The following is a 57,671-nucleotide window of genomic DNA, read 5'->3' on the forward strand; positions in this document are numbered from 1 at the left end:
CGAGGCGGCATAGGATATCAACCGTGTTCCAGGTTCCAGGACGCCGGGCCGACTCGCTTCGGATCGGGCGCTACACCAACTTTCTCGACACTACCACGATAGCGACCGAACCGCAACGTGGGCAGCGCCGGATTTCGTAGCCAGCTCCCGCCGCGTCGTCGAACATGGCGGCGCGGATGACGTCGCGCACCGACTCGATTGCGCGGCGGCGCTCGGACTTGCTGAGCCGGGATAGGCCCATCTTCAGGCTGATGACAAGATCGTCGGCGTCCATGGTTCCTCCTTCAACGTTAATGAAGGATAGCCCGTCGCGGTGACATCGGATTTATGTCACTCCTGGTCTAACAGAGCCAAAAATTTTGCCGTTCCTATCCGGCGTTTGCGCATTGCGCCGGATAGGTCGGGCGGTCATTCGGGCAGGTATATTTCGCAATAGCCAGCAATGAACGCTTGCATTGCGCAAGACGTTACATTATCTTCTGAAACATATGGCGCACCTTGTCCAGGCGGCTGTTTGGACGGCGGGGCTGGATGACCGGCTGACCGACAGCGGCCTGATATCCTTTCAGCTCTGTAAGGCATACGCTCCGCCCGTTGGTGTAAAAGGCCAGATCAGTACGGTATGCCTGTATACAGCGGGCGGGAATCTCGCCAGTAATGACAACTTCATCCTTTTTTACCTGGGCCGTTTCGATGGTGGCACAGTATTTCGGTGCATCATGATAAGCCCTGGAAAGGTATTCCTGGGGCGCATAGAGGATGAAGGAGAGATAAGGTTCCAGCAGCTGCGTCCCCGATTCCTTCAATGCCTGTTCCAATACAATCGGGGCCAATGAGCGGAAGTCCGCCGGCGTGCTGACCGGACTGTAATAAAGCCCGTATTCAAAGCAAATCTTACAGTCCGTTACGTTCCAGCCGAACAAGCCCTGCTCCAGCCCGTAACGGATACCATCCCTGACAGCGTTTTGAAAACTCTGGTTCAAGTATCCCAGCGAAACCCGGCTCTCGTATTGTACACCGGAGCCAAGCGGGAGTGGTGTAACAGACAGTCCGATGGATGCCCAAAACGGGTTGGGCGGCACCTCGATATGGATGGTGTGGCTGGCTGCTTTGAGCGGCCGCTCCATATAAATGACGGTGGGTTCCTTTACCACTGTTTCAAGCTTGTATTTTTCCGACAGCAAAGCGGAAACAACCTCCAACTGCACCCGGCCCAAAAAAGAAAGAATGATCTCATGGGTGATGGAATCCACCTCGCAGCGCAAAAGCGGGTCAGTATCCGCAAGTTGCGTAAGAGCGTCCAGCAGCCGTTCTCTTTGCGCTGCCGTTTTCGGCGCAATCGACGTCCGCAGCATGGGGAGGGGGTCCTCACGCCACCTTTTACGAGGGAGCCGGGTTGGGTCCCCTAATACATCGTTTAACCTCACGCTGTCGCTGGGAAGGATAACAATTTCACCCGGATAAGCGGTGTCTGTCCGAACAATTTCCCCTTTGGATGGAATACGCATCTCTGTGATTTTCAGCTTTTCTCTCCCGGCCAGGGCCACCGTATCCCGCAGGCGCAGCGTTCCGCTGTATAGCCGCAAATAGATGAGCCGCTGGCCACAATCTGTATACTCCACCTTGAAAACGCTGCCGCATAGGGCGTCGCTCCCCTGTTCCCCAATCGGTTGGAACAGCCCTGTCACCGCATCCATCAACGGTTGAATGCCAAGGCCCTTTTTGGCGCTGCCATGATAGACCGGGAACAGGGAGGCGTCTTGAACCCGCCGCTGTTCCTCCTGCGCAAGTTCTTCCCGGCTGATTGGTTCTCCTGCGATATACTTTTCCAATAATTCATCGTTATTTTCGATGACCGCATCCCATGCTTCTATGTCGGTATTTTCCTCCAGGACTATTTCCGGGGACAGCGACACCGTCTGCTTGATGATAATATCGGCGGAGAGCTTATCCCGAACAGACTGATACACGCCCTGCAAATCAACGCCAGCCTGGTCGATCTTATTGATAAAGATAACGGTGGGAATGTCCATTTTCCGCAGGGCATGGAACAGAATACGGGTCTGGGCCTGCACACCATCTTTAGCGGAGATCACCAAGATGGCCCCATCTAAAACAGCCAAAGAGCGGTACACCTCCGCCAAAAAATCCATGTGGCCGGGCGTATCCACAATGTTGACTTTACATCTGTGCCACTGGAAGGAAGTGACTGCCGCTTGAATGGTAATCCCACGCTGCCGCTCCAAAAGCATGGTGTCCGTCCTCGTTGTCCCTTTTTCGACGCTCCCCGGTTCTGAAATGGCTCCGCTGGCATATAGCAGGCTCTCCGTCAAGGTTGTCTTTCCAGCGTCTACATGGGCAAGAATCCCGATATTGATAATGTTCATGTCTATCCTCCATACAAGGCCCAAATGGGCGCAAAAATCCCCAGCGGCTAATACTTTTACCGCTGGGGATCATGACTTCGGACAAACAGAAGTATGACGGCTTACATGAGCCGCTGTCCGTCACGATATTTACTAAAAAGGCAAAAGTATTCTTAAATTGGGTACAAAAACTAAGCCCCTGCAAGGGGCAATCATTTTTGCGCCCATTATCAAATTTTATTTAAGAATACCTTGCCGCATATTTTTTACTCCTTTTCTGGATTAAATCATTGTATCACATCAGTTTTAGGAAAGCAAGTACCTAAAAGAAATTTTTCTTCCCCTTATATGTAACAATCATACCGGCTTCCTAGCGTTCAGAATGGTTTCTGCTGTCTGCTGTGGTGTTTGGTTGGAATTGTCCAGCCAAAAGCCGATCCGTGGTGTTGTCTGCATAAATGTATCGTATAAGGTTTCAACCGTAAAGCCGGAATAGCCTGTTTTCTCCCTGTATCGTTCCCTTCCTTTTATTATTTCCACATCTGGACAAAGAACGACAACCTCAACAGGGTATTTATGCGGCACAAAAAATATGTACATGTAACTAATTCAACACATTTATAATTTGAATAAGGACATTATAGCATTTACTAAATACAAATTCAATGTATACGGAAATAAAGATATAAGGAGTGGGAAGGATTCCGCCGTAGTCGGCATTGTAGGAAAATCCAAAAGTTTAGATTTTCCCACAATGCTTATCTTTTGGTCTTTGGTTCGGAATAGTGTAGTGCTGGCGGTCTATCTCTTGTTTTCGGTTGCTTGCTTCCTTACCGTACATGAGCATTGATCCAGGGATTATCGAACTCGGGCTTAGGCATCGCTTGGGCCTCGGGCGCAGTCTCGTTGCCGATGAGCTCGGACTCGTAAATGAAGGTGTCGTCGCCGAGCGCGTCGTAGGCGGCGACCGGGTTGCCATCGGCATCGCGGTACGGTGTGCCCTTAAACACGGCGCCGTCATAGGCCACAAGCTGGCGGCCGGTCTCATTCTCGAAGTAGTACACGAAGATACCTTTGAGGGCCGCACAAAGCGGGATGGCAATAATCATGCCGATGGGGCCCATGAGTGCCGAGCCAATAACGAGCGCCGTGAGGCTCATGATGGGATGCACCTGCACCGAGCTCTGCATAACCTTAGGCGAAATCACGTTATCGGTGACGTTTTGCGCGACCATCGTCACAATAAGCGTCCATAACGCCAACATGGGGCTGAACATGAAACCAAGCACTGTGGCGATTGCTGCGCTCACCCAAGGACCGACGACCGGAACCAAATGCATGATGCCGGTAAAGATAGCCATGAGCGCCGCATACGGATGGCCGATGATCATAAAACCGATAAAGGCGAGGAAACCACCACAGATGGACGTCACGACCATACCGCGCATGTAGCCGCCGACAGAGCGAGAAAGGATGGCGACCATAAAGCGGTACGAGGTCTCCTTCTCCTGACCGATGATGGTGCAAATCTCGTGATGCATGCGAGGGTAGTCGCAGGCCATCCAGTAGGCAAGCACCAGACCAAGGAAGATCACGAACAACTGCGAGGCCGTATTGGTGATGAGCGGGAACACACCGCGGCCAAGCTCGGCAGCAATCTGAGACACATACTTCGATGCCACGGCAACCAGCGACGAAAGATTATCGTCCAAATACTCCTTGAGCGGCGTGTTGTTGAGCGTCTTGGCATGCGAGATCATCTCGTTGAGATCGCCACCTGCAACACGAAGCTGCTCGGGCAGGCGGCTCAGGACTTCCATGATCTGACCAAAGAGAATCGGCGACAAGATGCAAACGACGCCGACGAGCACGGCAACAACAACAATAAGCGCGATAAGCGAACCGATGCCGCGATTCACGCCATGGTGCTCGAGCCAATTGGTGATCGGGGACATCACAAAAGCAATGATGGAGCCGACGGCAAGAAACTCAATAACCGGTGCCAGGATGCCCATAAGGTTAAAGATGACAGCAGCAATAACAATGCAGCCGACAACGGCCCAAATGCGCAGCGTCAGAATGCGGGTGTCGCGCAGCACGCGATCGGTTTGTTGGGGGTGCTCACTCATGAACGAATCATCACTCCGTCGGGGTCGATCTTGTCCTGAATCTTCTTAAGCGTGCGGCGCAGCAGACGCGAAACCTGCACCTGAGAAATACCCAGCTTCTTGGCAATCTCAATCTGGGTCATGCCCTTCACAAAGCGCAGCTCGATGACTTCGCGCTCGCGCGGCGAGAAATCGCGGATGGCCTCTTCAATGACCAGACGGTCATCGGTAAAGTCGAGCTCGTTGTCGTCGTCGGCGTAGCGGTCGAGAATCGAGGGCGCATCGTCGGAATCGGACGCACCAGGAGCCTCGATGGGCACCGAGGTATAGGCCGAAGACGATTCCATAGCCTCCAGGACCTCGTCGACGGTCACGTCCAGGTACTCAGCGATTTCTTCGACCTTGGGCGAGCGCTGCAACTCGTTGGTAAGCTTGTCGGTAGCCTGGTTAACCTTGGCAGAAAGCTCCTGCAGGCGACGAGGCACGCGCACGCTCCAGCCCTTGTCACGGAAGTGACGCTTGATCTCGCCCAAGATGGTGGGCGTGGCAAACGTGGTGAACTCGAGCCCGCGCTCAGGGTCAAAGCGGTCGATCGCCTTGAGCAGGCCCAAATAGCCAACCTGCATCAGGTCGTCGAGCGGCTCGCCGCGATTCTTAAATTTGTTGGCAAGAAACCTTACCAGGTTCATATGGGACATGACGAGCTGCTCGCGGGCTTCCGGATCACCGGTCTCCTTATAACGACGAAATAGCTCGCGGGTTTTCTCCTTGTCCCAAGCGGCCTTGCCGCTCCGGGAACGTTCGGTCATATTAGATATCCGCCTTGAGGTCGAGGGAAAGCGTTAAGGGCGCCGCAGTCTTTTCGTAGGAATCGCACACGCTCGCGAGGATGAGCTCGGCATACACCGCAGCCTGGTCGTTTTCATCAACCGTAGCCTGGTCTCCAAAGGTAATAGTCATGCCAACGTGAGTCTCATCGACATCGAATTTGATGGTGATGTCGTCGCAGTCGACCGCGGTGCACCCAAAGATGAAAGCCTCCTCGGCAGCCATGCGGATGTCCTCGATGCGATCGACAGACATGGAGCACAGGGCACCAACGTTGGCCGCCGTCATGCGCACAAGTCGAGCGAGACGCGGGTCGCCGGCAACGGTCAGCGTGATGGGGCAGGTTGCTTCGCTACTCATCGCAGGACTCCTCAGAGGACTCGGCGGGCGTATAGGTGTAATACTGAGCCGGCTTGCCAACATGCTTATGGCAATCATCGTCGCCCGCGGCGGCCTCGTCCCCGGCTTCGCCAATCAAGACGCGCTCGGTCGGCTGCTCGGCTTCGGCGGCAGAGGAAAGCTTGCGCTCGGCGTCGGCCGCGGGAGCCTTCACCTTGTTAATGAGTTTCTGCACGGCACCTGCCGCGGAATCAGTTACACTCGACACAGCATTGCTGGCCTCGGCCATGCTGCCCGTAACCTCGGAAATGTCGCGAACCACGGCCTCAACTTCTACGAGATTGGAGGTAAGGGCGTCGACGGCGGTCTTGCTCGACTTAAGCAGCGGCTCCATCTGGGCAAGTGCCGGCGTAAGCTCGTCGACAGCACCGTCGAGTTTTGCCACCACCGGCTGCGCCTCGGCGATGGTGTTGTTGAGGTCGTTCACGGTCTTATCGAGCGAATCGACAACGTTGCGGGTCTTGCGCAGGGTAAGCGCGAGCTCAACGATAGCCCACACGCCGGCAACGGCGAGCAGCAGCAAGGCGATTTGAATGGGACTCATACAAGCCTCCCAAAGGAATCGAAATACAGACGCTTTCCATGGTACCCCAAAGGGGACCGAACATGCCAAGAGCAGCAACGTGGGACAAAATTATCAGCAGCTACTTCGGTGCATTCCCGCTACGGTCACGTTCGCTTTGTTCTACGCGCCATTCTTCCCAACCACGGCCGGCAGGCCGCCAAAATGCACCGCGTTCTAAGCCTTCGGGCAAATAGCGCTGGTCGACCCAGCCTTCGGGATAATCGTGCGGATACTTATACACACCGTATTCATCGCTGCCCGGGCGATGGCGATCGCGCAGATAACTCGGCACCTCGCGAAGCCCACTAGAGTGGATATCGGCAAGCGCCGCATCGATCGAAGCCTCACACGCGTTGGATTTAGGCGCCAAGCACACATAGAGTGCAGCCTGAGCCAGGTTAATACGGCACTCGGGATAGCCAATGACCTCGGCAGACTTAAACGCGGCATGCGCCACCAAAAGCGCCTGCGGATCGGCGTTGCCAACGTCCTCAGAAGCCTGAATCATAATACGGCGAGCGATAAACTTGGGATCCTCCCCCGCATCAATCATGCGCGCGAGCCAATAGATCGTAGCATCGGGGTCGCTACCGCGCATAGACTTAATAAACGCACTGATAATGTCGTAGTGCATGTCGCCGTTTTTGTCGTACGAAAAGCCACGACGCGGGTTGGCAATCTTTACGTCATCCACGGTGATGGGATAGCGCTCCCCCGCCGCCGGCGCTGGCGTTCCCTCCGTATCGGGACGCGTGACGGCAATCTCGCTCGCCAGCTCAAGTGTCGTCAGGGCCGAGCGTGCATCACCCGCAGCCAGCGTACAAATGGTCTTGACCGTATCCTCATCGGCCGAGAACTTACCGTTCAGGCCCTGAGGTGCCTCGAGCGCACGCTCGATAAGCATGGCGATATCCTCGTCCTTTAAATGCTCAAGCTCCACGACTCGACCACGTGAGAGCAGCGCCGAGTTGACCTCGAAGTACGGATTCTCCGTCGTAGCGCCAATCATAATGACGGTACGGTTCTCAACTGCATGCAGCAGGGCATCCTGCTGCGACTTAGAGAAGCGGTGAATCTCATCGATGAATAGAATGGTGCGGCGGTCGTACGTATTCAGGCGCGTCTTGGCCTCGTCAATCACGCGGCGCAAGTCCTTTACGGTGCCCGTCACGGCGCTGACCTCGACAAACTCGCTCTTGGTATGGTTGGCGATAATGTGGGCCAGCGTCGTCTTGCCCGTGCCAGCCGGGCCGTACAGAATCACGCTCGACAGCACGTCATGCTCAATCGCGGCGCGCAGCCACGAGCCCTTACCGACGGCCTTTTGCTGGCCCACATACTCGTCGAGCGAATTGGGGCGCATACGCACCGCAAGCGGGGCATTCTGAAAAGAGCGCTCGCGCGTCGAAGCAGAAAAAAGGTCGTCCATAGCCATCCCGTGCATCAATCAAAATCGTTGTTGACCAACAGTATACCGAAAGGATACGAACTACCGTTCGTTAATATAGGTGCGGTGCGGAAACTTTAGACCTGGGAACAATTTGCTCGTCAGCTCGCAGAAATAACCATCCGTCATGCTTGCGATGTAATCGACGACAGTCTGATCCTTGTCGTCCTGCCAAGCATAGATGCGGCCATAATAGGAAAGCTGCTGCTCAATACGCGAAATGTGGTGCTTAAAGATGTAGGAGGACTCGTCACCCTCGTTTATATCCTGCAGGCAACGGTCGTAGAGCTTTTCGAACGCCTCACGCAGCTCCTCCTCGGAATCGCCTTCGATACCGCCCTTGCTATAGATCTTCTCGTAGTTCTCGCGCTTGGCTCGGCGGATCTCCTCAAACAGGTCCTCGCTCATCTCGATACGCGGTTTGCCGTAGCTATGCTCAACGATATCGATGGAAGCGTGCGTGAGAATCCAGCTGTTATAGGCGCCGCCCCGACCATCGTCAAAAGCGTCGGGCGACAGCAGGCCCGCGGCAATGGCGTCCTGACGATCACGACCGACGTAGGCGAGGATATCCGAGATGCGAACGACGCAGCCCTCGAGCGTCATGGGACGCAGGTGCCCAATGGCGCCATAGCCCGTGGCGATGCAGTCCTCGACCGCCTGATCGAACTGGTCAAAGGAGCCCATATCCGACAATTCAAACACGCGCTGCTCGTACTCGCCGTTATGGCATAGCACGCCGTCGAGCGTCTGGAGCGACACGTTGCGACCGTACAGGGCATCGAGTACGCGCACCGACTGCACGTTATGGAAAAAATAACACCCCGTACGCTCGTGATAGATATCGTTGAGGAAGCGCTCGCCGGAATGGCCAAAGGGCGTGTGACCCAAGTCGTGGCCCAGGCCAATCGCCTCGATCAGGTCGCAGTTGAGCCCCAGGGCGCGACCGATATCGCGTGCGATGCGCGAGACAAGCTGTACATGGAGACCACGGCGCGACAGATCATCATTGCTACGGAAGCTAAAGACCTGCGTTTTGCCTGCATAACGCGTGTACGCCGGAAGATGAAGAATCTTTTCAGCATCGCGCATAAATGCCGGACGCATGAGCGTGCCTTTGTCGGCAGCGCGATCAATACGACGAATGACCTGGTCATCGTTGCAACGATACGGGTTGACATAGCCCGAAGCACGATCTGCGGCAATGCGCTCGACAAGTTCGGGCGATAACGCCGAGGGAATACGGTCCATGCGCGCCTTAATGACGGCCGTTTCTTGATTAGTTGCCATGGCATGCTCCTTAAGAAGGATGCGCAATCGGTTACAATGTGCAGCCCACGACCTCGATTATGGCAAATATCGGCACCAAAAACGGGAGCAATGGCAAGGAGCGCGATTTTGCGATGAGGCAGACGGCAGCAAGGGACAGGAGCGCAGCGGCAAAGGCGACAAGGGCGCCCAGAGGATCGAAGGTGCAAAGGGCAAAGAGCGCCTTGGCATCCCCCATGCCAATACCAGGAGCCTGGCGATAACGCCGCCAAAGCGACTCGGTCAGCACAAGGGAAAGGTACACGATGACCGCAAGGCCTGCGTGGTCAAGGGCTGTGTTCAAGCCCCTATCCAGCCAGACGCCTGCAAGCGCTGCCACCGCGCATGCGGCCGCAAGCGCGTTGGGAAACCTTCGCTCGCGAGCATCAATCACCGCGCCGGCAAAGGCGCAGATCCAAAACGGGATATAGACCATCGAATACCTCCCTGGAGCGGCCGGTCAAAAGCAAAACCACCACAAAGGTGCCTGTCCCCCTTGTGGTGGTTTTGGTGGTGGTTATTTAGCGCCCTGCATGACCTCGTCGAGGGTGACGCTTACGGCGTGCTGCGTCGGGACCCAGTCGACCTTGAGGAACAGCGCGGCCACCGTAATGGGGATATAGCTGAACATAAAGATCGGGAAGGTGAACAGGTTGGTCACCAAACGCCACTTTTGTGCGCAGTGAATGTGCTTGTATTCAAAGATGGTCGTGAGCAGCGCCAGGATAAAGAAGGTCTGGTACATCATGGCGAAGGTCATGATGAGCGACGCCGCGCATGCCTGCATCTCGACCTCGGTAGCCAAAAAGCCGTGCGAAAGACCGCCGACGATCAGGAACGTGGCGTTGGCGAGCATCGAGATCAGCGATAGCAGCATGCCGGGCGCAATCGTCATAAACATGTCGTAGGCGGCAAAGCGATGATAGCGGAAGGTTGACTTGACCAGATGTTTACCGTAGGTAAAGAACACCTGGTAGAATCCCTTGGTCCAACGCATACGTTGCTTCCAGGATGCCTTAAACGTCACAGGCTGCTCGTCAAAGAACTCAGCCGGCGCATAGCCAATACGAATACCATGAATAGCGCAGAATGTAGTGAACTGAATATCCTCGGTCAGCGTATGGAACTGCCAGCCATGCATGCCTTCGATAACACTGGCAGAGATGAGGTAGCCCGAACCCGAGACGGCACAGGACGTCTTGCAGATGTTGCGCGCGTTGTTCAGAAAGCGCGCTTCGCGCAGATACCAGGTGGCATTGGCTGCCGAAATCCACGAGCTGCCAAAGTTCTTGGAGTTACGATAGCTCGTGACCACGTGGAAGCCCTGGTCAAAAGCATCGTTCATCTTAGACACGTAATCGCGGGCGATAACGTTATCGGCATCAAAGATAAAGTATCCTTCGAAGGTATCGGGATACTCGTTTAGAATACGGTCGAAACCGAAGTCCATAACCCAACTCTTGCCTTTACGGGCCAGGTCATTGCGCTCGTACACAATGGCGCCCGCCTCGCGCGCGAGCTGCGCTGTGTTGTCGGCGCAAGCATCGGCGACCACAAAGACCTCGATAAGCTCGGACGGATAATCCTGGTCCTTGATGGAGCGAACGAGGTTGGCAATCACGGCCTCCTCGTTATGAGCCGCGATAAAGAAGGCATACCGATGGAGCTTCTTGGCCTTGGGAGGAGCGACCTCGCCACGGAGAGCGCCAATGACAAAGAAGACCACCTGGTACAGAAAGCAGACCGTGAGTAGCGTAACCACAATCTGGTTAAAGATCACGATGGGCGTGTTAGTTTGTAAAAAGGCGAGCATGCAGGCTCCCGAGAACGCGTTACGTAAACAACCGTATATCTTACCGTAGGCTAACCGAGTTCAAGAAACCACCTAATACTGGCTAGGCTTCGAGCAGGCCGAGCTGCGGTACGATTTCGTCGCCGGCAGCAGTGCGACCAAGCGAACGCGGGGCTAAGTCGTCGAGGACGGCGGCGAGATCCCACGGCAGCTCGTCGCGGCACTCAATGCGCTCTCCCGTCACGGGATGAGCGAACGCCACGCGCCAGGAATGGAGGAATTGCCTGGTCAGACCCTGATCGGCACGCGCATCGCACTTACCGTAGAGCGGATCGCCCACGCAGGCGTGGTTGATATGGCGCATGTGCACGCGAATCTGATGCGTGCGACCGGTAAACAGGTGACACTCAACGAGTGTGTAGCCGTCATCAAAGCGCGTGGAATCAAAGCGCTCAAGGACCTTAAAGGTCGTGATGGCCTGGCGCGCAAAAGGATCATCGGAAACCGCCATCTTGACACGGTCACGTGTAGAACGGGCAATGCCGGTGTTAATGGTGCCCTCATCCATGGCGATATGACCGTGAACGAGCGTAATGTAGCGGCGGTCGAGCGTGCGCGTACGGATAAGATTTTGGAGCGCGCGCTGGGTGTCGTCGTCTTTTGCCGCGAGCATAAGGCCCGAGGTGTCACGATCCAGGCGATGCACGATGCCGGGGCGGTCCTCGCCCTGCACGGTGCCCAGATGGTCAATGCCACAGTGATAGACCAAGGCGTTCGCAAGGGTGCCGCTCTCGTGGCCATGGGCGGGATGGCACACCAGACCGCGCTGCTTGGAGAGCACGATGAGGTAGTCGTCCTCGTAGCGGATATCGAGGGGAATGGCCTCGGGAATCACATCGGTGGGATCGTGCGGCTCGGGCAAATCGACCGAAATACGGTCGCCGGAGCGCACGGCATACTTTTTTGACAGGCATGTCTCGCCGTTGACGGCAACGGCACCGCCCTCGATCATATGCGCGCAGGCAGAGCGCGTAGGGCAGCCGTCATTAGCGCCCAGATAGGCGTCAAGACGCTGACCAGCGGCATCGTCGGCAACAAGGATATGGATGTCGGCCATTAGCGCTCGCTCCTTTCGCGAATCTTGCGGGCACGCTCCCCACGCTGCTGGGCCTTGCGCTTAGCGCGGGCCTCGTCACGGGCGTTGAGCTCGGCGGTCGCGTCGACCTCACGGGCCGCAGGACTCAAGAACATGTAGCCGATGAGGGCAAGCATCACACCGACCGTAATGCCGACATCGGCCACATTGAAGACGGGGAAGTCGATGAAGGTGATGGCAATAAAATCGGTCACAAAGCCAAAAGCCAGACGGTCGATCGCATTGCCAATGGCGCCGCCCACGACCATGGCCATGCCCACAACCTCAAAGCGAGCAAGCTGGGGCGCGCGAAGCAAGTACACCGCGATCGCAACGATAACGACAAACGCCAGCACGGCAAACGCGAGGCCATGTCCCTCGCCCATGCTAAAGGCAGCACCGATGTTACGCACAAAAAGGAAGTCGATCACACCGGGGATAACAGTCACATGCAGAGCATCGCCAACGGCACGAACCGCAAGCTTGGTCAGCTGGTCAACAAGCAGCACGGCCAACGCCACGCTACCAGCAACACCCAACCGCCAACGCAAAGGCGGCGTCATATCCCCAGTACGACTCAAAGAAATCCCCTACCCTCAAGAACATCGAATTACATTTAACGCAATTAACCATCTTATATTGACACACGCAGAACGCACGACATATCCACCAACGCAAGCTAAATAACCAGCATAAAAAGAAAGCGGCATTCCGAAAAACAGAATGCCGCTTTTATTCAGCGGAGCAAAAGGGGCGAGGGCGCCCAAATACTCCCTATAACTAAAATGCCGAGTTACCGTGCCTTAAAGGGCTTCCGCACACCTCTTGCAAATATGTGCGTGACCGTTGTACTCGCCGACGGTGGTGCGGTAGTTCCAGCAACGATCGCAGCACTCGCCCTCGGCAGCCTCGATGGCAACGGAGAGCTCCTCGCCCTGGGTCAGCTCAACAGCGGAGACGATGTAGAACTCGGCCAGGTCGACGGCCTTGTCGCCGGTCAGCAGCGCATACACCTCGGCGGGAACGACCGCCTTGACGCGGACCTGTTGACTCTTAGTGAAGGTGCCGGCGGAGCGGGCATCCTCAAGGGCCTTGGTCACGGCGCTACGGAGCTCGAGCGAAGCCTCGAGCACGCCCTCAAACTCGTTGGCCTCGTCGACCGTGATGGGCGACTTGTACCAATCGAGCAGCGCGGCGTACTTCTGGTGATCGACGCAGCCGGCAGGCGCATAGGCCATGGCCTCGTCGACGGTGTAGGACAGAATCGGCTGCAGATCGCGCATGAGCATCGAGAAGAGCTCAGCGAGCACGGTCTGGGCGCTGCGGCGCTCGAGCGAACCGGGCTTGTCGCAGTACAGACGATCCTTCAGGGCGTCGAGGTACACGTTGGAAAGCTCGGTAACCACGAAGTCGTAAAGCGCACGGTAAGCGCGCGGGAACTCGTAGCAAGAGTAAGCGTCGTCGACCTCGGCCTGGACCTGGGTCAGACGGGCAACCATGAGCTTGTCGAGCGGCAGCAGGTCGGCAAAAGCGACGCCGTCGGTCTCGGGCTCAAACTGACCCTCGAGCTCGGAGAGCAGGAAGCGCAGCGTGTTGCGGAAGCGACGGTAGGCATCGGACGTACGGGCGAGAATCTCGTGGTCGATGGAGACGTCGGAGCTAGTATCGACGGAGGCGACCCACAGGCGGATGATGTCGGCGCCCATCTCGTCACAGACCTTGTTGGGGTCGATGACGTTACCGAGCGACTTGGACATCTTGCGACCCTGGCCGTCGAGCGTGAAGCCCTGCGAGACGACCGCCTTGTACGGAGCGTGACCGTTGGCACCCACCGAGGTGAGCAGCGAGCTCTGGAACCAACCGCGGTGCTGGTCGGAGCCCTCGAGATACACATCCGCCGGATACTCCAGCTCGGGGCGATACTCGCAGACGGCCTTCCAGGAGACACCGGAGTCCCACCACACGTCGAGGATGTCCTTATCGGCCTTGAGGTGATGGCCGCCGCACTTGGGGCAGACGCAGGCCTCGCCCAGGTAGCTCTCGGGAGCATCGGTGAACCAGGCGTCGGAGCCCTTCTCGTGGAAGAGCTTGATAACGGCGTCGAGCGTAGCGTCGTTCATGACCTTCTCGCCGCAGTCGGCGCAGGTGTAGCTGGGGATAGGCACGCCCCAGTTGCGCTGACGGCTGATGCACCAGTCGGGACGCTGCTCGACCATGGCACCGATGCGGTTGGCCGCGTGGGCCGGATACCACTTGACGTTCTCACGGACCTCCTTGCCAGCCTGCTCGCGCAAACCGGTCTTGTCCATCGAGACAAACCACTGGTCGGTAGCACGGAAGAGCACAGGGTGCTTGCAGCGCCAGCAGTGCGGATAGCTGTGCGTGATCTTCTTCTCGAGGACCAGGGTGCCGCGCTCGCGCAGGAACTCGATGATGTGCGGATTGGCCTCATCGGTGTCCATACCGCTGAAGGGGCCACCGGTACCAAACTCCTCGCCGGTGTAGAACTTGCCGTCGTCATCAACCGGCATGCAGATGTCGGTGATGCCCTCCTTGAGGCAGGCGAAGTAGTCGTCGACGCCGTGGCCGGGCGAGTTGTGGACGATACCGGTACCGTCATCGACACCGACGTAATCGGCCAGCAGCGCCACGCCCTCAACGCCATCAAAGATCGGCTGCTTGTAGTGGATGTGGTGGAAGGTCTCGGCGGGAACCACGTAGGGCTTGCCGTCGACCATGACCGGGGTGTACTCCCAGCCAAACTCCTCGCAGCACTTGGGAGCCAGGTCCTCGAGCATGACCTCGGCACGGCCATCGTGCTCAACGGCGACATAGGCGGCGCCGGGCTTAAGGGAAACGGCCTGGTCGGAGGGGATGGTCCACGGCGTGGTCGTCCAGATGATAAAGTCGACCGGGCCGTCGAAGTTCTCGAGGCCGGCGGGCTTGGAGGTCATCTCAAAGCGGACGAAGATAGAGGGGCTCGTCTCGTCGGAGTACTCGATCTCGGCCTCGGCGAGTGCGGTGTGGCAGTGCTTGCACCAGTGAACCGGCTTGTGGCCGCGATAGATCATGCCCTTGTCGAACATGGCCTTAAAGACCTCGATGTCGGCAGCGTCATGCTGATGATAGAGCGTCAGGTAGGGGTTGTCCCAGTCGCCGAGCACGCCCAGACGACGGAAGCCGGCCTTCTGCAGCTCGATGTTCTCGACAGCGAACTTGTTGCAGAGCTCACGGATCTTGGCCGTGGAAGTCTGGTTGAACTTCTCGGTGCCGAGCTTCTCCTCGACCTTGTGCTCAATCGGCTGACCGTGGCAGTCCCAACCAGGGACATAGGGAACCTCATAGCCCTGCATCATCCAGTAACGGTTGATCATGTCCTTGGAGATCTTGTTCATGGCGTGGCCGATGTGGATCGGGCCGTTGGCGTACGGAGGGCCGTCGTGCAGCACGAACTTCTTGTGACCCTCGTTCTTCTTCAGAACCTGCTCGTAGACCTTGTTGTCCTGCCAGTCCTTGAGTCGCTTGGGCTCGGACTTGGAAAGACCGGCACGCATGGGAAAACCGGTCTTGGGCAGATTCATCGTCTGCTTGTACTCGTTTGCCACGGTACCCCTTTCATGTCGTGGGCGCGCACGCCCGTTGGGCACCAAAAAAGCGCCCGTCCCTGCAAGCTGGGACGAAGCGCCACAAAACGGGCCGTGTGCCCGCAAAAGCTCTTCGCTTAACCACCCAGCTTAGATGCCCTCGCCCGCGATATCGCGCGCTCGCATCCGTTACTCGGCTGGCCTGTATCGACGACCATCTCGGCGATATCTACTAAGACGTGCCTGCGAGGCACGTCCGTTGGGATCGCAGCTCCGGGGTGATTTTCATCGGTCGCATGCACGGGCTCTCAGCACTCCCCGCTCTCTGTAGCATGCGGACGGCCGACTACTCGTCCCCATCAACGCTTATGCGCTGTATGGTAGCACGGTCAACGCCGACGAAAAACCCTCAACACTGGTTTTATACGTTAGAAATTTCTCGAGGTCGCAAGCACTCACTTGGAGCAAAATACCTGAAAGCACTTTATCTAACGAAAGAAGGCTGCTATGCGCACGATTGGAATGAGCGACTACACCGTCGGCGAGGACTGCTTTGACGAGCTGCCCGGTGCACTGGACGAGTACGGAGCGACCAAGGTCGCGATTATCGGTGGTAAACGATCACTGGCAGCGGCGCTTTCCGGTATCGAAGCGGCGCTGGATGGCACCGACGTCGAGATTCTGGAGACGCGCGTCTACGGCACCAACAGTACGCGCGCCAATATCGACAAGGTTGTGAACTCCCTTGCCTGCCAAGAAGCCGACGTTCTTATCGCATGCGGCGGCGGCAAGGCGCTCGATACCGTGAAGACCGCAGCCATCGAGCTCAAGAAGATCGTCTTTACGGTACCGACGATCTGCTCCAACTGCTCGGCCGCGACCGCCATTGCCGTTGTCTACAACGACGACGGCTCGCTCGAGGGCTATTCGTACCCCAACCGCCCCGCACACATCTTCATCAACCCCAAGATCATCGCCGAGGCTCCGGCGGAGTACTTCTGGGCCGGCGTAGGCGATGCCCTGTCCAAGCAGCCCGAGGTCGAGTACGCCACGAGCGCCGGCAACCTGGAGCACACCGCCGGTCTTGGCCTGGCACTCGCCCATACCTGCTCCGATCCGCTGTTTACCTACGGCGTTCAGGGTCTTGAGGACGTTCGCCAGAACCTGTCGACCGAGGCCGTCAAGCAAATCGCGCTCGATATCGTGGTCAACACGGGCTACGTCTCCAACCTGACCAACCAAAACGATTACTACTACAACTCGAGCGTGGCGCATGCATTCTACAACGCCACGTGCAGCATTCCGCGCGAGGGAACCTATCTGCACGGCGAGGTCGTGAGCCTGGGCGTGCTCGTGCTGTTCGCCTACACGGGCGATACCAAGAACCTTGAGCGCTACGCCGCCTTTAACAAGCAGATGGGGCTGCCCGTGACGCTTGAGCAGATCGGGCTTTCCGAGGCCGATATCCCTGCCCTGTGCGAGTATGCGCACGCCACCAACGAGTGGAAGCAGGGAAACCCCGAGCCCTTCACCGACGAAAAGTTCGACGCCGCCATCAAGGCTGCCAACACCTACGGCCACACACTCTAGAACTGGCCCAAAACCACCACAAAGGAGACAGGCACCTTTCTGGTGGTTTTTTATTGCTCCAGCATTCAGTTCGTACTCGAACCCGATTCTTTACGAGAAAGGGTTCGAGTACGTTTTATGTTTATCGGAAATTCTGCGGAAGGACTACTCGGAACGGTAAACAGGAACGAACAGAGGCAGGGTATCATCGTGGTGATGGTATCCTGCCTTTAGTTTTGCGGGATCAAGGTCGCTTTATGCGAACTTGTTCGCCACTTATATGGCGCATTGATGGCAATTGCTTCGTACGTGCATACCGGGAGCCTGTACACCTCAGGCAAGGCGTAACACACTAGACTTTGTTCCAAAGTCCGTGTGCTAAGGGGGCAGGCCCCTTAGAATTCCTGTGGAGTGTGTACGCACGTACGCAGGAAAACGGCAAAATTTCGCTATATCAGGGCGTTCTTTCATTGGAGAGTATGGTATACACGGCTTAGTTCAACAAATAAGAATTTATAGATAAAGGAGAATATTGATGAAACTGTTTTTATGTTCTCACTTTTCAAGTGTAGGAAGTCTGATAAAGGAAGAAATTGAAAATAAAAAAGTCGCATTTATTCCAACAGCTTCGCTGCGTGAAGGCTACACCGGTTATGTCGGCTCGGCTCGAAAATTATTCAAAAAGTTGGGAGCAATCGTAACTGAAATTGATATTTCAACGGAGGCTTATTCAACGATACAGTCTCTTTTTGAAGATGCGGATGTGATCTATTTTACCGGCGGAAATTCTTTTTTCCTTATAGACCAGCTCCGTAAAACGGGAACGGATGAGCTGTTGAAGAAAGAATTGGCAAAGGGAAAACTGATGATTGGTGAATCGGCAGGTGCGATTGTATGCGCTCCAAGCATCCAATATATCGAGCAAATGGATGAAAAGCCGGAGGACTACTCACAAGAAGATGATGCAGGTCTTGATTTGATTGATTTCTATGTTCTTCCGCATTATCTTACAGCACCATTTAAGAAAGATACCGAGAAAATAATGACTGAGTTTTCGGATTTGAATCTATGCCCAATTAACAACCGTCAGGGAATTGTAATTGATGGTGAAGGTTCAAAGGTAATTTGCAAAGACTAATTTGAATATTTCAGTTTGCTGTACTCATTCCTAGCAGGGTTTGGGGCAGGCACGCCCCAACAAGAAGCTGTCCCAAAGGGGCAAGAATGGGGACTGCGGACGATTTCTTGAACCGTTACGCGGCCCTTCCCAGCGCGGAGCGGAACTCGGCCGGCGTGCGGCCACCGAGCGCATCGCTGCGCCTCTCCGTATTGTATCGACCGATCCAGCCCCCGAGCTCCTCGATGAAGCTGGCGGAGGTCCAGTCCGACCAGTCCCTGCCGTACCAGAACTCCTTCTTGAGCAGGCCGAAGAAGCCCTCCATCGCCGCGTTGTCCGGGCTGCAGCCCTTGGCGGACTGGATTGGCTACACTGATGTGGACAGTTCCGGGAGGGGCGCAAGAGACGGGAAGGCCGTGTGCGCGTTCCTGCGCGAGGGCCGCGGGGAGGGGCTGCCTGGGTACGGCGCCTGTCAACTCGGTCTACGTCTTTGATGACCGGGTCGTACTCAATATCAACTTCACGGATGATGCCAAAACGGTCACCCGTGAGGAAGTGTTGGGTTCGAGTGCTATGGACAATGTTCCAGCATGCTGGGATCGAACTCGCTAGCCGGAATCACACGGTACCCGTGACGCAGCAGTAGATCGACAAAAACACCGTTGCCCGCTGTGAGGGTGCCGCTGAATGTTCCATCGTAGATGCGGCCGGCACCGCACGAGGGACTGCGATCCTGAAGAATACACGCGGCAATCTCAGACGGGCCACCCGCCTGCTCGCACATATCGAGTGTGCGCTGGGCGCCCAGGCGAAACTCGCGATCGACCGACACGCCCTCGCAGGTACGGACCTCGCCGTTCACAATCTCGGACGGCTTGCGCGGCGTGGGCAGGCCCCCAAAGACCTCAGGGCACACCAAGAGGACCTCGGTCTCTGTACGCTCGCAGGCCTCGACCAACTCGCGATGATAGTTGTCGAGCCCGTTATACTTGCAGCTCTCGCCCATCAAGCAGGCGCTCACCACGATCTTCATGTGCATCCCTCCTAAGCAAAACGCCCCATTTGAGATAGGCACTCAAATGGGGCGTCGATATTTACTGTCCCGAACGCAACGTTACTGTTGCTTTGGCATCAGCGGATTTTCGCGTGTGAGGAGGTTCATGAACTCCTCGCCCGTGATCGTCTCCTTCTTGTACAGATAACGAGCCAGCTCATGGAGCTTGAACTTGTTCTCCTTCAGGATCTGCAGGGCGCGATCATGCGCGTCCTCGATCAGCTTGGCGACAATCGCGTCCACGCGCTCGGCCGTACCGGGGGCGCAGGTGAGCGACGTGTCCTGGTTGAGGTACGCGTTCTGGACGGTACCGAGCGCCATCATGCCAAACTCATCGGACATACCAAAGCGCGTCACCATGTTACGGGCGAGTTTGGTGGCCTGCTCGATATCGTTGGCAGCACCAGTCGTCATCTCGCCAAAGATGAGCTCCTCCGCGGCACGTCCACCGCAGTAGACGGCGAGCTTGTCCAGGACCTCCTGGCGCGTGGTCAGGAAGCGCTCGTCCTCCTCGACCTGCATGGTGTAGCCCAGAGCGCCGCTCGTGCGCGGCACGATGGTGATCTTGGTAACCGGCGCGGAACCCTTTTGGCGGGCAGCGACGATGGCATGACCGATCTCGTGGTAGGAAACGACCTGCTTCTCGTGGTCGGAAAGCACCGTGGACTTACGCTGCTGGCCGGCAATGACGACCTCCACCGACTCCTCGAAGTCGTCCTGGGTCGCGCGCTTGCGGCCTTCGCGAACAGCGCGCAGGGCACCCTCGTTGATGATATTGGCAAGGTCGGCCCCCGAGGCACCGGGCGTGGCGCGGGCAATAGCGGTCAGGTCGATCGGCGGCTGCGTCTTCACGCTCTTGGCATGCAGCTCGAGGATGTTCTTGCGGCCAGTCAGGTCGGGCAGCTCAACGGGAATGCGGCGGTCAAAACGACCGGGGCGCAGCAGGGCGGGATCGAGGCTGTCGGGACGGTTGGTCGCAGCGAGGACGACGATGCCCTTGTGGTTATCGAAGCCGTCCATCTCGGTCAGCAGCTGGTTGAGCGTCTGCTCGCGCTCGTCGTTGCCACTAAAGCCGCCGCCATCGCGCTTCTTGCCGATGGTATCGATCTCATCGATAAAGACGATACACGGGGCCTTTTCCTTGGCCTGCTTAAACAGGTCACGAACCTTGGCGGCACCGCGGCCGACGAACATCTCGACGAACTCAGAACCCGAAATGCTAAAGAACGGCACGCCCGCCTCGCCGGCAACAGCCTTGGCAAGCAGGGTCTTACCGGTACCCGGAGGACCGACAAGGAGAGCACCGCGCGGAAGCTTGGCGCCGATCTCCTCGTAGCGCTGCGGATTCTCCAGAAAGTCGACGACCTCCTTGAGGGACTCCTTGGCCTCTTCCTGGCCGGCGACGTCCTTAAAGGTCACGCCAACATCCTTGGAGGCAATCACGCGAGCGCCGGACTTGCCCAGTCCGCCGCCGCCAAAGCCGCCGCCAAAGTTCATCGACGGGCCGTCATCACCCATGGCCTTCTTCATACGGCGGTTGAGCCACCAACCGATAAGGAAGAAAATCGCCATGGGAAGGATGAGTGTAAGAAGGTAGTAGGTCATCAGACCCGAGTTTTTATCGGGAACGACCGACTCCAGGGACGCACCGGATTCAAGCACGCGATCGGTAAAACCCGCATCATTCGGCACGCCGGTCGTCTTGTAGGCGATATTCTCGTCCTCGCCCTTCTTGGTGTAATAAATCGTGTAATCATCCGTGTTGTACTCGACCTTGTCGACGCTTTTCTTATCGAGCGCTTTGACAAACGTCGAATAATCGGTCTTCGTAATCTGCTGCGTGTGACCGATGTTGGGGAACAGAACGGTCGAGAGCACGAGGTAGACGACGAAGGCGATGAGCACGTAGAGGATCATATTCCGTCTACGTTTGTTGTCATCCATCTCCATCTGCTTGAACTCCATCTACTGGGGTTGATAATGCTATCTAGAATACCCAACCCGGACGGCGATAAACCGACTCCGGGCACGAAAGGACAGAGATGGCATCACTGGAAGTCGGCAAGGTTCAAATCTATACGGGCGACGGCAAGGGCAAGACGACGGCTGCGCTGGGGCTCGCGCTGCGCGCCACGGGCTATGGACTTAACGTGCTCATGCTGCAGTTTGCCAAGAAGCTACACTGCGCCGAACACGATGCCGCACCGCGCCTGGGACTGCGCATTGTACAGGCCGATCGCGACACACCCGAGGCTTGCGCCGAGCAGATCATGGAGCTCGCACGCGAGCAGATATCACAGGTCGACGTTCTGATTTTGGACGAACTCGGCGAGGCCATGCGCCGCGGCTTCGTGACGCGCGAGGATGTCGAAACGTTGATCGCTATAAAGCCAGCCACCACGGAACTCGTGCTCACCGGCCGAGGCCTGCTGCCACTGGCCGATCTTGCCGACCTGGTCACCGAAATGCGCCCCGTCAAACACTACTTCGACGAAGGCCTCCTAGCCCGTCAAGGCATCGAATACTAAATGACCCGAAAGGGACGGAGGAAAACGGATCGTTTCGCCTTATCGCCGGGCCAATGATCCGTTTTCCTCCGTCCCCTACGGGTCATTAGGCAGTGGCGCGGCCGAGCCAGTTGCCGCTGTGGTGGTAGATGGTGAACATCGTAGCTGTGATGAGCCAGGTTACGGGGTAAACCAGCAGCAGGTGCTCAAGCGACGGATCGAACGGCATAATCGCAAACACCCAGATCACCCTGAGCACGACGGTGCCAAAAATCGTGAGCAGCATGGGCTGCAAGCTCACGCCGGCGCCGCGGATAGAGCCCGACGCGTTCTCGATAATCGAGAAGATTGCGTAGAACGGCGCGATGAAATGAAGAATCGTCGTGGTGTACGCCGAAATCGAAGCATCGTCGACAAACAGACGCGACAACGGACCCGAGAACACCAGCAGCACGGCAGACAGGCCACCAATGAGCATAAACGACAGCACGAGCGACGTATGGTAGCCCTTGCGCATGCGCTCGTAGTTGCGCGCGCCAAAGTTCTGTGCCGAGAACGTGGTGATCGACACGCCAAGCGCCTCGGTAACCATCCAGACAATGCCATCCAAACGGCCCGAAAGACCCCACGCCGTGGTGATATCGGCGCCAAACGAGTTGACCGACACCTGAATCAAAACGTTGGAAATCGAATACGCAGCAGACTGAAAGCCAAGCGGCAGACCACACGAGATCATGCTCTTACAAATGCCAGGATCAATGCCGAGTTTGAACAGCGAAAGCCGCCACGCACCCGGTGCGTGCATCATGCGAATCACGATCATCGTGGCGTTGGAGCAAATGGTCAGCGCCACCGCGATGCCGCAGCCCAGAGCCTCCATATGAAGCACGGCAACGAAGATGACATCCAGCACCGCATTAACAAGGCAGCCGGAAGCGATGATCACAGCAGGTCCGCGCGTGTCGCCCACGGCGCGCAGCAGTGCTGTTCCCATATTGAGCAGCAGCGCCGCAACCATAGCGGCAAAATAGCAACGAGCATAGGCCACTCCCTCGGCCAATAATTCATGCGGTGTGTTCATAAGCACCAGCATGGGCTCAACGAACACTATGCCAAGAATCGAGAAAACGATACCGCCCACCAGCGCGAGGGTCATGGCCGTATGGACCGAACGACTCAGTCGCTCATCATCGTGCTGGCCAAAATACTGACCGGTAATGACCGCGCAGCCGGCGCCGACGCCAACGCAAAAGCCAATGCAGAGCTCGGTGAGCACCATCGTGGCCTGAATGCCACCCAGTGCAAGCTTGCCGCCAAACTGGCCGACGATATAGGTACCGATAAGCGTGTAGGCCTGTTGAAAAAACGAACTAAAGAAGATGGGAACGCACAGCGAAAGCAGCTGCTGCCAAATAACACCCTGCGTTACATCGATAGCCGTAGATTTCTTAGCCACACGCCCTCCCCACCAGCATACGTCAAACAACAAAACGGCAATTTAAGGCCAAAACCAATAGCAGCTTAGCACCGACCGGCGTCGACCGAAACACCCCGAGTCAGAGCCCGGTGCGAACTATCTGCTTAGTGATACAAACCCGGCTGGTAGTGATACTCATTGCTCACATGCGGGCACAGCTGCCAAAAGGCGACGGCACTCGCCGCGGCCACGTTGAGCGAATCGACCCCGTGCGCCATCGGAATGCGCACGGCCCGGTCGCAGCCCGCGATGGTCTTGGCGCCCAGGCCAGCACCCTCGGTGCCCATAAAGATTGCCAGGCGGTCAATCTCCTGGAGCGCGGCATCGTCCAGCGAAACGGAGTCGTCCGTCAGCGCCATCGCAGCGCACGAAAAACCGGCTTCGTGCAGTGCCGCCAGGCCATCGTGCGGCCACACACGAGCCTCGCTGCCAATACGCGTCCACGGCACCTGAAACACCGTGCCCATGCTCACGCGGGCCGAGCGACGGTACAGCGGGTCGCAGCACGTCGGACTGACCAAAATACCGTCGACATTGAGCGCGGCGGCCGAGCGGAAAATCGCACCCACGTTCGTGTGGTCGACAATACCCTCGAGCACGCACACGCGCACCGGGCGCTCCCCCGCCGCCTCGACGACGCCACCCAAGAACTCATCAACCGGAATCTGTCGCGGGCGACGAAACGCCGCGAGCGCACCGCGCGTCACGTTAAAGCCCGTCAGCTGCTCCATGAGTTCCATGGAAGCCACGAACACAGGAACCGGACCTGCGCCCTCGCGCACAACCAGGCGCTCAAACAGCGGCGTCATCTGGTCGAGCCAGCGTTCGCCCAAAAGAAAGCTCACCGGCTCGTATCTGGCACGCACCGCGCGCTCAATAACCTTGGCACTCTCGGCGATAAAGATGCCCTTTTGCGGCTCCAGCACGCAGCGCAGCTCGCGCTCGGTCAGTCGCACGTAGGCATCGAGCCGCTCGTCCTCGAGCGAATCAATTCGCAGAACCTCAACGGCATCAGTCATAGCAGCCTGCCCGCACCCTTCTTTACAGCACATCTATACCAAACGAGGCGACGCTAAGCGCCGCCCCATGCATTCAATCAACCCGATGATACCGTTCGCGCCAGGCGATTTACGCCCCAACGCGACGATACGTCACGAACTCATAATCGACACCTTCGTCGCCCTCACCCGCGGCAATCGTGGCAACCCCGCCAGCCCGCGAAACTTCCCATGCAGGATCGGCATCCAAATTGGGAAAATACGTGTCCACGGGATGGACGCAGTGGTTATGCGTGACCTCGGCCTCCACGCAGTACGGCAAAAATTGCCGATAGACATCGCCGCCGCCGATCACCCACGCAACGGGCTCATCGGCAACCGCAGCGAGCGCCTCGTCGATGCTATGCACCACGTCGACGCCCTCGGGAGCAAAGCTCTCGTCGCGGGTGAGCACGATATTGCGGCGGTTTTTGAGCGGACGCCCACCAGGAAAACTCAGTAGCGTCTTGCGCCCCATAATGACCGGGCAACCCTTGGTGCAGGCCACAAAATGGCGCATGTCGGCGCGATTGGAAACCACCATGTCGCCCTCACATCCAATGCCCCAGTCGTCACACACGGCGACGATGGCAGAAAGCTTACACGTCATGAGCGCCACCTACACCGCAATGGGAATGTTCTTGACCTGCGGGCCGTGCTCGTAGCCCTCGACGATGAGGTCATCGGTCGTAAACGCATAGAAATCGTGCACGTCGGGGTTAAGCGTTACCTTGGGCGCCGCAAACTGCGGACGCTCGATAAGTTCACGGACAATATCGACATGACGGTCGTAAATGTGGGCATCGGCAATCACATGCAGCAGCTCACCGGGAATCATATCGACCGACTGCGCGACCATCATCAGCAAAATGGCGTACTGGCACACATTCCAGTTGTTGGCGGCTAAAATGTCCTGGCTGCGCTGGTTGAGAATCATGTTGAGTGTGGGTTTATCGTCCTGCGGGCGCTGCGTGACGTTATAGGTCACGCTGTACGCGCACGGATACAGGTGCATTTCGGACAGGTCGCTAAACACGTACGTGTTGGTCATGATGCGGCGGCTGTACGGCGTGTTCTTAAGGTCGTACAGCACGCGGTCCATCTGGTCAAAGTCACCCTCGGCATAATGGCTTTTCTGCCCAATCTGGTACCCGTAGGCCTTGCCGATGGAGCCAGTCTCGTCGGCCCACTCATCCCAAATATGGCTGTTGAGGTCGCGGACGTTATTTGACTTCTTTTGATAGATCCACAAGATCTCGTCCATGGCAGACTTAAGCGCCGTGCGACGCAGTGTGAGCGCGGGAAACTCCTCACGCAGGTCGTAGCGAGCCGTAACGCCAAAGTTTTTAATGGTATAGGCAGGGGTGCCGTCCTCCCACACCGGTCGGACCTTTTGGCCCTCGGTGGTGGTGCCATGGTCCAAGATATCGCGGCACATGGTTACAAACTGTTGATCAGCCTTGCTCATTGACCCTCCTGTCAGTCGCCTATAAGCGAAATTCATTGTAGCCTAGGCGCACGCGACCCCACAGCCCAAACATAAGCCCTCATTTTCTGACATATGCCAGAAATTCCTTGCGCATATCCGCACGTTCGATATTCTATTGTTGACATATGTCAGATAAGGAGAGTGAATGGCAGGAAGACGAGAAAAATTGCGCCGCGTTGGGATCATCCCCGAATATCGCGGTTTTACCCCCGACGGCCTTGCCAGCGGAGATGCCATCGACATGACGGTCGACGAACTCGAGGTCCTGCGACTGTGCGACCTGGAAGGACTCAATCAGGAGGCAGTCGCCCAACAAATGGGTATCGCTCGCGCCACCGTGGCGGCCATCTGCAGCCGCGCACATCGCAAGGTGGCAAACGCGCTGGTCAATGGACGGGCGATTGTCATCGAAGGCGGCAACATCGCGTATTCCCCCATCACCACGACGACGGCCGCATGGCCAGCAAAGGAGGTCGACACCATGAGGGTGGCAACGACGTACGACGACGGCAATATCTTTATGCACTTTGGCCGCAGCGAACAGTTCAAGATCTACGACATCCAGGATGGCAAGGTGCTCAACGAGCAGGTCGTAAACACCGGTGGCACCGGCCACGGCGCCTTGGCGGGCCTGCTTGCCAACGGTGGCGTTGACACGCTCATCTGCGGCGGCATCGGCGGCGGCGCCATCAACGCGCTCGCCCAGGCCGGCATCACGGTCTATGCAGGAGCCCAGGGCAACTGCGACGCTTGCGTCGAAGCCCTCATTGCCGGTACGCTCGCGCAGACCGGCGAGGCCACCTGCGACTGCCACGGCCATGACCACGACCACGCCCACGAACATGGCGAGTCCTGCAGTTGCCACGGCCATCACGAGCACGAGGGCCACGAGGGCTGCGGCTGCCACTAACGGCACGGCACCGCGAGCTCGGGGCGCGACACTGAACGCAGCCCAACTATCAAAGCCAACAACAAAGGCCACCCGGTAACTTCCGAGTGGCCTTTGCCATATCAAGCTGGAATTACAGCCCTATTTCTTATTGCGCATCTGCGCTTCCATCTGGCGCAGCAGCTCCATATCGGACTTGGGACCGCCCGTACCCAGGCCGCCCATACCGCCCAGACCCATAGCGTCCAGCCCAGGGATATTGGGCATGCGCATCTTTTTGCCCTTCTTGCCCTTTTTGCCCTTCTTGCCGCCGGCCTGTGCCTGATTGGCCATCGTGCGCATGCGGCCCATCATCTTGTTCATCTCGCCCCACTGCTTCATAAGGCTATTGACCTCGGTGGGGGTCACACCGGCGCCCTTGGCGATACGCGCGCGGCGCTGGCCGTTGATGATGGAGGGACGCAGGCGCTCCTCCTTGGTCATCGACATGATGATGGCCTCGTTCTTATCGAAGATGCCCTCGTCCAGGTTGCCGCCCATCTGGTTGAGCGCGCGCTGACCGCCGGGAAGCATACCCAGAATGCCCTTCATGCCGCCCATCTTCTTGACGGCCTTCATCTGGTCGAGCATGTCGTTCATGGTAAAGCCCTCGCGCAGCATACGCTCGGCAGCCTCGAGCTGCTCGGCGTCGGCCGCCTCCTGGGCCTTCTCGATGATGCCGACAACATCGCCCATGCCCAAGATGCGCTTGGCCATGCGGTCGGGGTAGAACGGCTCCAGCGAATCGGGCTTCTCGCCCATGCTCACGAACTTAATGGGCTTACCGGTCACCTGGCGCACAGAAAGCGCGCCGCCACCACGGGCATCGCCGTCGAGCTTGGAGATAATCACGCCGTCAAAGTCGGTGCGCTCGGCAAAGGTCGAGACGACGTTGACGATATCCTGGCCGGTCATGGCATCGACGACCATCAGCACCTGATCGGGCTTGACGGCCTTCTTGATGTCCACGGCTTCCTGCATCATCTGCTCGTCGATCTGCAAACGACCGGCGGTATCGACGATGACCACGTCACGCAGGTGGTCGACGGCCTCCTGAATGGCGCCCTTGGCGATATCGACCGGGTGCTCGCCGTCACCGCGGAAGACCGGCACGCCGATCTCTCCGCCGAGCGTGGCCAGCTGGTCGGCAGCGGCGGGACGGTAGACATCGCACGCGGCGAGCAGCGGCGAGCGGCCCTGCTTCTTGAGCAGGTAGGCCAGCTTTACGGCAGCCGTAGTCTTACCGGAGCCCTGCAGGCCGACGAGCATGATGACATTGGGAATGCGGTTGCTAAAGACGAGCTTGCTCTCGGTGGAACCGAGCATCTCGGTGAGCTCGTCGAGCACAATCTTGACGACGTTTTGCGCCGGCGACAGCGACTCCATGACCTCGGCGGTCATGCAGCGCTCCTTGGTCTTGGCGACGAACTCCTTGACGACCTTGAAGTTGACGTCGGCCTCGAGCAGCGCCATGCGAATGTCGCGCATGGCCGAGGTAATATCGGCCTCGGTCAATTTACCCTTGCCGCGCAGGCGGTCAAATGTGTCGTTGAGGCGATCGCTCAGAGAATCAAACACTAGTCACTCCTTAATTGGACTCGCCCACCAGGGCGCGGCAGAAATCTTTGGCATTGAACTCCTGCAGGTCATCGACCTGCTCGCCCACGCCAATGCGCAGGATTGGGAGCTTGAGCTTCTCGGCCACGGCCATGGCGATGCCACCCTTAGCCGTGCCGTCCAGCTTTGTCATGATAATACCGTCCAGACCCAACGCCTCGTTAAACTCGAGCGCCTGGTTCAGGCCGTTTTGGCCCGTCGCGGCATCGATCACGAGGACAACCGAGACCGGCATGGGACCGGCGGCCATATTGGCGGCGCGCTTGCGCGTCACGTTGACCACCTTGGCAAGCTCGCGCATGAGCTCGGGGCTCGTGTGCAGACGGCCGGCAGTGTCGATAAGCACCAGGTCGCTGCCGCGCTTGTCGGCCTCATCGAGCACGTCATAGCACACGCTCGCCGGATCGGAGCCGCGGTCGCGCTTGATGACGGGAACGCCGGCGCGCTGGCCCCACACATCGAGCTGCTCGATGGCGGCGGCGCGGAAGGTATCGGCCGAACCGATCACGACGTTCTTGCCGCGGGCAGCCATAGCGCTCGCGATCTTGCCGACCGTCGTGGTCTTGCCGGCACCGTTAATACCCACAAACAGCACGCAGCTCGGCGTGTCGGAGAACGGATCGCGCTCGGCGGGCACAAAATGCTGCTCGAGCTGCTCGGCCAGGGCGCGACGGAGTTGCGGAGCGGTCTTGAGGTTCTTCTTGGCCGCGGTATCGCGCAGGTCATCGGAGACCTGAATGGCGACCTCGGCGCCCATGTCACCCATGACGAGGGTGTCCTCTAGATCCTCCCAAAAATCCTCATCGACCTCGCCGCCAAAATAAAAGACCTCGTTGAGGGCCTCGCGGCTGCGCTCAAGTCCGCGCGAGAGAGCATCGAAGAATCCCATTATGCATTCACGACCTTTCCGGTTTCGCGATCGAGTTTTTGCGAGACGACGCGGCTGACGCCGTCGGCTTGCATCGAGACGCCGTAGAGGACGTCAGCGTCCTCCATAGTACGGCGCTGATGCGAGATAACCAAGAGCTGCGTATCGGAACGCAAAACATCGAGCGCGCCGATGAGCTTGGACAGGTTGGCGTCATCGAGCGCCGCCTCGACCTCGTCCAGCACATAGAACGGCACCGTACGCGTGCGATACACGGCAAAGAGCAAGGCGAGCGCCGTCAGGCTCTTCTCGCCGCCCGACATGAGCATCATCTTGGTGATGCGCTTGCCGCGCGGCTGCGCCACGACCTCGATGCCCGTCTCGGCAGGATGCTCGGGGTCGGTCATCTCCAGATGCGCCTGGCCACCCGGGAACAGCATGGCGAAGATCTCGCGGAAGTTCGCATCGACCTTCTCAAAGGTCACCAGGAAGGCCTTACGCATCTTACGGTCGATGGCCGCCGTGATCTTGGTGAGCGCCTTGCGTGCGCTCTCAAGATCGGCCAGCTGCTCCTCGATGTAATCGGCGCGGCGCTTGAGCTGCTCGTACTCCTCCATGGCAACCTGGTTCACAGGGCCCAGGTTGTTGATCTGGCGCACGAGCTGGTTGAGCTCGCGCTCGGCGGCATCGCGGTCGGTGGGCGCAGGAAGCATGAGCGCTTCCTCGAGCACCGTGGTGCCATCGGCGGTAATGGCCTTGATGGCCGCCTCTACCTGCACCTCGAGCTTGCCGCGGGAGACCTTGAACTCATTTTGCGTCGCCGTGGCGGCATCGACCCGCTCCTTGGCACGAGCAACCTCGGCCTTGGCGTCTTCGATGGTCTTCTTAAGCGAGGCCGAGTCCGCCTCCTCGAGCGAAGCCTGGTCACGCAGACGCGCGGCCCAATCCGACGCGCGCTCCAGCAGGGCCGAATAGCGCTCGTGCATGGGGTCGACGCGCAGGCGCAGCAGCTCGAGAGAGCGCGAGGCCTGGCGTGTTCCGCGGATACGGCGGTCGATGCCCTCCAGACGATGCTCCAGGTCGGGCACGCGGCCCTTCAGCGAACGCAGACGCTCGCTCGTCTGGGCCAGGCGCACCTTGGCATCGGCGAGCTTGCCGGCGGCCTCGGAATCGTCACGGCGCACGCGATCGAGCTCGTCGTTGGCTTCGGCAATCTGGAGACCCAGGTCGCTTGCCTGCGCACGGGCCTCGTCGCGCGAACGGGTGAGCTCGTCCACGCGCGGGCGCGCAGCGCGAACGGCCTCGGCGGCCTGCTCGCGGCGCTTGGAGATGCGCACGCGCTCGACCTCGGCGTTGTTGGCGCTTTGCTCCAGGCGGCCGATCTCGGAGAGTAGCGAGCGGCGCTCGCCCTCAAGACGGGCAATCTCGCCGGCGGCATCGCCCTCGGCGGCACGCGCCTCCTCGACGGCCGCATTGGCCTCGACGACCTGATCCGACACATGCTCAAACACGGCAGCCAGATCGGGCTCCAGGCCCTCCAACTCACGAATACGACGTTTGCGCTCCAGGGCACCCGAAGCCTCGCCGGCATCGAGCCCCACGCGCACCAGACCGCCACAGCTCACGCGGGCGCCATCGGGCGTCACATAGGTCACGCCGTCAACGACAGGCGCGGCTAGCGCGGCTGCCAAGTCATCGACCACGTAATAGCCGCCGAGCAGGGCCTCGACAACCGGACCATAACCGGCGCGCACGGACAGGCGATCGACCAGACGCGAACCGGCAGCGCCCTCGGCAGCAGCAGAGCCGCTCACGCCGCGCGCCATCAGCAGTGCCTCGCCCGAGGCCTTCTTTTGGTCCAGTGCCGCACGACCGGCACGCTCAAGCGTGGCGGCGTCATCAAACAGCAGGGCGTCGATATCGCCGGCAAGCAGCTGCTCGACCAAGCCCTCAAGCTCACGAGGAGCCTCGAGCACATCTCCCAGACGACCCGAGACATCATCGCCCAGCGCGCCCATCAGACGGCTCACCAGCGGCGAGCTGTCGGCCATGCGGGCATCGAGCTTCTTTTGGCTGGCAAGCTCCGAGCGCACCTCGGACAGCTTGTTGCGTGCCTCGCTCTCGCGATTACGCAGGTCCTTCAACGCCGCACGGGCGACCTCGGTAGCCTCGCGCGCGTCGACCTGGGCTTGGCGAGCCTGATCGAGCGCGCCTTCGAGCTCCTCACCACGGTTGCGGCGGCTATCAAGCGATGCCGTGACCTCCTCGAGCTGTTCGTCGATCTGCTCCAGGCGCGAGGCGTACATGTTGTCCTCGACCTCAGCATTGCTCAGCGAGTCCTTCACCTTGGCGAGCTCGAGCGCGGCGTTATCGGCCACACGCTGCACATCGCGCTGCTCGCGCGTGAGCTGCGAAATCTGATTGTCAAGCGCAACGCGACGCTCGTAGAGCTGGGCGGCGGCAGGTCCGGCGGCGTCAACGTCGTCCTGGGCCTGCATGTGCGCACCGGTCACTTCCTCAAGCTGGGCACGTGCATCCTCGAGCTCCTCGACCACGCGACGGCGCTGATGTTCGGAGCTCGAGATCTGGCCGCGCATGTCGGACAGGCGCGACACCATGTTGTGGCCTTTTTCCTCGAGCAGGCGCATATCGGAGTTAATGCGGCCGACCACGTCTTGCATATGGCGGCGCTGCTCGCCCAGATCGCCCACAAACAGGCCCTTTTCCTCGAGCATGACCTGGAGCTTCTCGAGCTCACGCTCCTTTTCACCCAGGCGGTACTGCGCAAGCTCAAGCTCGGCAGCGCCCTCCTTGGAGCGACTCTCCAGGTCGTTCCACTGCGACTGCAGCGAACGAAGCTCGTCGACGGCCAGCATCTGCGTAAGCTCGTTCGCGCGCGAGGACAGCTCTTTATACTTGCGCGCGCGATCGACCTGACGCTCAAGCGGGCGCAGCTGACGGGCGATTTCCTTATTGATGTCGCGGGCACGGGCCAGGTGCTCGTCCATCGACTTGATCTTTTTAAGCGCACGCTCCTTGCGACGCTTGTGCTTGGAGATACCGGCGGCCTCCTCGATGAGGGCGCGGCGCTCCTCGGGACGGCTCTGCAAAATGGCGTCGAGCTTGCCCTGACTGATGATGGAATGCGTATCCTTGCCCAGGCCCGAATCGTGCAGGATGTCCTGAATGTCCATCAGGCGGCACGGACTCGAGTTGATGAGGTACTCGCTCTCGCCCGAGCGATACATGCGACGGGTGATGGCGACTTCATCAAAGTCGACGGGCAGCATATGGTCGGAGTTATCGAGCACCAGCGTAACCTCGGCCACACCCACCGGCTTGCGCGCCGACGAGCCCGAGAAGATGACGTCCTCCATGGCCTGACCGCGCAGCTGCTTCGCGCTCTGCTCGCCCAGGACCCACAGAATCGAGTCGGAGATGTTCGATTTTCCCGAGCCGTTGGGACCGACGATGACGGTCAGGCCCGGCTCAAATGACATATGGGCGCGGTCGGCAAACGACTTGAACCCTTTGAGCGTGAGGGACTTGAGATACACGGTTCCTCGCTTAAACAGGCTTCTTGTTGAGAATCACGCCGTTGGTGGTGTAGCCCATGCGGTCGAGCGCCTCGAGTGCAGCGGCTCCCTCGGCCTCCTTCTTGGAGGAACCGGTGCCGCGGCCCTGACGAATACCGTCGATGAGCACCACAGCGGTAAAGGTGGGCGCATGCGCGGGGCCCTCGGAGCCGACCAGCTTATACGCGGGAGGCTCGTGGCCGTCAGCCTGCACGCACTCCTGCAAGAACGACTTGGGGTTCGCAGGGTGCTCGGCACGCTCGGAGGCCAGGTGCGGCTTAAGCGTACGGTGGATGAACTCCGCCGCCGCATCCCAGCCGGCATCCAGGTACAGCGCACCCACGAGCGACTCATAGACGTTCTCGAGCGCCGAATGCAGGCCGCGGGCGCCGGTACCAGTCTCGGAGGCGCCAAAGATGATGATGTCGTCGATACCCAGCTCGTGCGACACCTCGGACAGCGTGGCGCCCGAGACAAGGGACACCTTTAGGCGCGTGAGCTTGCCCTCATCGAACTCGGGATAGGACTCAAAGAGCGAACGGGCCACCACGGCGCCCAAAATGGAATCGCCCAAAAACTCAAGGCGCTCATAGCTGGCAGAGACCGGCAGGCCCTCGACGGCCGAGGGATGCGTGAGCGCCGCGCGCAGCAGCACCTTGTTATTGAACTCATGGCCCAGAATCTCCTGGGCACGCGTGAGTCGTTCAGACAAAGCCAAGACTTAGGCCTCCTTGGCGTTTTCGATCGCGTCGACGGCGTCGGCGACAGAGTTGAGCGACAGCAGTGTCTCGTCATCAATCTCGAGGTCGAACTCGTCCTCAATGGCCGTCACCAGCTGCAGACGCTCGAGCGAATCGGCATCGAGATCGTCAAAAGTGGTCTCATCGCTAATGTCGGCAACATCGACGCCCAGCACGTCAGCGGCAACTTCGGCGATCTTATCGAAAATTTCGGAGCGATCCATAGCGCTTCCTCTCGTATGTCATGGAACACAACCCAACACGGCAATCGGAGCCGTGTTGTAATACGGCTCCGATTCTACCCCACACGGTACAGGTTGAGCCACGTAACAGGGCTCTTACAAAACGATACCGTCCATGGAATTGGCAACATCCTGGACAAGCCCGGCACGTACGGCCTGGGCCGCGGCAAGCGTACCGTTCTTGACGGCCTCGACCGACGTGGCACCGTGGCCGATCAACACGACGCCGCGCAGGCCCAGCAGGATCGCGCCGCCCTTGGCATCACCCGAAAGCTTGGCCTTAATCTCGCGCATCTGCTTTTTGAGGAGCAGCGCGGCGATCTTGGTACCGAGCGAAGACATAAAGGCACCCTTGAGCTCCTGCAGCAAAAACTTGGCAGCGCCCTCGGTGGCCTTGAGCGCGATGTTGCCCGACATGCCGTCGGCGACCACGACGTCAAAATTGCCCGACGTAAGATCGGTACCCTCGCAGTTGCCAACAAAGCCGGGAACCGCGGCCTTCATGGCCGGGAAGCACGACTTGGTAAAGTTGGAGCCCTTCTCGTCCTCGGTGCCGTTGGCAAGCAGGCCCACGCGAGGATGCTCGATGCCCAAAACCACGCGGGCATAGGCAGCGCCCATCTGGGCGAAGCGCACCATATCGTCCACCGTGACATCGGGATTGGCACCCATATCGCACAGCACCGTCAGGCCACCGGCGCGATTGGGGAGCGCGTTGGTCAGGCACGGACGAACCGGCTGCTTCTTGCCCTTCGCCAAATACCTAAACGGCGTCACATAGGCCGTGGCGGCAGCAGTCATGGCACCGGTCGAGCCGGCCGAGAAAAACGCATCCGCGTTACCCTTCTTGATAGCGCGGCAGGCAAGCACGATCGAGGACTTGCGCTTGGTCATCACGGCGCGGATGGGATCGTCCTCCATGCTGATGACGTCGGGGGCCTCCAAGGCCTCCACGCGGGCATGTGCCGCAGCAAAGGGGTTGACGATTTCGGCGGGACCGACGGCCAAGACCTCGATCTCGGGATCCGCCGCAAGCGCAGCCTCGATACCATCGAGAACAACCTGGGGCTTCTCGTCTCCGCCCACAACGTCTACACAAACGCGAACGTTACTCATTTCATATGCTCCTTATACAAAAATGGCCGACTCATTGAGCCGGCCATTGTGGTTCCAGTTGGAACGGCATCGTATCCAGAGTATACAGTTACTCGGTAACGATAACCTCGCGGTCCTTGTAGAAACCGCAGCTGGGGCACACGTGGTGCGGGAGCTTAACAGCGCCGCAACGGGGGCACGTGGACTGAGCCGCAGCCGAAATCTTCATGTTGGCGGAACGACGGGTATGGGTGCGGATACGACCCTGCTTTTGTTTAGGTACGGGCATAGTGACCTTCCTTATGAACTATCCAGTGTGGCGATTACGCGCAAGTAGCGATACTACCACAGTTTTACTCGTCAAGCTTGAGATTCTTCAATGCTGCAAATGGATTTTCCGTGGCAGCGGCCCATTCGGCCTCCGCCTGGACGGCGCAATCGCATTGCTCGACGTTGAGATTGATGCCGCAGGTGGGGCAAAGGCCGCGGCAATCAGGCTTGCACAGGACGACGAACGGCGTGTCCATGACGACCGCGTCGTTGATGGGCTCACCCAGATCGACGATGCGATCCTCGCCCAACAACTCGTAGCCGTCTTCGTAGGCCTCGGGGTCCTCGGGCTCCTCAAAGAGGTAGAACTCCTCGATTTCGCCTGCGATATCAAATGAGGCGGGCTCCAGACAGCGGTCGCACTCGCCGGTGGCGTGGGCGCGAACCATGCCCGAGAGCAGAACGCCGGTACCGGCGTTGGTAAAGACCACGTCGTAGGCAATGCCGTCCTGCAGCTGGTACTCCTTCTCGCCCACCGTGTAGGTGGCGACATCGACCTTGCCGGTCAGGGGATATGAGTCTCCGGGAAACTCGAGCTGCTCGGAAAGATCGACGGTAACGCTCGGGAACTCAGCCATTACCACTGGCCGTTCTGCTGGGCGGCACCCTCGTTGAGCTGCTGACGGCAACGGGTGACGGTGCCGGTCAGGCTCTTAAGGTTCTCCTCGAGGTGCGTAAAGACCTGCTCGGCGTAATCCTCGGCGGCATAGCGCGTCTCGCGCTCGTACTGCTGGGCGCGGTCGCGAATGTCGTCGGCCTGCTGCTGGGCTAAGCGGACGATCTCCTGCTCTCCGGCAATGGTGAGCGCCTGCTGCTGAGCATCGGCAATAATGGAATCGGCCTGAGCAGCGGCGGAGGCCATAAGCTCCTCGCGCTCTTTGAGGATACGGCGGGACTTCTGCCACTCCTCGGGATAGCTCATGCGAATCTCATCGAGGATGTTAAAGAAGACGTCGGCGTCGATAACCTTCATCTGGGCGTTCTTGCCGAACGGCGTCTTAGCCTCTTCGATGAGCCCCTCGAGCTCGTCGACAAGACTCACGATCCTGTCGCCAGGAAAATTCTCGCCCGGCATCCGGTCTCCTTTCATAGGTAACATATCATCGTGTTAGTTTACCACATGCCACCAGGCAATAAAAAACGTCATGAAAAGCGATGTTTGAGCGCTTTGACCACGTTAGGCGGCACAAACGTCGAAACGTCACTGCCAAGCGATGCGATCTGACGCACCACCGAACTCGAGATGTAGCCGTACTGCGGAGCACTCATGACAAAGATGGACTCCAGCTCGCTATCCAGGCGATAGTTGAGGTCGGCCTGCTGTAGCTCGTACTCAAAGTCGGTCATGGCGCGCAGGCCCTTAACGACGGCACCTGCCCCCTGTTCACGTGCAAAGTCGACCAGCAGGCCGGTGAAGGGCAGTACTTCGACGCCGTCCAAATCGCCGAGAGCCTCGCGAGCCAGCGCAACACGCTCGTCGAGCATAAAGGTGGTACCCACGCCGTTTTTACCCTGCGATTCGGCCACGGCGACGATCACGCTGGGAAAGATGCGGCGGGCTCGGCGGATCACGTCGATATGGCCAAAGGTGATGGGATCGAAGGTGCCCGGGACGATCACGCGGTTGATGGTGTCATTCATGGGTGTCCTCCGTGGGTGCATCGTTATCGTTGCCAGCATCCTCGCCGTTGCCAACCCAGCGCAGCAAGTCAACAGAGGTTATGCCGTAGCGCTTCTCTCGCACGGTCTCAAAACCAGCTGGATGAGCGCCCGCATCGGATGCGGCATGCTCAAACAGAGCAAAAGCCCCCGGCGCCAGCAGACCCTGCTGGGCAAGATTTAGCAGCAGCCCCTCAACCGGTTCGGCGCCAAAGGCATACGGCGGATCGAGCAGGACCAGATCAAAAGGACCACCCGGCACACGGCCGCGCGGGGCGCTCGCCAGCACATCGCCGGTAACGACGCGCCAACGCGAGCGGTCGCGGCACAGCGACTCGATATTCTTGGTGATCAGACGGGCGGCATTGCGATCGATCTCGAACGTGGTGAGCGAGCGGGCGCCACGCGAGAGCATCTCGATTCCCAGAGCACCGGAGCCGCCAAAGGCGTCCAGTACGCGGACCTCGTCCAAATCGAAATCGAACGCCGACATGACCATGGATGCACATGCCTCGCGCACGCGATCGGTCGTGGGACGGGTAACATCGCGCCCGCGCGGCTCTTCGATCTTGCGGCCGCGCCATTCACCGCCGATGATTCTCATCCTCCGCTGACCTCCTTAAAGATATGTCGATAGCGCGTGGCGACCGCATCGCGCAAGGGGCGCGTCGCCACGGAGTCAAGGTTGCAAGCATACCGCAAGAGCTCGACCGCGTCCAAATGGGCCCATTCGATAAGATCCTCATCGGCGTCCAGGTCCACAAAACGCAAGGTCACGCCGCCATGCTGACGGTAGCCCAAGATTTCGCCCTCATGGCGCAGACGCAGGTCCATCTGAGCGAGCGTAAAGCCGTCCGAGGTCTTCTCGAGCGACTGGAGGCGTTCTTGCGCCGCCGACGCGCCGCCGTTGCCCTTGGAGTGCGTCATGACCAGGCAGGTGCCCGACACGCTGCCGCGGCCCACGCGACCACGCAGCTGGTGCAAGGCCGCCAATCCAAAGCGCTCGCCATTCTCGATGACCATGACGGTGGCGTTGGGCACGTCGACGCCCACCTCAACCACCGTGGTCGAGACGAGCACATCAATCTCACCGCGCTTAAAGGCATCGATGACCCGGTCCTTCTCCCCCGCCGGCATGCGGCCGTGAAGGCGCTCGATGGTAAGTCCCGGCAACGCCAGGCGCAGTCGGTCGAGCTCGGTTGCCGTATCGTGCAGCGGCACAGGGACAGTCACGCGGCCCTCGTCGTCACGAGCGATACCGGGCACGTCTTCCAGCTCATCGGCCGAGTCACTCGGCTCCACAAGTGGGCAGATCACATAGGCCTGGTGGCCCTTTTCGTGTGCCTCGCGGATGGCGCCGTAGGCCAGGTCGCGGCTCGACTCGGTGAGCACGCGCGTCGTAACACCCGCACCCGGAACAGGTCGATGGCGAATGATGCTCGTGTCCAGGTCGCCATAGACCGAGAGCGCCAACGTGCGCGGGATAGGCGTGGCCGTCATAACGAGCAGGTCGGCGCCCGGGCCCTTGGCACGCAGGGCATTGCGCTGGCCCACACCAAAGCGGTGCTGCTCGTCGATGACGACAAGCGACAGATGCTTAAACGCCACGTCATCCGAAAGGACCGCGTGGGTACCAAAGAGCACGTCGAGCTCGCCCGATTCCAGCTGCGCATGGATCCGCTCGCGCTCGGCCGCCGGCGTGGCACCCGTCAGGAGCGCCCAGGACATGCCAACCTGCGAGAGCAAGGGGCCGGTCTTATCGGCATATTGGCGCGCCAGCACGCCCGTTGGCGCCATAACGCAGGACTGGGTGCCCGAATCGGCCGCGACAGCCAGCGCGCAGGCGGCGACGGCCGTCTTGCCGGTACCGACGTCGCCCAGAAGCAGGCGGTTCATCACGCGCCCGCCATCACGCATATCGTTCAGGATGTCTTGGAACGCGCCCTCCTGCTCGTCGCTCAGCGAAAACGGTAGGGCTTCCCTGAGCGCCGCCAGGTGCTCGCCCGCGGTATGGGCGTAGGGAGCGACTTCGACCAAGCCGCCGTCGTTGCGCAGGCGCAGCGCCAGCTGAAGGCAGAGGCACTCCTCATAGGCAAGGCGGCGGCGCGCGATATCGCGCTCGGCCATGCTCGAGGGAAAGTGAATTGAGCGCAGCGCGCGGGCATTGCTCATCAGGCGGCGCTTGGCGCGTAAGCGGGCGGGAATCGGGTCGAAGGGATTGCCGACAACCTCGAGCGCACCGCTAACGATGCGGCGCATCCATGCCTGGCTCACGCCATCGCTCACGTAATGGACCGGCAGGATAGTACCCGCGGCACGTCCTTCCTCGAGCTTTTCGAAATGCGGAGAGGCCATCTGCTTAAAGCCGTAGGCAAACTCGACCTTACCCATCACGGCCAGGCGGTCGCCCTGCTTAAATTGCTGGGCAATCCAGGGCTGACGGAAAAAGGCGACTTGCAGCACCCCCGTCTCGTCCACCAGCGAGACCTCGGTCACCTGCATACGCGGACGGGGCTGCTTTTGAACGATACGATCGACCGTGGCGACAATCGTGCACACGGTACCGATGGGCGCCATCTCAATGGACCAGGAGCGCGTAAAGTCGAGATATCGGTGAGGGATATGGAGAAGGAGGTCCCCCACCGTCCGAATTCCCAGACGGCGAAGGGCCTCCTCACGTTTACCCGAAACATATTTGAGTCGCGCGATATCCTCGTCGAGCGCATTGCTCTGGGCAAAGCGCTCCGAGACGCGCGGCACGGAGCACAGCTCGGACATGGGCAGATGCCTACTCGATCGAGAAGATCACGGGATAGAGCGGCTGCTCGCCACGATGAGCGTCGATCTCCAAGTCGGGCTGAGCCTCCTCGATGGCGTCGACGATCTCCTGGAAGGCCTCATCGGACAGCTCCTCGCCGGCCAGAATCGTCAGCGCATCGCCCTCCTCTTCCTCCTGCATGCGGTTGATGCAGTCGAGCGTGACCTGCTTAACATCGGAGCCGACCACGTCGATGGAACCGGCAATGATACCCATGACGTCACCGGAGTGAATCGGAGAGCCGTCAGAGGCACTGGAATCGCGCACGGCACGGGTAACCTCGCCATCGCGAACTTCGCTGATGGCGTCGACCATAGCGGCAACGGCGTCCTCGAGCTCGGAATCGGGCAGGACCGCGAACAGTGCGGAGAACGCCTGCGGGACGGTCTTGGTGGGAACGACGGCGACCTTCTTGTCGGTGCAGGCTGAGGCAGCGGCCTCGGCAGCCATGCGGATGTTGCCGTTATTGGGCAGGATAATGACCGAGGTCGCGTTGACCTGGTCCACCGCGCCCAGCAGGTCGGCGGTCGAGGGGTTCATGGTCTGGCCACCCGAGACGATCACGTCGACGCCGAGGGACATGAGGATATCGGCCTCACCGGAGCCGGCGGCAACAGCGACAAAGCCCAGCGCCTTGGCGGGCTCGGCGGCCTTTTCCTGGTCCTCGTGAATCTTGGCGGTACGGTCGTGGGCCTCCATCTCCATGTTGTGGATAAAGACCTCGTAGATCTGACCAAGCTGCAGCATGTGCTCGAGCACCAGGTTGGGGGTGTTGGAGTGCACGTGGATCTTGTAGTCGGGGTAGGCACCCACGAGCAGCTCGCAGTCGCCCATGGAGCCCAGGAACTTAAGGCACTCGTCCTCGTCAAACGGGGCGTCGGCCTTAAAGAGGAACTCGTTGCAGTAGCGGAACTCCGAGCCCTCCCAATCGTCGTTGGCCTCAATCTCAACGCGACCGAGGGCCGCGTCGCGGGCAGAGCCAGCGGAATCAAACGTGGCGGAGAAATCCTCGACAACGGTGCTGCGGCCAAGCGCGGCGGCGACAAAGTTCTCCAGGAAGATGGCAAAGCCAAAGGCGCCGGAGTCGACCACGCCGTTCTCCTTCAGAACGGGCAGCAGGTCGGGCGTGCGGGCGACGGACTGGTAGGCCTCGACGACGATGGCGTCGAGCGCGTCCTCGGCCGAGAACTTCTTCTTTTCGCACTCGTCGGCCTTGGTCGAGACATCGCGCAGGACCGTGAGAATCGTGCCCTCGATGGGCTTGCGGACGGCCTGGAAGGCGACCTTGACGGCGCGGCGGAAAGCGAAGGCGATGTTGGCGGACGTGATGGGCTCATCGGCAGAAACGAGACCCTCGGCAACACCGCGCAGGATCTGCGAGGTGATGACGCCGGAGTTGCCGCGGGCGCCCATCAGGGAGCCGTGGGTGATGGCGCCGGCGATGGCCTCCATATCGGCATCGGCGGGAAGGGCGGAAAGCTCCTTGGTCACCGAGGCGAGCGTGAGCGACATGTTGGTGCCGGTGTCGCCGTCGGGTACGGGGAAGACGTTGAGCTTGTTGATCTCCTCGGCCTTGTCGGAAACGGCAGCCGCAGCGATCGGAAAACAGGTGCGAATGGTCTTTGCAATCATGGGTATTTGAATCTCCGTTTTCGGATGCTAGTTCAGACGGCTCTTGAGCGCGTCGATGTGGATGCCGATCTTAAGGCTGGCGGGATCGATCTGGGCGATCTCCTGCAGGGTGAAGGCAACGGAGCTCGAAAGATTGTGGCAGACGGACTTCATGTTGACGCCGCTCTCGAGCACGACGTGAAGATCGACCGTAAGGCCGTTCTCGTCGGCGGAGACAAGCACGCCCTTGCGGAGGCGCTGACCGGCAAGCAGGCGCACGCTCTCGGCGCCCTGGAGCTGTTCGGCCATACCGACGACGCCGTAGCACGTCATCGCGGCATAACCGGCAATATCGGCAATAACGTCGTTCGAGACGCTCAGGCTGCCGTTAATGGTCTCAGACACAAGAATCTCCTTATCTGGTGCTCGCGGCACCATCTCGTGGGAGCAATCATTGCAATATTCTACAACGACCGCGCCGTGTTGAGGTGGTGGGCCGCGGGATTACATCCTCGACACGAAATGTTGATATGGCAACGTTCGCGCTAGGAGATCGCGGCATGAAAAAACCCGCCGCATAAGCGACGGGTTTTACAACCTGGCTCCCCGGGTAGGACTCGAACCTACAACAGCGCGGTTAACAGCCGCGTGCTCTACCATTGAGCTACCGAGGAATTTAAAAGCCCAACGGAATGGGCTGAAAAATCTGGCTCCCCGGGTAGGACTCGAACCTACAACAGCGCGGTTAACAGCCGCGTGCTCTACCATTGAGCTACCGAGGAATAGGTGCGTGCTCTCAAGCAACGAAGTTTATTATACGGACGAATCAGCTTAGGGCAAGAACTTTTTTGAGAATTTTTCCGACCTAGTCATTGGGGACGTCCCCAATGACTACATGAAAGCGCCCCCAAGCGGATGTGCTTGAGGGCGCTTCTTGCTTGCGAGGTTAAGACTCGATGTAGTCCTTAAGCTTGCTGGAACGGCTGGGATGGCGGAGCTTGGCCAGAGTCTTGGACTCGATCTGGCGGATGCGCTCGCGCGTGACGCCAAACTCGCGGCCGACTTCCTCGAGCGTACGGGGATGTCCGTCGACAAGGCCAAAACGTAGCTCGATAACCTTGCGCTCACGATCGGCAAGCGAGTCGAGCACCTGGGTGAGCTGCTCCTGCAGCATGGAGAAGCTGGCGGCATCGGGCGGAACGATAGCCTGGGAGTCCTCGATGAAGTCGCCCAGCTGGGAATCCTCTTCCTCGCCGATGGGGGTCTCGAGCGACACGGGCTCCTGCGAGATCTTCTGGATCTCGCGGACGCGGTCGGCACTCATGTCCATCTCGGCACCGATCTCCTCGGGGGTCGGGTCGCGACCCAGGTCCTGAAGAAGCTGGCGCTGCACGCGGACGAGCTTGTTGATGGTCTCGACCATGTGCACGGGAATACGGATGGTACGGGCCTGGTCGGCGATAGCACGCGTGATGGCCTGACGGATCCACCATGTGGCGTACGTGGAGAACTTAAAGCCCTTCTGGTAGTCGAACTTCTCGACGGCGCGAATCAGACCGAGGTTGCCCTCCTGGATCAGGTCCAGGAACAGCATGCCGCGACCGACATAGCGCTTGGCGATGGAGACGACCAGGCGCAGGTTGGCGCTGATGAGCGCCTGCTTGGCCTCGAGACCCACGTTCTCGATACGGGTCAGGCGACGCATCTCGACGCGGGTGAGCTCGATCTCGCCCGCCTCGGCAGCCTCGAGCTTCTCGGTGGCGTCAAGGCCGGCCTCGATCTTCATGGCCAGATCGACCTCTTCGGAAGCGGTCAGCAGGTCGACCTTACCGATCTCCTTAAGGTACATACGAACCGGGTCGCCGGTCAGCATCACCGTGGAGGCATCGATGCCGCGCACGCGCGAACGCGAACGGGACGTTCGCACGGTGCGCTTCTTCTTGCTCTTGGAAGAACCCATCTCGGCGTCGGCCTGACGGGCCATCTTAAGCTCGTGATCGTCGAGCGAGCCGGAATCGTGCTCGTCGTCATCGAAATCATCGGTATCGCTATCGTTATCGTCATCGTCGACGTCCATGGGGGCGTCGTCGTTTCCGCTCGCGGAGATAATCTGGATGCCGCTGTTGCGCAGCGCGGAATACACCGCGTTGAGCTGCTCGTCAGACACATCGATATCCTTCAGGGCGACCTGAATCTCGTCCTCGGTTACCGAAGTCCTGTTTGAGCCGTTGCCCATGAGCTTTGCAACGTAGGATTCCAGCCCAGTACCCGTGCTCTCACTCTTTTTTGGCACAGATTCTCCCTTCATAGTCCACAGGACTCATTACTTTAGCACACACATTGACGTCTATACCCAAAAATCAGACTGGATATAGGCGCAAATACGCTGGTTGACCACAACATCTAGGCCTGATCGGCACCCGTTGTCTCCAAACCGATCAAACGGAACGGGTCAGCCACGCCGCCGATCGACTTTTGGAGCTCGCGCTGGCGCTGAGAATCTTGCATCGCCTGCATCGTCAGCACACGGCGCGCCTCATCGTCGAGCGACCGGTCCTGACGAAGCTTTGCCTGCGCGGCGCGCATGCGGCGCTTGATGGTGTAGAGCTCAAGGGTATCAAGCATAAACACGATGTTCGTCTCGGTGGGATGCTTACTCGTCGACGAAATGCGTCCGGCGCTGACAAGCGACGCTGCCTCGGGACACACCGCGCGCGCCGCATCCATACACGCCGTGGGGTCGGTGCCCGGCGGCGTCGCGAGCACGGCCCATGCGATGGACTCGTGGCGCGGATCTACCCACTCGATCGAGCAGATGCGGTCGGCATACGTGCGGAACAGGTCGGGATAGCTCGTGAGCATCGTCAGCAGCTCGCGCTCCCCCGCCAAAGACTTTCGCTCCAGGTCGGTCAGCACGATTGGCATCGTCGGCGCGGACGCGCCAGAAGCATCGGCGGCCGGCGCCGCGCCATCCATACCAGCCGGCACATCGATAGGCGGCATATCGTCGACGACCTCGGCCGGCGCGGCCCCGTAGGCCTCAAGCGGCACATAGTCATACGGCTCTTCCTCGACCGGTGCGGACACCGGCGGCGTCACCCCCGACGCCCAGACACCGCGAGACACCCCCTGCGAACCTGATGCCCGAACGCCCGCGCTGCCTGCACGCTCGGTTTGCGCCCGCTGGCGCTCGTAGTTCTGCTCGCGACGACGCTCGGCGTCCTCGCGCTTGGCAACATCGCGAAACACACGGCCCGAGCTCGAACGCACCGTCTCCAAGTCCAACCCCAGCAGGTCGGCAATCTGGATAAAGTACGTATCGATCATGTAGCTATTGCGCAGCGGATAGATGAGCGTCAGCGCATCCTCGAGCGCCTTGGCACGACCGCCCGGCGTGGAAATGTCGCTCGACTCCTGCAGTGAGCGGTACACAAAGTCCATGAGGGGCTCGGCGGCGTCGATACGCGCCTGCAACGCCTCGCCACCATGCGCGGTGATGAACTCCATGGGGTCGTTGCCGTCGGGAAGCACCACGCAGCGCAGGTCCATCGAATCCTGCTCGATAAACTGAATCGCGCGGCGCGCGGCCTTTTGACCGGCAGCGTCGCCATCGAACATATATACAATGCGCTTGGCAAAACGGGTGAGCGTCTTTACATGATGTTCCGTCAACGCCGTACCCAGCGTGGCGACGACGTTTTTGATCCCCGCCTCCCAGCAGGCGATACAGTCGGTATATCCCTCCACCACGATGGCGGTATCCTGCGCGACGATAAACTCCTTAGCCCAGTTAAAGCCGTAGAGGTTTCGCTTTTTATGGAACACGCTCGTCTCGGCGGTGTTGAGGTACTTAGGCTGGCCGTCGCCCATAATGCGCCCGCCAAAGGCGATGTTATGACCCTGCTCATCAAAGATGGGAAACATCACGCGGTCGTAAAAACGGTCGGCAAGCTGCCCGCGCCCACGGCTCACGGCCACGTTGGCATCGATCATTTCCTGCGGGGTAAAGCCTGCCTGCGACAGATGCGACACCAGCGCGTTGCGACCCGGCGCAAAACCCAGGCAGTAGCGGCGGCAGACGTCGCCGCCCATACCGCGGCTGGCGAAATACTCGCGCGGACGGCTGTCCTTACCGCGCATGAGCATGGTGTGGTAGAACTGGGCGGTCTCGGCGCACAGGTCGTAGATGCGGGCACGCTTGGTGCCGCGCTCGCGATAGGCGCCGGTATCGTGCAGCTCAATGCCGGCACGGTCGGCCAGGTAGCGAATCGACTCAGGGAAGCTCAGGTTCTCGCGCTTCATGATGTAGGTGAAGACGTCGCCGCCCTCGCCACAGCCAAAGCAGTGCCACACCTGCGTGGCGGGGATAATGTGAAACGACGGGGTCTTTTCGCCATGAAAGGGGCAGCAACCCCAAAACTCATGGCCGCGGGGCTTGAGCTCAACCGTTTCCTGCACGATGGCAACCAGGTCGGACGCAGCGCGCACCTGGTCTTTTTCCTCATCGCTAATCACGGATGCTCACCCCCTGCTCACCCAAATGATGACGGATATCGTCAATATTACCCTCGACGGTCGCGATAAGCTCGTCCAGCGAATCGAACACGCGCGACGGGCGCAGCCAACGTGTAAACGCCAGCGAAACCGAGGCGCCGTACAGGTCGCCTGCATACCCGATCAAGTTGGCCTCGAGATGAGCCGAGGCGGCATCGTCGGCATACGTCGGCGGCAGGCCCACGTTGACGGCGGCAGGCCATACGGTATCGTCGACCAGCACCAAGCCCTCGTAGACGCCATCGGCAGGCACCTGAATGCCCTCGGGCACCTGAATATTTGCCGTGGGAAAACCCATGTCGGAGCCCTGGTGACGACCGCCGGCAACAATACCTCGCAGCATATACGGGCGGCCGAGCAGCTCGGCGGCAAGCTCAACATGACCCCGGCGCAGCTCCTGGCGAATACGGGTGGCGCAGATCGTCTGCCCATCGACGCACAGCAGCTCGTGGCCATAGACGTCAACGCCGCGCTCGGCTCCCCATGCCTGCATCTCGGCAACGCCCGAGGCACCGCCGCGGCCCAACCTAAAGTCGCTACCCACGCGAATCGAGCGGATATCGACGACGCGCGACAGCAGCTTAAGAAAGCCTACGTGGTCGAGTGCCGCCACCGCGGGCGTAAAGGGAACGGCCACGACCGCATCGACCCCGGTGAGAGCCAGGGCATGCAGACGGTCAGCCGTCGTCATCAATTTTTGCGCGGGCGTAGGGCTCACCACCACGTCCGGGTCGGGATCGAAGGTGACCACGACCGCCTTGCAGCCATGGTCACGCGCATCGCGAACGACCGCGTCGATCAATTCGCGATGCCCCCGATGCACGCCGTCGAACACGCCGATGGCGATCGACGCGGCACCCAGGCACGCGCAATCATCAAATGCATCGGCGGCGACGATGCGGGCCTCATCCGACTCGCCCGCGAAAAAAATACGCGCGAGCTCGTGGGAGGCCAGCATCATCGAACACCGCCGATCGCCTGCGGAAAGACATGCTCCATAACAAAGCGGCCGCCCTCGATACGGGCAAGCGCCTTGAGCCCGCCATCGAGCACCAGCGCAAACGGCGCCTTCGACGCATCGAAGCTCGCAAGCGCGCGCTCAATAGGAATACGACGTCCGCACAGCAGATCGTCGGCAAGATCACCCGGCAAGTCGACGCGCGTGGCGCCCAGTGCCGCAATGGGATCCAGGGCAAAGCCGGCAGCGGACTCGGCAGAAAGTTCCTCGACCGCATGACAGGCACCGATGGAAACAACACCGGAGGCCGTACGGCGCAATGCAGAAATATGCGCCGCGTTGTCGCAGGCACGACCCAGGTCGCGAGCGAGCGCACGGATATAGGTGCCCTTACTCACCGAAAACGCCACGGTCCAAACGCACGCTTCGCCCTCGCCGCTCACGGCAATCAGGTTAGCGGAGTACACCTCGACCGGACGCGGGGGCAGCGACACGGCATTGCCCTCGCGCGCAGACTTATAGGCGCGCACGCCGTTGACCGAAATGGCCGAAAACGCCGGCGGCACCTGCATCTGAGGGCCCAGCATGGCGCACAGGCGCTCGCGGGCATAGGCCGGATCGCGCAAGTCGGCGGCAATGGGCACTGTGCGGACGGCCTCGCCCTCCGCATCATCGGTATTGGTCTCGACGCCAAACGAAATGTCGGCGACGTAGCTTTTGGTATCGAGCGTGAGCATGCCCAGCAGACGCGTTGCCTGGCCTACGCCCACCACCATGACACCCGATGCCATGGGGTCGAGCGTTCCGGCATGACCGACGCGCCGCTCATGGAGGGCGCGTCGGCATTGCGAAACCACGTCGTGGGACGTGCAGCCCACCGGCTTATCGACGGCGAGCAGCATATTGAGTTGAGAAGGTGTACGACGAGCCATGTACCATCCAAAAAGTTAGAGCTCGACGGTCACCGAAGCGGGATCCTCCCCTACCAGCTCGGCCAGCATGGGAAGTGCCGCGGTGAGCGTCTCGGAAATCGTTCCGGCGTTGGTAAAGCCGGCGGCAGCGTGGTGCCCACCTCCGCCAAAGTTGGCCGCAATCTCGGAAACATCAAGATCGCCCTTGGAGCGCAGGTTGCCGCGCACCTTAGTATCGCCCTCGATGCCCTTAAGGAACAGGCAGACCTCGACGCCCATCACCGAGCGCACCACATCGACCAGGCCGTCGCACTCATCCGAGGTGACGCCGCATTCCTTGAGGTCACTCTCGTACGCGTAGCTATATGCCACGCGCCCGCGCGCGACCGTCTTGATGCGACCCATGACGATGGACTTGAGGTGCAAGAACTCGACACGCATGCTCTGGTAGACCTCGAGCGCGACGCGCGCCGGATCGGCACCGTGCGCCACCAGACGCGAGGCGGCATGAAACGCTGCAGCATCGGCGTTCTGATACTGAAAACGACCGGTGTCGGTGACCAGACCGCACAGCAGGCAGGTGGCGATGCTGTCGCTTGCGGTAATACCGCAATCGGCCAAAAAGCGGTCGATGATCATGGCGCAAGCAGCGGCATTGACACACCTAAGGCTGACCTCGGCAAACTCCTCGCGTGCCGGGTGATGGTCAAAGCACGCCACGTGAGCCGAACGACGCAACACCTCGGCGGAATTATTGAGGCGCTCGACGACCGGCACGTCTACCGAAATGAACAGGTCCGGGTTGCCGGTGTAGGCAGATGCCGGCACCAGCAGATCGGCGCCCTCCATAAAACGGTAGATGCGCGGAACGGGATCGTCGTCTGCCAGCAGCAGGGCGATGTCCTTGTCGGGGAACACCTTCATAAGCGAAAGGCCCAGGCCCAACACGGAGCCCAGGGCATCGCCGTCGGGAGAGGTGTGACCCGAGATCGCAATGGAGGACGCACCCTCGATGAGCTCGAGGATGCGTCGTTTAATATCTGCAGACTCGCACGAGGCGAGATCGGCGGAATTAGTCATCTAAAGCTGCCTCCTGGGCGGCATCCGCTATGGGGTAGCCGTCCTCGTCCTTTTCGATCGCAAGCGTGGCCGGAACGTTTTCCAGCGCACGCGTGATGCGCTCGGCCTCATCGGTCGAGCGATCGATGCGAAAATCGAGCTCGGGCGTGACGCGCCAATCGAGCGAGCGAGCCAACAGGCTGCGAATACGGCCCTTGGCGCTGGCAAGCGCCTCCATGACCTCATCGTAGCGGCTCGCATCGCACGACACGTACACGCGTGCGAACGAACGGTCCACCGCGACCTCGACCGCAGTCAGGGTGACCAGGTCGAGACGCGGATCGGAAACCTCAAAGAGCAGGATATAACCAAGCTTCTCGCGAAGCTGCTCGCCCAAACGGCGGGTTGCCTGCGTTTGCTTCATAGCGCTACCCCCTACTCGGTACGGGCAACCTGGTCGATGCGGTAACCCTCGATCTGATCGCCGGGCTTGATGTCCTGGAAGTTCTCCAGGCCAATGCCGCCCTCGGAACCGCTCTTGAGGCTCTTGGCCTCGTCCTTGTAGTGGCGCATCGAGGCAATCTTGCCGTTGAAGACCACAATGCCGTCACGCACCAGGCGCACGGAATCGGTCGCGGCGATCTCGCCCTCCTCGACGCGGACACCGGCGGCGATGCCGACTTTGGGCACCTTGAAGGTGTCCAGGACGGTCGCGGTACCCGTGGAGACCTCGACCTCGGTGGGCTTGAGCATGCCGATGCGGGCAGCGTCGAGCTCCTCGAGGCACTTATAGATAACGTCGTAGCAACGAATCTCGACGCCCTCGCGCTCGGCTGCGGAGCGGGCCTTGCCGTCGGGACGCACGCCAAAGCCGATGATGATGGCGTTGGAGGCGTCGGCCAGGACGACGTCGGTCTCGTTGATGGCACCGACGGCGGAGTGGATCGTGTTGATGCGGACCTCGGACTGATCCATCTTGTCGAGCGAGTCCTGAAGGGCCTCGATGGAACCCTGGACGTCGGCCTTGATGATCAGGTTGAGCTCCTTGACCTCGGCATCGGCGATGGTCTCGAAGAGGTTCTCGAGCGTGACGTGCTTCACGCGGCTCTGCTCCTCGATACGGGCCTTGAGCGAACGCTCATCCGCCAGGGCGCGAGCCTCGCGCTCATCCTCGAACACGCGGAACTCGTCACCGGCGTTGGGCACGGACTGCAGACCCAGGATCTCGACGGCGTCGGAGGGGCCGGCCTCGGTGACGGCATTGCCCTTGGGGTCGAGCATGGCGCGGACGCGGCCGTAGGTAAGGCCGGCGACCAGCGTATCGCCCACGTGCAGGGTACCGCGTGTCACGAGAACCGTGGCAACCGAACCGCGGCCCTTGTCGAGCTTAGCCTCGAGGACGTTACCGGAGGCAAAGGTGTCGGGGTTGGCCTTGAGCTCGAGCACGTCGGCCTGGAGCAGCACGGTCTCGAGCAGGTCGTCGATACCGATCTTCTGCTTGGCCGAGATGTTGACGAACATGTTCTGTCCGCCCCACTCCTCGGGGATGATGCCGTACTCGGTGAGCTCCTGGCGCACGCGGTCGGGGTTGGCGCCCGGCTTATCAATCTTGTTGACGGCGACGACGATGGGTACGCCGGCGGCCTTGGCGTGGTTGATCGACTCGATGGTCTGAGGCATGACGCCGTCGTCGGCAGCCACGATTAGGATGACGATGTCGGTCACCTTGGCGCCGCGGGCACGCATAGCCGTAAAGGTGGCGTGGCCCGGGGTATCGATGAAGGTGATCTTGCGGTCGTTGATCATGACCTGCGAAGCGCCGATGGCCTGAGTGATGCCGCCCGCCTCGCCGGCAGCGACACCGGTGTGGCGGATGGCGTCGAGCAGGCTCGTCTTGCCGTGGTCGACGTGGCCCATGACGGTGACGACCGGGGCGCGCGGCTTAAGGTCGGCGGGATCGTCATAGAACGAGAAGGTGTTCTCCTCCTCGGGGGTGATGATCTTGATCTGGCGACCCAGGTCGTCGGCAACGAGCTCGACGAGGTCGTCGGACATGGACTGCGTCATGGTAAGCGGCGTGCCCAGCAGGAACAGGCGCTTGATGATGTCGTTGGCCGGAACGTCGAGCGCCTCGGCGAGCTCCTGGACGGTAACGCCCTGGGAGACCTTGATGGCGTCGAGCTCCTCGGGGTTCACGCCCTGGGCCAGCGCCTCCTCAATCTTGCGCTCCTCCTGAGCCTTTGCGGCCTCGCGCTCGCGCTTCTCTTTGCGCTTTTTGCGGCGACCAGTGGACTCGCGAGAGGCCTCCTCGACGGCGGCACGAGCCTCCTCGAGCACCTTCTCGCGACTGTACTCCTCGGCCTCACGAGCCATGCGGCTGTAGTGGTCCTCATCGTTGCCGTGACCGCCCTTGCGCTTCTTACCCTTGCCCTGCTTATCGGGGTTGGGGAAGTCCATACCGGCAGCGACGTTGTTGCTGGCGTTGGTGCGATGGCTGTGCGGACGGCTCTCGGAGGCGTTACGCTCGGAGTTGCTGTCGGAGGCGTTGCGATCGTTACGACGGCCACCGCGACGGTCGTTGTTGCCGCCACGACGGTTGCCGCGCTCGGAGGCGCGCTCGGCCTTGGCCTTCTCCTCGGCGTCCTTCTTCTCCTTGAGCACGGTCTCCTGTGCGGCGATCTGGTCGAGCAGCGAACGGAAGCGCGAACCGGAGTCGGAAGCGGGGACGGCGCGGCGCTGGGCCTCGCGGGCAGCCTCCTCCTTCTCGCGGGCAAGGCGCTCCTGCTCGGCCTTCTTCTTGGCCTCGGCCTCGGCGCGGGCGGCCTCCTCGGCAGCCTGGGCGGCGGCGAACTGGCGGCGCTCCTCCTCGCGTGCCTTCTCGGCGGCGATGCGCTCACGCTCGGCCTCGGCAGCGCGCGCTGCCTCCTCGGCGGCGGCTGCCTCCTCCTCGGCCTGCTTGGCGGCCTCGACTTCCTTGGCGCGAGCCTCGATTACCGAGGCGAGCTGCTTGCGGACCATGGCGACATAAGCGTCCTCCAGAGCGGAGGAAGCGGACTTAGCGGGAATCTTCATTTCGGTGAGATGACCCATCAGTTCCTTGGAGGTCATGCCGAACTCTTTGGCCAGGGTGGACACACGGACTTTTGCCATATGACTTCACCTACCCTTTCTGGCACCTTGGGTGCCTAGAGACTGAACGAGCGTGGGAGATGCGCCGGGACCCGCCCGGCGCGACCGCGCGCTAGATCAGGTCCTCCGCATCATCGAAGGCGTCGGTGTCGTGGACACCGCAGAAACGGGAGCCGGGGCGGGCCTGGTTGCGGCACTGAATGCCGTCCTCGGACACGTACTCGCAGCGACGGACGTCGTCGTCCTCGTCACCGATCAGGTCGGCGGCGGGCTCCTCGTGAACGGGGACGTTCTTGAGGATGTCGGCGGCAAGGGTCTCGGACTTGATGTCGATGTGCCAGCCGGTCAGGCGAGCGGCGAGGCGGGCGTTCTGGCCCTCCTTGCCGATTGCGAGCGAAAGCTGGTCGTCGGGCACGATGACGCCGGCGTAGGCCTTCTCCTCGTCGATGAGGACGCGGGTGACCTTGGCGGGCGACAGGGCGTTGGCGACGTAGACGGCCGGATCGGCATCCCACAGGATGACGTCGACGCGCTCGCCGCGGAGCTCGCCCACGACGGCGCGAACGCGGCTGCCCTTGGGGCCGACGCAGGCGCCCACGGGATCCAGGCGGTCGTCGAGCGAGTGGACGGCGACCTTGGAGCGCTGGCCGGGCTCGCGGGCAATCGACTTAATCTGGACGGTGCCCTCATAGATCTCGGGCACCTCCTGCTCAAACAGACGACGCATGAGCTCGGGGTGGGTGCGGGAGATGACGATCGGCGGACGGCTGTGCTCGCCGCGAACCGGCTGCAGGTTGGAGTTGGGATCGCGGACGTCGATGATCACGGCCTTGATGTGCTGGTTGTGCAGATAGCGCTCGCCCATCGGACGCTCGTTGCGCTCGTTCTCGTAACGGCGCTGGTCAAAATGCGGCAGCTCGGCCTCGACGCCATCGCGGATCTTTACGATCGTGAAGTCGGGCGTGGACTGCAGCACGGTACCGCTGATGAGGTCACCGATACGACCGGAGAACTCCTCGTAGATCTGCTCGCGGGCGGAGTTACGCACGATGGCGTTGATCTCGGCCTTGGCGTGCTGAGCGGCGATGCGGCTCGTGTTCTTGGGGGTGACGTCGATCTCCTCGAACTCGGTGAAGTTGCCCTCCTCGTCCATGGAATCGTCGATCGGCTCCAGACGGTAAACGTAGATCTTGCCGGTGGTGCGGTCGATGGTCACCTTGGCGCCCCACTCAAGATGCAAGATCTCGGCATAGCTCTTGGCGAGCGACTGCTCCAGGCGGTCGATCAGGTAGAGCTGGTCGATGTGCCTCTCCTGGCAAAGCTCCATCAGGGCGGACATCATGTCGGATGCTGCCATGTTAGTTTCCTTCCTTCGCGGGCTTGAAGTCGTAGGTGGGCTTCAACTTGCACTTTTTAACATCAGAGAAATCGAGGGTGACGGACTCGCCGTCCTCGAGCTCGAGGGTCACGTTCGTCTCGGTCGCGGCGACAATCTTGCCGGAGTACTTGCGACGGCCCTCGGTGGCGGTGGAGGTGAGCTCGCAGTCCTCGCCCACAAAGCGGGCAAAGTCGCGCGGACGGCGCAGCGGGCGCGCCATACCCGGGCTCGACACCTCGAGCGTGTAGCTCGAAGAAATGGGGTCGAGCTCCTCGATGACGTCGCCGACCCACTTGGTATTGGCCGTGACGTCGTTGAGCGACAAGCTCTGACCCTCGGCACCCTCGATACGCACACGCACGCAGGGGGCCTTGGTGGCGCCCACGAGCTCAACGTCGACGATGTCGACATCGTGCTGGGGAGCGACGGCCTCGAGCGCGTCGATGATCGCCTGCTCGGTCTTGGTCTTGACCATTGCGGCACCTCCGTCCATACAAAAAAGAAGCGGGGCCGAAACCCCACTTCTTTCAATTACAACTTCATTTGCAAGCAAACTATACCAATACCTGCGAAAACGTGCAAGCGTCAAAGAAATTCGCAGGTCAGCGCGCCCACAGCTTCTCCACAAGAATAGGACAATTAGGCGATGACTCCTGCGCGGCGCCCACCCAAATGGCCCAAAACGGGCCATGCGTCCCAGCGCGCCGGCCAAATCGGGCCCTATGGGCATTCCATCCCTGGTCGCGCATCGGCCAGACTGGAGCTGAAAGGCATTCTGTAGCAAGAAAGCCTGCCGCACGCATTGACCGCACAACCTTCCAGAATCTCTACGGCAAGGAGGATCCATGAAACGCCTAGGCACCCTCTGCGCGACCGCGCTCGCCATTGCGGCCTGCTCGTTCGCTCTGGCGGGCTGCAGCAACGTCGATGGTAAAACCGGGCCATGCGAGCCGGATCTCGGCAGCACCAAAGCCATCGAGAAAACGACGCCATCGGAGCGCTTCGACAAAATAGACGAAGATAGAGTCGACCCCCAGGGCTTAGGTCCAGACCCTCAAGAACAGTTCCCCATCGACCTTGAGGCAGACGAGAACGTCCATGTTACCTGCGTGGGCAAGGACACGGATGGCTACGGCGACGCCGTATTGGTCTTTGCGGTGACAAACAACACCGATGTCGACATGATGCTTGGCGATGTTGATGCTTATGCCTACGTCAACGGTGTCGTCCGCGACGTGCGCATGCGCCAGCCCGTCGCCGCAGGCGAAGAAGCGACCGCGATGCTCACCTTTGCAGGCACCTTCGACGATCCGGACTTTGACGTGAACAACGACCTCAACGACATCTACCTCAACATCTGGATGTTCGAGGAGCAGACGGGCAACGTCTACTTTAGGGACCTGGTGCACATTCCGTAGAAGGTGGCGCTAGGCATCAGCCAAACAGGACACACAGCGCAAAACGAGGGACGACCCAACCGGATCGCCCCTCGTCTTTTATGCGTCAGTTATGCTCGCAGCGCTTACTTGACCACCAGGTTGACCAGCTTGCCGGGCACGCAGATAGCCTTGACGACCGTCTTGCCCTCGAGCCACTTGGCGACGGCTTCCTCAGCGGAAGCCTGCATTTCCTCGTTGGAGGCATCGCGGGCCACGTCGATGCGGCCACGGACCTTGCCGAGTACCTGGACGACGATCTGCACCGTGTCCTCGACGGACTCGGCCAGGTCGAACTCGGGCCAGGCGGCGGTGTAGGCGTTGCCCTCGCAGCCGAGTGCCTCGTGCCACAGCTCGTCAGCCCAGAACGGGCAGATGGGCGCCAGGACGCTCACGATGTCCTTGGCCACGCCGTAGCACAGGGCCTTGTCGCGGTCAGCACCCTCGGTGGCGTTGAGGTAGGCGCTCGCCGCGTTGACGAGCTCCATGACGGCCGAGATCGCGGTGTTGAACTGGCCGCGATCGAAGTCCTCGGTGCATTTGGCAATGGTGCGGTGACGCTCGCGGTAGAGCTTCATCGCGGTCTCGTCGAGCACGGACTTGTCGAAGGCCACGTTGGCGTCACCCGACTGGACGAGCTGCCACACGATACGCCAAGCGCGCTTGATGAAGCGGTTGGCGCCCTCGACGGCCTTGGGATCCCAGTCGAAGTCCTTCTCGGGCGGGGCGATAAACAGGATCGCCAGACGCATGGTGTCGGCGCCGTAGGGCTCGATAACCGAGCTCGGGGGCACGACGTTGCCCTTGGACTTGGACATGGTGTCGCCGTTCTCGTCCTTGACCATACCCTGGCACAGCAGGTTGGTGAAGGGCTCATCCACGCTCAGCAGGCCCAGGTCGCGCAGCGCCTTGGTAAAGAAGCGGCTGTAGAGCAGGTGCAGAATGGCGTGCTCAATGCCACCGATGTAGTTATCGACGGGCATCCAACGGTCTGCCGCCTCGCGGGAGAAAGGCAGCTCGGTGTTGTGCGGGTCGGTATAGCGCAGGTAATACCAGCTGGAGCAGGTGAAGGTGTCCATGGTATCGGTCTCGCGCTTGGCCGGGCGACCGCAGACCGGGCAGGTGGTCTCGTAGAAATCCTTGCACTCGGCGAGGGTCTCGCCGGCGCCCAAGTCCAGGTTCTCGGGCAGCGTCACAGGCAGCTGATCCTCGGGCACGGGCACAATGCCGCAGTGCTCGCAGTGGATGGCCGGGATGGGGTTGCCCCAATAGCGCTGGCGGCTGATGAGCCAGTCGCGCAGGCGGAACTCGACCTTGCGACGGCCGCAGCCCATGGCCTCGAGGTCGGCCACGATGGCAGCCTCGCCCTCGGAGTGCTTACCGCCGCGCATGCCGGTGTACTTGCCGGACTGGACCAGCGTGCCCTCGGCAGCGTGGGCGCAATCCCAGTCGACGGTCTCGGCATGGAAGGTATCGATGGTCTCGCCGCTGGCCTCGACGGCAGCGCGATCGTCATCGTCCAGGATGATCGGTACGATCGGCAGGTCGTACTTGCGGGCAAACTCAAAGTCGCGCTGGTCACCGCAGGGAACGGCCATGACGGCACCGGTGCCGTAGTCGGCAACGACATAATCGGCAACCCACACGGGGACCTTCTCGCCGTTGACGGGATTCACCACGTAGCGGCCGGTAAAGGCACCGTGCTTCTCGAGGGTGCCCTGGGCACGCTCGACGGCAGAGATATGCTTGGAGTCCTCGACGATCTTGGTCACTGCCTCCTCGTACTCCGTGCCCTCGACGAGCTCGTGCAGACGAGCGTACTCGGGAGCAAGGACAAAGAAGGAGACGCCAAAGAGCGTATCGGCACGCGTGGTGAAGACGGTGATCTTGCCCTCGTCGCCCTCGATGGGCTCGCCATCCTGGTCGCACAGGGTAAAGTCGACCTCGGCGCCCTCTGAGCGACCGATCCAGTTGGCCTGCATCTGCTTGACGCGCTCGGGCCAGCCGGGGAGCTTCTCCAGGTCGTCGAGCAACTCCTGGGAGTACTCGGTGATCTTGAAGTACCACTGCTCAAGGTCGCGCTTCTCGGGCTCGGTGCCGCAGCGCCAGCACTTGCCCTCGGTGACCTGCTCGTTGGCCAGAACGGTCTTGCAGGTGGGACACCAGTTGACCGGGTTCTTCTTGCGGTAGACCAGACCCTTTTCCCACAGCTTCTCAAAGATCCACTGACCCCAGCGGTAGTAGTCGGGGCTGCAGGTCTTGACCATGCGATCCAGATCGTAGGAGAAGCCCATGCGCTTCATCGTGGCGAGCGCCTGGTCCATGTTCTTGTACGTCCAAGCGGCAGCCTGCGTATTGTGCTTGATGGCGGCGTTCTCGGCAGGCAGACCAAAGGCGTCAAAGCCGATGGGATGCAGCACGTCGTAGCCGCGCATGCGGGCCTGACGGGCCATGGCATCGCCAATGGTATAGTTGCGAGCGTGACCCATGTGCAGGTCGCCCGACGGATACGGGAACATCTCGAGCACGTACTTCTTGGGCTTACTGTCGTCGGTGTCGACGGCAAAGAGGTTGGAGTCCTCCCAGGCCTTCATCCACTTGGACTCAATGGCCTGCGCGTCGTAGGCAGGGATCTCGTCCTTATGATCTGTGCAATCGCACATATCAGCTCCTTTAATCTTAGCTAGGGTCGGTCGGCTTGGCTTTATTCGCTACTGCGAACAGTCCTGCGCAAGACGAAGAGCACATTTAGTGCTCTTCTTTGCGTGCGGAACTTGTAGCGAACAAAGCCAAGCCGACCGACCCTAAGGTTAACTTGACTGATGATAGCAAATACGACAAGCGAGATGCCTGCGACTTGCAGGCATCTCGCTTTATCTAAATAACGTGGTTGTGAATCAACCGCTAATTGTTACCCGCCCAAATATGGTCGGGTTTTCCAAGTGCCGCAGATTGCCGTGAAAGAGGAGCGACGCGTACTT

Annotated in this window: 48 protein-coding genes, 2 tRNA genes and 1 pseudogene; 5 read left to right on the top strand and 46 right to left on the bottom strand. The window is 60.1% G+C overall.

The window, feature by feature from the left end:
• Positions 1–70: 70 nt before the first annotated feature.
• The 13 genes from AQ996_RS03450 to ileS form a co-directional block, all read right to left on the bottom strand.
• Positions 71–274, bottom strand: a complete 204-nt coding sequence (locus tag AQ996_RS03450) for a hypothetical protein (protein ID WP_055251076.1) — start codon at positions 272–274, stop codon at positions 71–73.
• A 193-nt stretch (positions 275–467) separates the two neighbouring features.
• Complete coding sequence (gene tet(W) / locus AQ996_RS03455; protein ID WP_055251078.1) at positions 468–2,387, bottom strand: tetracycline resistance ribosomal protection protein Tet(W); 1,920 nt, start codon at positions 2,385–2,387, stop codon at positions 468–470.
• Between the two features lie 809 nt (positions 2,388–3,196).
• On the bottom strand, positions 3,197–4,495 hold the full coding sequence (locus AQ996_RS03460) for an AI-2E family transporter (RefSeq protein WP_253274597.1): 1,299 nt from the start codon (positions 4,493–4,495) through the stop codon (positions 3,197–3,199).
• Positions 4,492–5,283, bottom strand: coding sequence for an RNA polymerase sigma factor SigF (locus AQ996_RS03465; protein WP_055251080.1), 792 nt, complete (start codon positions 5,281–5,283; stop codon positions 4,492–4,494). Before AQ996_RS03465 ends, AQ996_RS03460 begins: the two co-directional genes overlap by 4 nt.
• 1 nt (position 5,284) lies before the next feature.
• Positions 5,285–5,662 (bottom strand): ATP-binding protein, encoded by a 378-nt coding sequence (locus tag AQ996_RS03470; RefSeq protein WP_055251082.1) that lies wholly within the window; start codon positions 5,660–5,662, stop codon positions 5,285–5,287.
• Positions 5,655–6,245, bottom strand: coding sequence for a hypothetical protein (locus AQ996_RS03475; RefSeq protein WP_055251085.1), 591 nt, complete (start codon positions 6,243–6,245; stop codon positions 5,655–5,657). Before AQ996_RS03475 ends, AQ996_RS03470 begins: the two co-directional genes overlap by 8 nt.
• Positions 6,246–6,345: 100 nt before the next feature.
• On the bottom strand, positions 6,346–7,695 hold the full coding sequence (locus tag AQ996_RS03480) for a replication-associated recombination protein A (protein ID WP_082435510.1): 1,350 nt from the start codon (positions 7,693–7,695) through the stop codon (positions 6,346–6,348).
• A gap of 60 nt (positions 7,696–7,755) precedes the next feature.
• A complete protein-coding gene (locus AQ996_RS03485) occupies positions 7,756–9,003 on the bottom strand; it encodes a deoxyguanosinetriphosphate triphosphohydrolase family protein (protein ID WP_055251086.1) in 1,248 nt (415 codons plus the stop codon).
• 31 nt (positions 9,004–9,034) lie between these two features.
• Positions 9,035–9,457, bottom strand: a complete 423-nt coding sequence (locus tag AQ996_RS03490) for a prepilin peptidase (protein WP_055251088.1) — start codon at positions 9,455–9,457, stop codon at positions 9,035–9,037.
• Between the two features lie 81 nt (positions 9,458–9,538).
• Positions 9,539–10,834, bottom strand: coding sequence for a glycosyltransferase family 2 protein (locus tag AQ996_RS03495; protein WP_055251090.1), 1,296 nt, complete (start codon positions 10,832–10,834; stop codon positions 9,539–9,541).
• An 82-nt stretch (positions 10,835–10,916) separates the two neighbouring features.
• Positions 10,917–11,930 carry an RluA family pseudouridine synthase gene (locus AQ996_RS03500; RefSeq protein WP_055251092.1) on the bottom strand — a complete coding sequence of 338 codons (1,014 nt, stop codon included), beginning with the start codon at positions 11,928–11,930 and terminating at the stop codon, positions 10,917–10,919.
• A complete protein-coding gene (lspA, locus tag AQ996_RS03505) occupies positions 11,930–12,457 on the bottom strand; it encodes a signal peptidase II (RefSeq protein ID WP_253274598.1) in 528 nt (175 codons plus the stop codon). Before lspA ends, AQ996_RS03500 begins: the two co-directional genes overlap by 1 nt.
• A 294-nt stretch (positions 12,458–12,751) precedes the next feature.
• Positions 12,752–15,529: an isoleucine--tRNA ligase gene (gene ileS, locus AQ996_RS03510; RefSeq protein ID WP_216594991.1), complete on the bottom strand. Its 2,778-nt coding sequence runs from the start codon at positions 15,527–15,529 to the stop codon at positions 12,752–12,754.
• Positions 15,530–16,039: 510 nt separating this feature from the next.
• Here ileS and AQ996_RS03515 point away from each other — a divergent pair.
• On the top strand, positions 16,040–17,122 hold the full coding sequence (locus tag AQ996_RS03515) for an iron-containing alcohol dehydrogenase family protein (protein WP_055251098.1): 1,083 nt from the start codon (positions 16,040–16,042) through the stop codon (positions 17,120–17,122).
• Positions 17,123–17,636: 514 nt separating this feature from the next.
• Positions 17,637–18,239 carry a Type 1 glutamine amidotransferase-like domain-containing protein gene (locus tag AQ996_RS03520; RefSeq protein WP_055251100.1) on the top strand — a complete coding sequence of 201 codons (603 nt, stop codon included), beginning with the start codon at positions 17,637–17,639 and terminating at the stop codon, positions 18,237–18,239.
• A 115-nt stretch (positions 18,240–18,354) separates the two neighbouring features.
• Here AQ996_RS03520 and AQ996_RS09630 read toward each other — a convergent pair.
• From AQ996_RS09630 to ftsH, 3 genes and pseudogenes are all read right to left on the bottom strand, one after another.
• Positions 18,355–18,576: pseudogene (locus AQ996_RS09630) on the bottom strand (IS3 family transposase); the annotation flags it as partial.
• Positions 18,577–18,789: 213 nt separating this feature from the next.
• Positions 18,790–19,251, bottom strand: a complete 462-nt coding sequence (locus AQ996_RS03530) for a 2-thiouracil desulfurase family protein (protein WP_055251104.1) — start codon at positions 19,249–19,251, stop codon at positions 18,790–18,792.
• An 81-nt stretch (positions 19,252–19,332) separates the two neighbouring features.
• Positions 19,333–21,222 (bottom strand): ATP-dependent zinc metalloprotease FtsH, encoded by a 1,890-nt coding sequence (gene ftsH / locus AQ996_RS03535; RefSeq protein WP_172674603.1) that lies wholly within the window; start codon positions 21,220–21,222, stop codon positions 19,333–19,335.
• A gap of 92 nt (positions 21,223–21,314) precedes the next feature.
• Here ftsH and AQ996_RS03540 point away from each other — a divergent pair, with 92 nt between their 5' ends.
• Positions 21,315–21,800, top strand: a complete 486-nt coding sequence (locus AQ996_RS03540) for a cob(I)yrinic acid a,c-diamide adenosyltransferase (protein WP_055251108.1) — start codon at positions 21,315–21,317, stop codon at positions 21,798–21,800.
• Positions 21,801–21,885: 85 nt separating this feature from the next.
• On the opposite strand, the gene AQ996_RS03545 is transcribed toward AQ996_RS03540, so the two are convergent.
• The 4 genes from AQ996_RS03545 to thyA all read right to left on the bottom strand — a co-directional run bounded on the left by AQ996_RS03545 (position 21,886) and on the right by thyA (position 25,761).
• Positions 21,886–23,235, bottom strand: a complete 1,350-nt coding sequence (locus AQ996_RS03545; protein WP_055251110.1) for an MATE family efflux transporter — start codon at positions 23,233–23,235, stop codon at positions 21,886–21,888.
• Between the two features lie 125 nt (positions 23,236–23,360).
• Complete coding sequence (locus tag AQ996_RS03550) at positions 23,361–24,275, bottom strand: TrmH family RNA methyltransferase (protein ID WP_055251112.1); 915 nt, start codon at positions 24,273–24,275, stop codon at positions 23,361–23,363.
• 109 nt (positions 24,276–24,384) lie between these two features.
• The gene (locus tag AQ996_RS03555) at positions 24,385–24,903 is read right to left on the bottom strand and encodes a dihydrofolate reductase (protein ID WP_055251115.1); all 519 of its coding nucleotides are present in this window, start codon (positions 24,901–24,903) and stop codon (positions 24,385–24,387) included.
• Between the two features lie 9 nt (positions 24,904–24,912).
• Positions 24,913–25,761 (bottom strand): thymidylate synthase, encoded by an 849-nt coding sequence (gene thyA, locus AQ996_RS03560; RefSeq protein ID WP_055251117.1) that lies wholly within the window; start codon positions 25,759–25,761, stop codon positions 24,913–24,915.
• A gap of 166 nt (positions 25,762–25,927) precedes the next feature.
• Here thyA and AQ996_RS03565 point away from each other — a divergent pair, with 166 nt between their 5' ends.
• Positions 25,928–26,692, top strand: coding sequence for a NifB/NifX family molybdenum-iron cluster-binding protein (locus tag AQ996_RS03565; protein WP_055251119.1), 765 nt, complete (start codon positions 25,928–25,930; stop codon positions 26,690–26,692).
• Between the two features lie 120 nt (positions 26,693–26,812).
• Here the strand turns inward: AQ996_RS03565 and ffh are convergent, their stop codons facing one another.
• From ffh to rimP, 25 genes are all read right to left on the bottom strand, one after another.
• Entirely contained in the window at positions 26,813–28,288 is a 1,476-nt protein-coding gene (gene ffh, locus AQ996_RS03570) for a signal recognition particle protein (RefSeq protein WP_055251122.1), read from the bottom strand.
• 10 nt (positions 28,289–28,298) lie between these two features.
• Entirely contained in the window at positions 28,299–29,216 is a 918-nt protein-coding gene (gene ftsY / locus AQ996_RS03575) for a signal recognition particle-docking protein FtsY (RefSeq protein WP_055251124.1), read from the bottom strand.
• Positions 29,216–32,752 (bottom strand): chromosome segregation protein SMC, encoded by a 3,537-nt coding sequence (smc, locus tag AQ996_RS03580; RefSeq protein WP_055251126.1) that lies wholly within the window; start codon positions 32,750–32,752, stop codon positions 29,216–29,218. Before smc ends, ftsY begins: the two co-directional genes overlap by 1 nt.
• 10 nt (positions 32,753–32,762) lie before the next feature.
• Complete coding sequence (gene rnc, locus AQ996_RS03585) at positions 32,763–33,488, bottom strand: ribonuclease III (protein ID WP_055251128.1); 726 nt, start codon at positions 33,486–33,488, stop codon at positions 32,763–32,765.
• A 3-nt stretch (positions 33,489–33,491) separates the two neighbouring features.
• Positions 33,492–33,734: an acyl carrier protein gene (locus AQ996_RS03590; protein ID WP_035138134.1), complete on the bottom strand. Its 243-nt coding sequence runs from the start codon at positions 33,732–33,734 to the stop codon at positions 33,492–33,494.
• Positions 33,735–33,848: 114 nt separating this feature from the next.
• The gene (gene plsX, locus AQ996_RS03595; protein ID WP_055251130.1) at positions 33,849–34,868 is read right to left on the bottom strand and encodes a phosphate acyltransferase PlsX; all 1,020 of its coding nucleotides are present in this window, start codon (positions 34,866–34,868) and stop codon (positions 33,849–33,851) included.
• An 88-nt stretch (positions 34,869–34,956) separates the two neighbouring features.
• Positions 34,957–35,136 carry a 50S ribosomal protein L32 gene (gene rpmF / locus AQ996_RS03600; RefSeq protein WP_022094017.1) on the bottom strand — a complete coding sequence of 60 codons (180 nt, stop codon included), beginning with the start codon at positions 35,134–35,136 and terminating at the stop codon, positions 34,957–34,959.
• 64 nt (positions 35,137–35,200) lie between these two features.
• On the bottom strand, positions 35,201–35,755 hold the full coding sequence (locus tag AQ996_RS03605) for a YceD family protein (RefSeq protein WP_055251131.1): 555 nt from the start codon (positions 35,753–35,755) through the stop codon (positions 35,201–35,203).
• Positions 35,755–36,252: an ATP synthase subunit B family protein gene (locus AQ996_RS03610; protein WP_022094019.1), complete on the bottom strand. Its 498-nt coding sequence runs from the start codon at positions 36,250–36,252 to the stop codon at positions 35,755–35,757. Before AQ996_RS03610 ends, AQ996_RS03605 begins: the two co-directional genes overlap by 1 nt.
• A 68-nt stretch (positions 36,253–36,320) precedes the next feature.
• Complete coding sequence (gene coaD / locus AQ996_RS03615) at positions 36,321–36,818, bottom strand: pantetheine-phosphate adenylyltransferase (RefSeq protein WP_055251132.1); 498 nt, start codon at positions 36,816–36,818, stop codon at positions 36,321–36,323.
• Complete coding sequence (gene rsmD / locus AQ996_RS03620) at positions 36,811–37,440, bottom strand: 16S rRNA (guanine(966)-N(2))-methyltransferase RsmD (protein ID WP_055251134.1); 630 nt, start codon at positions 37,438–37,440, stop codon at positions 36,811–36,813. Before rsmD ends, coaD begins: the two co-directional genes overlap by 8 nt.
• Entirely contained in the window at positions 37,437–39,614 is a 2,178-nt protein-coding gene (recG, locus tag AQ996_RS03625) for an ATP-dependent DNA helicase RecG (protein ID WP_148315837.1), read from the bottom strand. The genes rsmD and recG overlap by 4 nt, the downstream gene beginning before the upstream one ends.
• A 10-nt stretch (positions 39,615–39,624) precedes the next feature.
• The gene (locus tag AQ996_RS03630) at positions 39,625–41,286 is read right to left on the bottom strand and encodes a DAK2 domain-containing protein (RefSeq protein ID WP_055251138.1); all 1,662 of its coding nucleotides are present in this window, start codon (positions 41,284–41,286) and stop codon (positions 39,625–39,627) included.
• Positions 41,287–41,313: 27 nt separating this feature from the next.
• Positions 41,314–41,703 (bottom strand): Asp23/Gls24 family envelope stress response protein, encoded by a 390-nt coding sequence (locus AQ996_RS03635; protein WP_172674604.1) that lies wholly within the window; start codon positions 41,701–41,703, stop codon positions 41,314–41,316.
• A 161-nt stretch (positions 41,704–41,864) separates the two neighbouring features.
• Positions 41,865–41,939: transfer RNA gene (locus AQ996_RS03640), tRNA-Asn, on the bottom strand.
• 33 nt (positions 41,940–41,972) lie between these two features.
• Positions 41,973–42,047: transfer RNA gene (locus AQ996_RS03645), tRNA-Asn, on the bottom strand.
• Positions 42,048–42,211: 164 nt separating this feature from the next.
• Positions 42,212–43,558 (bottom strand): RNA polymerase sigma factor RpoD, encoded by a 1,347-nt coding sequence (gene rpoD, locus AQ996_RS03650; protein ID WP_055251140.1) that lies wholly within the window; start codon positions 43,556–43,558, stop codon positions 42,212–42,214.
• A 110-nt stretch (positions 43,559–43,668) separates the two neighbouring features.
• Positions 43,669–45,780, bottom strand: coding sequence for a DNA primase (dnaG, locus tag AQ996_RS03655; RefSeq protein WP_055251142.1), 2,112 nt, complete (start codon positions 45,778–45,780; stop codon positions 43,669–43,671).
• Positions 45,773–46,780 (bottom strand): riboflavin biosynthesis protein RibF, encoded by a 1,008-nt coding sequence (gene ribF, locus AQ996_RS03660; RefSeq protein WP_055251144.1) that lies wholly within the window; start codon positions 46,778–46,780, stop codon positions 45,773–45,775. Before ribF ends, dnaG begins: the two co-directional genes overlap by 8 nt.
• Positions 46,777–47,709 carry a tRNA pseudouridine(55) synthase TruB gene (gene truB / locus AQ996_RS03665; RefSeq protein WP_055251145.1) on the bottom strand — a complete coding sequence of 311 codons (933 nt, stop codon included), beginning with the start codon at positions 47,707–47,709 and terminating at the stop codon, positions 46,777–46,779. The genes ribF and truB overlap by 4 nt, the downstream gene beginning before the upstream one ends.
• A gap of 15 nt (positions 47,710–47,724) precedes the next feature.
• Positions 47,725–48,768: a DHH family phosphoesterase gene (locus tag AQ996_RS03670; RefSeq protein WP_055251147.1), complete on the bottom strand. Its 1,044-nt coding sequence runs from the start codon at positions 48,766–48,768 to the stop codon at positions 47,725–47,727.
• Positions 48,761–49,171 (bottom strand): 30S ribosome-binding factor RbfA, encoded by a 411-nt coding sequence (rbfA, locus tag AQ996_RS03675; protein WP_006234038.1) that lies wholly within the window; start codon positions 49,169–49,171, stop codon positions 48,761–48,763. Before rbfA ends, AQ996_RS03670 begins: the two co-directional genes overlap by 8 nt.
• A gap of 11 nt (positions 49,172–49,182) precedes the next feature.
• Positions 49,183–51,897 (bottom strand): translation initiation factor IF-2, encoded by a 2,715-nt coding sequence (gene infB / locus AQ996_RS03680; RefSeq protein WP_055251149.1) that lies wholly within the window; start codon positions 51,895–51,897, stop codon positions 49,183–49,185.
• A 91-nt stretch (positions 51,898–51,988) separates the two neighbouring features.
• Positions 51,989–53,233, bottom strand: coding sequence for a transcription termination factor NusA (gene nusA, locus AQ996_RS03685; protein ID WP_055251151.1), 1,245 nt, complete (start codon positions 53,231–53,233; stop codon positions 51,989–51,991).
• 1 nt (position 53,234) lies between these two features.
• Positions 53,235–53,729 (bottom strand): ribosome maturation factor RimP, encoded by a 495-nt coding sequence (gene rimP, locus AQ996_RS03690; RefSeq protein ID WP_055251153.1) that lies wholly within the window; start codon positions 53,727–53,729, stop codon positions 53,235–53,237.
• 370 nt (positions 53,730–54,099) lie between these two features.
• On the opposite strand from rimP, the gene AQ996_RS03695 reads away from it, so the two are divergent.
• Positions 54,100–54,672: a hypothetical protein gene (locus tag AQ996_RS03695; protein WP_055251155.1), complete on the top strand. Its 573-nt coding sequence runs from the start codon at positions 54,100–54,102 to the stop codon at positions 54,670–54,672.
• 104 nt (positions 54,673–54,776) lie between these two features.
• Here AQ996_RS03695 and leuS read toward each other — a convergent pair whose 3' ends face one another.
• Complete coding sequence (leuS, locus tag AQ996_RS03700) at positions 54,777–57,353, bottom strand: leucine--tRNA ligase (RefSeq protein ID WP_055251156.1); 2,577 nt, start codon at positions 57,351–57,353, stop codon at positions 54,777–54,779.
• Between the last annotated feature and the right edge of the window lie 318 nt (positions 57,354–57,671).

The organism is Collinsella aerofaciens (assembly GCF_001404695.1).
Classification (GTDB): domain Bacteria; phylum Actinomycetota; class Coriobacteriia; order Coriobacteriales; family Coriobacteriaceae; genus Collinsella; species Collinsella aerofaciens_E.

What these genes read in the sequence shown, in the direction of transcription:
- AQ996_RS03695 (WP_055251155.1), top strand. Translation starts at nt 54,100, where the DNA reads ATGAAACGCCTAGGCACCCTCTGCGCGACCGCGCTCGCCATTGCGGCC.
- ileS (WP_216594991.1), bottom strand. Translation starts at nt 15,529, where the DNA reads ATGAATCTGCCCAAGACCGGTTTTCCCATGCGTGCCGGTCTTTCCAAG.
- rimP (WP_055251153.1), bottom strand. Translation starts at nt 53,729, where the DNA reads ATGGTCAAGACCAAGACCGAGCAGGCGATCATCGACGCGCTCGAGGCC.
- AQ996_RS03670 (WP_055251147.1), bottom strand. Translation starts at nt 48,768, where the DNA reads ATGACTAATTCCGCCGATCTCGCCTCGTGCGAGTCTGCAGATATTAAA.
- AQ996_RS03495 (WP_055251090.1), bottom strand. Translation starts at nt 10,834, where the DNA reads ATGCTCGCCTTTTTACAAACTAACACGCCCATCGTGATCTTTAACCAG.
- AQ996_RS03465 (WP_055251080.1), bottom strand. Translation starts at nt 5,283, where the DNA reads ATGACCGAACGTTCCCGGAGCGGCAAGGCCGCTTGGGACAAGGAGAAA.
- ribF (WP_055251144.1), bottom strand. Translation starts at nt 46,780, where the DNA reads ATGATGCTGGCCTCCCACGAGCTCGCGCGTATTTTTTTCGCGGGCGAG.
- AQ996_RS03520 (WP_055251100.1), top strand. Translation starts at nt 17,637, where the DNA reads ATGAAACTGTTTTTATGTTCTCACTTTTCAAGTGTAGGAAGTCTGATA.
- infB (WP_055251149.1), bottom strand. Translation starts at nt 51,897, where the DNA reads ATGGCAAAAGTCCGTGTGTCCACCCTGGCCAAAGAGTTCGGCATGACC.
- thyA (WP_055251117.1), bottom strand. Translation starts at nt 25,761, where the DNA reads ATGAGCAAGGCTGATCAACAGTTTGTAACCATGTGCCGCGATATCTTG.
- coaD (WP_055251132.1), bottom strand. Translation starts at nt 36,818, where the DNA reads ATGAATGACACCATCAACCGCGTGATCGTCCCGGGCACCTTCGATCCC.
- rsmD (WP_055251134.1), bottom strand. Translation starts at nt 37,440, where the DNA reads ATGAGAATCATCGGCGGTGAATGGCGCGGCCGCAAGATCGAAGAGCCG.
- rbfA (WP_006234038.1), bottom strand. Translation starts at nt 49,171, where the DNA reads ATGAAGCAAACGCAGGCAACCCGCCGTTTGGGCGAGCAGCTTCGCGAG.
- AQ996_RS03590 (WP_035138134.1), bottom strand. Translation starts at nt 33,734, where the DNA reads ATGGATCGCTCCGAAATTTTCGATAAGATCGCCGAAGTTGCCGCTGAC.
- AQ996_RS03460 (WP_253274597.1), bottom strand. Translation starts at nt 4,495, where the DNA reads ATGAGTGAGCACCCCCAACAAACCGATCGCGTGCTGCGCGACACCCGC.
- ftsH (WP_172674603.1), bottom strand. Translation starts at nt 21,222, where the DNA reads ATGGAGATGGATGACAACAAACGTAGACGGAATATGATCCTCTACGTG.
- plsX (WP_055251130.1), bottom strand. Translation starts at nt 34,868, where the DNA reads ATGAGTAACGTTCGCGTTTGTGTAGACGTTGTGGGCGGAGACGAGAAG.
- AQ996_RS03605 (WP_055251131.1), bottom strand. Translation starts at nt 35,755, where the DNA reads ATGGCTGAGTTCCCGAGCGTTACCGTCGATCTTTCCGAGCAGCTCGAG.
- AQ996_RS03540 (WP_055251108.1), top strand. Translation starts at nt 21,315, where the DNA reads ATGGCATCACTGGAAGTCGGCAAGGTTCAAATCTATACGGGCGACGGC.
- AQ996_RS03485 (WP_055251086.1), bottom strand. Translation starts at nt 9,003, where the DNA reads ATGGCAACTAATCAAGAAACGGCCGTCATTAAGGCGCGCATGGACCGT.
- rpmF (WP_022094017.1), bottom strand. Translation starts at nt 35,136, where the DNA reads ATGCCCGTACCTAAACAAAAGCAGGGTCGTATCCGCACCCATACCCGT.
- AQ996_RS03550 (WP_055251112.1), bottom strand. Translation starts at nt 24,275, where the DNA reads ATGACTGATGCCGTTGAGGTTCTGCGAATTGATTCGCTCGAGGACGAG.
- recG (WP_148315837.1), bottom strand. Translation starts at nt 39,614, where the DNA reads ATGTCCGAGCTGTGCTCCGTGCCGCGCGTCTCGGAGCGCTTTGCCCAG.
- AQ996_RS03480 (WP_082435510.1), bottom strand. Translation starts at nt 7,695, where the DNA reads ATGGACGACCTTTTTTCTGCTTCGACGCGCGAGCGCTCTTTTCAGAAT.
- AQ996_RS03555 (WP_055251115.1), bottom strand. Translation starts at nt 24,903, where the DNA reads ATGACGTGTAAGCTTTCTGCCATCGTCGCCGTGTGTGACGACTGGGGC.
- AQ996_RS03470 (WP_055251082.1), bottom strand. Translation starts at nt 5,662, where the DNA reads ATGAGTAGCGAAGCAACCTGCCCCATCACGCTGACCGTTGCCGGCGAC.
- AQ996_RS03515 (WP_055251098.1), top strand. Translation starts at nt 16,040, where the DNA reads ATGCGCACGATTGGAATGAGCGACTACACCGTCGGCGAGGACTGCTTT.
- AQ996_RS03490 (WP_055251088.1), bottom strand. Translation starts at nt 9,457, where the DNA reads ATGGTCTATATCCCGTTTTGGATCTGCGCCTTTGCCGGCGCGGTGATT.
- ftsY (WP_055251124.1), bottom strand. Translation starts at nt 29,216, where the DNA reads ATGGGATTCTTCGATGCTCTCTCGCGCGGACTTGAGCGCAGCCGCGAG.
- AQ996_RS03635 (WP_172674604.1), bottom strand. Translation starts at nt 41,703, where the DNA reads ATGGTGCCGCGAGCACCAGATAAGGAGATTCTTGTGTCTGAGACCATT.
- AQ996_RS03630 (WP_055251138.1), bottom strand. Translation starts at nt 41,286, where the DNA reads ATGATTGCAAAGACCATTCGCACCTGTTTTCCGATCGCTGCGGCTGCC.
- AQ996_RS03450 (WP_055251076.1), bottom strand. Translation starts at nt 274, where the DNA reads ATGGACGCCGACGATCTTGTCATCAGCCTGAAGATGGGCCTATCCCGG.
- AQ996_RS03500 (WP_055251092.1), bottom strand. Translation starts at nt 11,930, where the DNA reads ATGGCCGACATCCATATCCTTGTTGCCGACGATGCCGCTGGTCAGCGT.
- nusA (WP_055251151.1), bottom strand. Translation starts at nt 53,233, where the DNA reads ATGGCAGCATCCGACATGATGTCCGCCCTGATGGAGCTTTGCCAGGAG.
- leuS (WP_055251156.1), bottom strand. Translation starts at nt 57,353, where the DNA reads ATGTGCGATTGCACAGATCATAAGGACGAGATCCCTGCCTACGACGCG.
- truB (WP_055251145.1), bottom strand. Translation starts at nt 47,709, where the DNA reads ATGGCTCGTCGTACACCTTCTCAACTCAATATGCTGCTCGCCGTCGAT.
- AQ996_RS03565 (WP_055251119.1), top strand. Translation starts at nt 25,928, where the DNA reads ATGGCAGGAAGACGAGAAAAATTGCGCCGCGTTGGGATCATCCCCGAA.
- AQ996_RS03530 (WP_055251104.1), bottom strand. Translation starts at nt 19,251, where the DNA reads ATGAAGATCGTGGTGAGCGCCTGCTTGATGGGCGAGAGCTGCAAGTAT.
- AQ996_RS03610 (WP_022094019.1), bottom strand. Translation starts at nt 36,252, where the DNA reads ATGCCGGGCGAGAATTTTCCTGGCGACAGGATCGTGAGTCTTGTCGAC.
- AQ996_RS03475 (WP_055251085.1), bottom strand. Translation starts at nt 6,245, where the DNA reads ATGAGTCCCATTCAAATCGCCTTGCTGCTGCTCGCCGTTGCCGGCGTG.